Annotated in this window: 47 protein-coding genes and 1 other RNA gene (2 of these 48 only partly in view); 35 read left to right on the top strand and 13 right to left on the bottom strand. The window is 50.2% G+C overall.

Annotation, left to right across the window (positions count from 1 at the left end):
- Nucleotides 1-1,437: the 3' portion of an endopeptidase La gene (lon, locus tag FPG75_RS23060; protein ID WP_143310399.1), read on the top strand. Its footprint begins 969 nt before the window's first position; the window shows 1,437 of its 2,406 coding nt (coding positions 970-2,406); its start codon lies off the left edge, out of view; it ends in the stop codon at nt 1,435-1,437.
- A 515-nt stretch (nt 1,438-1,952) separates the two neighbouring features.
- Here the strand turns inward: lon and FPG75_RS23055 are convergent.
- Nucleotides 1,953-2,684: a pyridoxine 5'-phosphate synthase gene (locus FPG75_RS23055; RefSeq protein ID WP_143310398.1), complete on the bottom strand. Its 732-nt coding sequence runs from the start codon at nt 2,682-2,684 to the stop codon at nt 1,953-1,955.
- 69 nt (nt 2,685-2,753) lie between these two features.
- Nucleotides 2,754-4,082, bottom strand: a complete 1,329-nt coding sequence (ahcY, locus tag FPG75_RS23050; RefSeq protein WP_143310396.1) for an adenosylhomocysteinase — start codon at nt 4,080-4,082, stop codon at nt 2,754-2,756.
- A 438-nt stretch (nt 4,083-4,520) separates the two neighbouring features.
- On the opposite strand from ahcY, the gene FPG75_RS23045 reads away from it, so the two are divergent.
- The 8 genes from FPG75_RS23045 (at nt 4,521) to FPG75_RS23010 (ending at nt 22,874) form a co-directional block, all read left to right on the top strand.
- Complete coding sequence (locus FPG75_RS23045; protein WP_143310394.1) at nt 4,521-12,815, top strand: Calx-beta domain-containing protein; 8,295 nt, start codon at nt 4,521-4,523, stop codon at nt 12,813-12,815.
- 14 nt (nt 12,816-12,829) lie between these two features.
- Nucleotides 12,830-13,741 carry a PorP/SprF family type IX secretion system membrane protein gene (locus FPG75_RS23040; protein ID WP_143310393.1) on the top strand — a complete coding sequence of 304 codons (912 nt, stop codon included), beginning with the start codon at nt 12,830-12,832 and terminating at the stop codon, nt 13,739-13,741.
- A 30-nt stretch (nt 13,742-13,771) separates the two neighbouring features.
- A complete protein-coding gene (locus FPG75_RS23035) occupies nt 13,772-15,883 on the top strand; it encodes an OmpA family protein (protein WP_161596896.1) in 2,112 nt (703 codons plus the stop codon).
- Nucleotides 15,884-15,915: 32 nt separating this feature from the next.
- On the top strand, nt 15,916-18,399 hold the full coding sequence (locus FPG75_RS23030) for a Calx-beta domain-containing protein (protein WP_143310391.1): 2,484 nt from the start codon (nt 15,916-15,918) through the stop codon (nt 18,397-18,399).
- Between the two features lie 312 nt (nt 18,400-18,711).
- Nucleotides 18,712-19,959 carry a porin family protein gene (locus FPG75_RS23025; RefSeq protein WP_143310390.1) on the top strand — a complete coding sequence of 416 codons (1,248 nt, stop codon included), beginning with the start codon at nt 18,712-18,714 and terminating at the stop codon, nt 19,957-19,959.
- A 10-nt stretch (nt 19,960-19,969) separates the two neighbouring features.
- Entirely contained in the window at nt 19,970-20,404 is a 435-nt protein-coding gene (locus FPG75_RS23020) for a Rieske 2Fe-2S domain-containing protein (protein WP_143310388.1), read from the top strand.
- 9 nt (nt 20,405-20,413) lie between these two features.
- Entirely contained in the window at nt 20,414-21,487 is a 1,074-nt protein-coding gene (locus FPG75_RS23015; RefSeq protein WP_143310387.1) for an imelysin family protein, read from the top strand.
- Between the two features lie 7 nt (nt 21,488-21,494).
- Nucleotides 21,495-22,874, top strand: coding sequence for a di-heme oxidoreductase family protein (locus FPG75_RS23010; RefSeq protein WP_143310386.1), 1,380 nt, complete (start codon nt 21,495-21,497; stop codon nt 22,872-22,874).
- A gap of 269 nt (nt 22,875-23,143) precedes the next feature.
- Here the strand turns inward: FPG75_RS23010 and FPG75_RS23005 are convergent, their stop codons facing one another.
- The 7 genes from FPG75_RS23005 to rplU all read right to left on the bottom strand — a co-directional run bounded on the left by FPG75_RS23005 (nt 23,144) and on the right by rplU (nt 28,086).
- Nucleotides 23,144-23,638 (bottom strand): GNAT family N-acetyltransferase, encoded by a 495-nt coding sequence (locus FPG75_RS23005; protein WP_201748001.1) that lies wholly within the window; start codon nt 23,636-23,638, stop codon nt 23,144-23,146.
- Between the two features lie 12 nt (nt 23,639-23,650).
- Entirely contained in the window at nt 23,651-24,286 is a 636-nt protein-coding gene (locus FPG75_RS23000) for a DsbA family protein (RefSeq protein WP_143310382.1), read from the bottom strand.
- Nucleotides 24,283-25,002, bottom strand: coding sequence for a PrsW family intramembrane metalloprotease (locus tag FPG75_RS22995; RefSeq protein ID WP_143310381.1), 720 nt, complete (start codon nt 25,000-25,002; stop codon nt 24,283-24,285). Before FPG75_RS22995 ends, FPG75_RS23000 begins: the two co-directional genes overlap by 4 nt.
- Complete coding sequence (locus tag FPG75_RS22990; RefSeq protein WP_143310379.1) at nt 24,999-26,687, bottom strand: DNA polymerase/3'-5' exonuclease PolX; 1,689 nt, start codon at nt 26,685-26,687, stop codon at nt 24,999-25,001. Before FPG75_RS22990 ends, FPG75_RS22995 begins: the two co-directional genes overlap by 4 nt.
- 261 nt (nt 26,688-26,948) lie before the next feature.
- On the bottom strand, nt 26,949-27,329 hold the full coding sequence (locus FPG75_RS22985; protein ID WP_143310378.1) for a histone: 381 nt from the start codon (nt 27,327-27,329) through the stop codon (nt 26,949-26,951).
- Nucleotides 27,330-27,394: 65 nt separating this feature from the next.
- Nucleotides 27,395-27,673 carry a 50S ribosomal protein L27 gene (gene rpmA / locus FPG75_RS22980; RefSeq protein ID WP_143310376.1) on the bottom strand — a complete coding sequence of 93 codons (279 nt, stop codon included), beginning with the start codon at nt 27,671-27,673 and terminating at the stop codon, nt 27,395-27,397.
- Between the two features lie 56 nt (nt 27,674-27,729).
- A complete protein-coding gene (gene rplU / locus FPG75_RS22975) occupies nt 27,730-28,086 on the bottom strand; it encodes a 50S ribosomal protein L21 (protein ID WP_236652880.1) in 357 nt (118 codons plus the stop codon).
- A gap of 300 nt (nt 28,087-28,386) precedes the next feature.
- Between rplU and FPG75_RS22970 the strand changes: the two genes are divergently transcribed.
- The 4 genes from FPG75_RS22970 (at nt 28,387) to ssrA (ending at nt 33,034) form a co-directional block, all read left to right on the top strand.
- Entirely contained in the window at nt 28,387-29,883 is a 1,497-nt protein-coding gene (locus FPG75_RS22970) for a GH3 auxin-responsive promoter family protein (RefSeq protein WP_143310375.1), read from the top strand.
- 85 nt (nt 29,884-29,968) lie between these two features.
- Nucleotides 29,969-31,135, top strand: coding sequence for a 1-deoxy-D-xylulose-5-phosphate reductoisomerase (locus tag FPG75_RS22965; RefSeq protein WP_143310373.1), 1,167 nt, complete (start codon nt 29,969-29,971; stop codon nt 31,133-31,135).
- Nucleotides 31,136-31,224: 89 nt separating this feature from the next.
- The gene (gene rseP / locus FPG75_RS22960; protein WP_143310372.1) at nt 31,225-32,553 is read left to right on the top strand and encodes an RIP metalloprotease RseP; all 1,329 of its coding nucleotides are present in this window, start codon (nt 31,225-31,227) and stop codon (nt 32,551-32,553) included.
- A gap of 106 nt (nt 32,554-32,659) precedes the next feature.
- Nucleotides 32,660-33,034, top strand: a transfer-messenger RNA (tmRNA) gene (gene ssrA, locus FPG75_RS22955).
- Nucleotides 33,035-33,069: 35 nt separating this feature from the next.
- On the opposite strand, the gene FPG75_RS22950 is transcribed toward ssrA, so the two are convergent.
- Nucleotides 33,070-33,498, bottom strand: a complete 429-nt coding sequence (locus FPG75_RS22950) for a TipAS antibiotic-recognition domain-containing protein (protein ID WP_143310371.1) — start codon at nt 33,496-33,498, stop codon at nt 33,070-33,072.
- Between the two features lie 176 nt (nt 33,499-33,674).
- Entirely contained in the window at nt 33,675-34,211 is a 537-nt protein-coding gene (locus tag FPG75_RS22945) for an NAD(P)H-dependent oxidoreductase (RefSeq protein WP_143310370.1), read from the bottom strand.
- A 94-nt stretch (nt 34,212-34,305) separates the two neighbouring features.
- Between FPG75_RS22945 and FPG75_RS22940 the strand changes: the two genes are divergently transcribed.
- The 3 genes from FPG75_RS22940 (at nt 34,306) to FPG75_RS22930 (ending at nt 36,004) form a co-directional block, all read left to right on the top strand.
- Entirely contained in the window at nt 34,306-34,668 is a 363-nt protein-coding gene (locus FPG75_RS22940) for a winged helix-turn-helix transcriptional regulator (protein WP_143310368.1), read from the top strand.
- A gap of 125 nt (nt 34,669-34,793) precedes the next feature.
- Nucleotides 34,794-35,483, top strand: a complete 690-nt coding sequence (locus FPG75_RS22935) for a membrane or secreted protein (protein ID WP_143310366.1) — start codon at nt 34,794-34,796, stop codon at nt 35,481-35,483.
- A 68-nt stretch (nt 35,484-35,551) separates the two neighbouring features.
- A complete protein-coding gene (locus FPG75_RS22930) occupies nt 35,552-36,004 on the top strand; it encodes a DUF4240 domain-containing protein (protein ID WP_143310364.1) in 453 nt (150 codons plus the stop codon).
- 27 nt (nt 36,005-36,031) lie between these two features.
- Here the strand turns inward: FPG75_RS22930 and FPG75_RS22925 are convergent, their stop codons facing one another.
- Nucleotides 36,032-36,442, bottom strand: coding sequence for a Dabb family protein (locus FPG75_RS22925; RefSeq protein ID WP_143310363.1), 411 nt, complete (start codon nt 36,440-36,442; stop codon nt 36,032-36,034).
- Between the two features lie 125 nt (nt 36,443-36,567).
- Here FPG75_RS22925 and FPG75_RS22920 point away from each other — a divergent pair, with 125 nt between their 5' ends.
- The 19 genes from FPG75_RS22920 (at nt 36,568) to FPG75_RS22830 (ending at nt 57,606) form a co-directional block, all read left to right on the top strand.
- Nucleotides 36,568-37,170, top strand: a complete 603-nt coding sequence (locus FPG75_RS22920) for an RNA polymerase sigma factor (RefSeq protein WP_143310361.1) — start codon at nt 36,568-36,570, stop codon at nt 37,168-37,170.
- A gap of 86 nt (nt 37,171-37,256) precedes the next feature.
- Nucleotides 37,257-38,438 (top strand): FecR family protein, encoded by a 1,182-nt coding sequence (locus tag FPG75_RS22915; protein ID WP_161596895.1) that lies wholly within the window; start codon nt 37,257-37,259, stop codon nt 38,436-38,438.
- 276 nt (nt 38,439-38,714) lie between these two features.
- Entirely contained in the window at nt 38,715-42,005 is a 3,291-nt protein-coding gene (locus FPG75_RS22910) for a SusC/RagA family TonB-linked outer membrane protein (protein WP_161596894.1), read from the top strand.
- Between the two features lie 26 nt (nt 42,006-42,031).
- Nucleotides 42,032-43,660 carry a RagB/SusD family nutrient uptake outer membrane protein gene (locus FPG75_RS22905; protein WP_236652879.1) on the top strand — a complete coding sequence of 543 codons (1,629 nt, stop codon included), beginning with the start codon at nt 42,032-42,034 and terminating at the stop codon, nt 43,658-43,660.
- A gap of 242 nt (nt 43,661-43,902) precedes the next feature.
- Complete coding sequence (locus FPG75_RS22900) at nt 43,903-44,592, top strand: helix-turn-helix transcriptional regulator (RefSeq protein WP_201748000.1); 690 nt, start codon at nt 43,903-43,905, stop codon at nt 44,590-44,592.
- A 74-nt stretch (nt 44,593-44,666) separates the two neighbouring features.
- On the top strand, nt 44,667-45,047 hold the full coding sequence (locus FPG75_RS22895) for a hypothetical protein (protein WP_143310356.1): 381 nt from the start codon (nt 44,667-44,669) through the stop codon (nt 45,045-45,047).
- A gap of 40 nt (nt 45,048-45,087) precedes the next feature.
- A complete protein-coding gene (locus tag FPG75_RS22890; protein ID WP_143310354.1) occupies nt 45,088-45,570 on the top strand; it encodes a hypothetical protein in 483 nt (160 codons plus the stop codon).
- Nucleotides 45,571-45,598: 28 nt separating this feature from the next.
- On the top strand, nt 45,599-46,489 hold the full coding sequence (locus FPG75_RS22885) for a S8 family peptidase (protein WP_143310353.1): 891 nt from the start codon (nt 45,599-45,601) through the stop codon (nt 46,487-46,489).
- 12 nt (nt 46,490-46,501) lie between these two features.
- Nucleotides 46,502-47,458, top strand: a complete 957-nt coding sequence (locus FPG75_RS22880; RefSeq protein WP_143310351.1) for a cyanobactin maturation protease PatG family protein — start codon at nt 46,502-46,504, stop codon at nt 47,456-47,458.
- 18 nt (nt 47,459-47,476) lie between these two features.
- The gene (locus FPG75_RS22875) at nt 47,477-49,123 is read left to right on the top strand and encodes a LamG-like jellyroll fold domain-containing protein (RefSeq protein ID WP_143310349.1); all 1,647 of its coding nucleotides are present in this window, start codon (nt 47,477-47,479) and stop codon (nt 49,121-49,123) included.
- Nucleotide 49,124: 1 nt separating this feature from the next.
- Entirely contained in the window at nt 49,125-49,373 is a 249-nt protein-coding gene (locus FPG75_RS22870; protein ID WP_143310347.1) for a hypothetical protein, read from the top strand.
- A gap of 18 nt (nt 49,374-49,391) precedes the next feature.
- Nucleotides 49,392-50,363 (top strand): cyanobactin maturation protease PatG family protein, encoded by a 972-nt coding sequence (locus tag FPG75_RS22865; protein WP_143310345.1) that lies wholly within the window; start codon nt 49,392-49,394, stop codon nt 50,361-50,363.
- Between the two features lie 18 nt (nt 50,364-50,381).
- Nucleotides 50,382-50,657 (top strand): hypothetical protein, encoded by a 276-nt coding sequence (locus FPG75_RS22860; RefSeq protein ID WP_143310344.1) that lies wholly within the window; start codon nt 50,382-50,384, stop codon nt 50,655-50,657.
- A gap of 84 nt (nt 50,658-50,741) precedes the next feature.
- Nucleotides 50,742-52,475: a Hint domain-containing protein gene (locus FPG75_RS22855; protein WP_143310342.1), complete on the top strand. Its 1,734-nt coding sequence runs from the start codon at nt 50,742-50,744 to the stop codon at nt 52,473-52,475.
- Between the two features lie 150 nt (nt 52,476-52,625).
- The gene (locus FPG75_RS22850; RefSeq protein WP_201747999.1) at nt 52,626-54,131 is read left to right on the top strand and encodes a sensor histidine kinase; all 1,506 of its coding nucleotides are present in this window, start codon (nt 52,626-52,628) and stop codon (nt 54,129-54,131) included.
- Nucleotides 54,132-54,136: 5 nt separating this feature from the next.
- The gene (locus FPG75_RS22845) at nt 54,137-55,324 is read left to right on the top strand and encodes a DUF4407 domain-containing protein (RefSeq protein ID WP_161596893.1); all 1,188 of its coding nucleotides are present in this window, start codon (nt 54,137-54,139) and stop codon (nt 55,322-55,324) included.
- 37 nt (nt 55,325-55,361) lie between these two features.
- Nucleotides 55,362-56,063 carry a LytR/AlgR family response regulator transcription factor gene (locus tag FPG75_RS22840; protein WP_143310339.1) on the top strand — a complete coding sequence of 234 codons (702 nt, stop codon included), beginning with the start codon at nt 55,362-55,364 and terminating at the stop codon, nt 56,061-56,063.
- Between the two features lie 43 nt (nt 56,064-56,106).
- Nucleotides 56,107-56,697 carry a TetR/AcrR family transcriptional regulator gene (locus tag FPG75_RS22835; protein ID WP_143310338.1) on the top strand — a complete coding sequence of 197 codons (591 nt, stop codon included), beginning with the start codon at nt 56,107-56,109 and terminating at the stop codon, nt 56,695-56,697.
- Nucleotides 56,698-56,736: 39 nt separating this feature from the next.
- Nucleotides 56,737-57,606 carry an alpha/beta hydrolase gene (locus FPG75_RS22830; RefSeq protein WP_143310336.1) on the top strand — a complete coding sequence of 290 codons (870 nt, stop codon included), beginning with the start codon at nt 56,737-56,739 and terminating at the stop codon, nt 57,604-57,606.
- Between the two features lie 63 nt (nt 57,607-57,669).
- Here FPG75_RS22830 and FPG75_RS22825 read toward each other — a convergent pair whose 3' ends face one another.
- Nucleotides 57,670-57,671, bottom strand: partial view of a dienelactone hydrolase family protein gene (locus FPG75_RS22825; protein ID WP_143310334.1) — a 2-nt sliver only. Its footprint extends 841 nt past the window's final position; a 2-nt sliver of its 843-nt coding sequence is all that appears in the window; its start codon lies beyond the right edge, outside the window — the gene reads right to left on this strand; its stop codon straddles the right edge of the window (only 2 of its three bases are visible, at nt 57,670-57,671).

The following is a 57,671-nucleotide window of genomic DNA, read 5'->3' as shown; positions in this document are numbered from 1 at the left end:
CTCTTGCTGGACCTGCCCTGGGGCGATTATACCACCGATAGCTACGACCTGAAGAAGGCGAAAAAAATATTGGACCATGACCATTACGGCATGGAAAAGATCAAAGAAAGGATATTGGAATACCTGGCTGTACTGAAACTGAAAGGAGACATGAAATCTCCGATCCTCTGTTTCGTAGGCCCTCCGGGTATCGGCAAAACCTCGCTGGGACGCTCGATCGCCAATGCAGTGGGCCGCAAGTACGTGCGCCTGAGCCTTGGCGGCCTGCATGATGAAAGCGAGATACGCGGTCATCGGAAAACCTATATCGGCGCGATGCCGGGCAGGGTCATTCAATCTATCCGGAAGATCAAATCATCTAACCCGGTAATGATCCTCGATGAGATCGACAAGATCGGCAATGACCTGCGCGGCGATCCCAGTTCCGCCATGCTGGAAGTGCTGGACCCGGAGCAGAACAGCTCTTTCTATGATAATTACCTCGAACTGGAATACGACCTGAGCAAAGTATTGTTCATCGCGACAGCCAACAACATCAATGCGATCCACCCGGCGCTGCGCGACCGATTGGAGATCATTGACCTGAGCGGCTATTCTATTGAAGAGAAAGTGGAGATCGCCAAACGCCACCTCTTGCCGAAGCAGAAGGAAGCGCACGGGTTAAAGGATACAAAATTTCGTATAAGCAACAGCGTTATAGAGCATGTGATCGCGGACTATACCCGCGAGAGCGGCGTGCGGGAGCTGGACCGGCTCTTTGCCTCCATCATGCGTAACCTGGCGAAGGAGGTAGCGCTGGAACGTCCGCTGCCGGAGAATATCACCGATGCAAATATTGAAAAAATATTAGGCAAGCCGCGTTACTCCAACGAAATATATAAAGTGGGTAATCCTCCGGGAGTGGCTGTAGGCCTCGCCTGGACCTATGTTGGCGGCGATATCCTCTTTATCGAAAGCAGCCTGAGTGAAGGCAAGGGCGAACTGAAGCTGACCGGTAACCTCGGCCAGGTGATGAAAGAGTCTGCAATAACGGCCCTCACTTACCTGCAGGCCAATGCTGCCCAGTATAAGATCGATCCGAAACTGTTTGCGCAGAAGAGCGTGCATGTGCACATCCCGGAAGGCGCCGTTCCGAAAGACGGTCCCAGCGCGGGTATCACGATGCTCACGGCGCTGACCTCTATTTTCACCGGCCGTAAAGTAAAATCGTATCTCGCGATGACCGGCGAAATTACGCTGAGAGGGCAGGTGTTGCCGGTAGGAGGCATCAAAGAAAAAATACTGGCTGCCAAACGTGCCGGTATCCGCGAGATCATCCTCTGCTGGCAGAATGAGAAAGATATCAAAGAAATTAATCCCGACTATATCAAAGGACTGAAGTTTCATTATGTAAAACAAATGAACCAAGTGCTCGAAATAGCGTTATTAAAGAAGTAACACACGTAACATTGCTGTCACTCATGACGGTAAACTATAGAAGAGTTCATGCTGGTTTGTTGTGACCCCGGTATGAACTTCATGTTGATTGTTTTAAGGGTTAAAACAAAGCCATTCCTGGAAGGGAATGGCTTTGTTATTAATGTCGGTTGTTGCATGAATTTGCCGTACCCCGGGACCGGCCGCGGCCACGGGTTTGTGGGTTTGTGGACCCCGGGTTCCACCCGGGTCTACCGAGCTATCGCTCCTACGGAGCTTAGTGCAGCGGAACATACGGTTTATCTACCGGGCTTTCGCTCCTACGGAGCTTGATCAATGCGATTGCTACCGCCCCTACGGGGCGGCATATTGGTAGACACAATATCCGCTACCAATATATCGCCCCGTAGGGGCGAAAGCCCGGTAGATAAACCGTATGTTCCGCTGCACTAAGCTCCGTAGGAGCGATAGCTCGGTAGCCCCCGGGGCGACAAATTTACGCAACGATGCCATCATGCTTATTGCGTACTCCGTAATTAATCGATGAGCTGGCGCTTATAAAGCTGTATCGTGTTTTCCAGGCCGTAGTAGAGTGCATCAGCAACGAGGGCGTGGCCGATAGACACTTCTTTCAGCTGGGGGATATGCAGTTTAAAGAAGCGGAGGTTGTCGAGGTTAAGATCGTGGCCGGCATTGATTTCCAGGCCGGCGGCAGTGGCCTCGCGGGCGGTGTTCTTATAGTCGTTGAACAGCTGGAGGTTCTGCGGTTGTGTGCGTGCATTCGTATATTCTTCCGCGTAAGGGCCGGTGTAGAGTTCGATGCGATCGGCGCCGGCGGTTTTGGCGCCAGCTACTTTGTCTGCTTCCGGGTTGAGGAAGATAGATACACGGATACCTGCCTTTTTGAGTGTGGAGATCACATCTTTCAACTGCGACTGATAGCGGACGGTGTCCCAGCCGGTGTTGGAAGTGATGGCGTCTGGCGGATCGGGCACCAGTGTGCATTGGTGTGGTTTCACTTCCAGTACGAGGTCCATAAATTCTTTTGATGGATAGCCTTCGATATTGAATTCGGTGGTAACGAGGGGTTTCAGGTCGCGCACATCTTTGTAGCGGATGTGACGTTCATCGGGGCGTGGGTGTACGGTGATGCCATCGGCGCCGAAGCGTTCGCAGTCCTGGGCCACTTTCAATATATCGGGGAGATTGCCGCCGCGCGCATTGCGCAGCGTAGCAAATTTGTTGATGTTTACACTGAGCTTTGTCATGGTGCAAAATTAAAACAAAAAGCGTTCTGTTTTTGACAGAACGCTTTTTGATATATTATACCCTTACGATTAGTAACGGTAGTAGTCTGGTTTGAACGGACCTTCTTTAGGCAGGCCGAGGTAGGCTGCCTGTGCGTCGCTGAGCACGTCCAGTTCCACGCCGATTTTTTTCAGGTGGAGATGGGCTACTTTTTCATCGAGGTGTTTAGGCAGTACGTATACTTTGTTTTCGTATTTGTCTGCGTTCAGCCACAGTTCCAGCTGCGCGAGCGTCTGGTTGGTGAAGGAGTTGCTCATTACGAAAGAAGGGTGGCCGGTAGCGCAACCGAGGTTTACCAGGCGGCCTTCTGCCAGCAGGATGATATCTTTACCGTCGATGGTGTATTTATCTACCTGTGGTTTGATTTCCACTTTGGTGTTACCGTAGTTTTTGTTGAGCCATGCTACATCGATTTCGATATCGAAGTGACCGATATTGGAAACGATACATTTATCTTTCATCAGTTTGAAGTGTTCGCCGGTGATGATATCGCGGCAGCCGGTAGTAGTTACTACGATATCGGCTTCTTTGATGGCATCGCTCATTTTTTTCACTTCATAACCTTCCATGGCGGCTTGCAGTGCGCAGATCGGATCGATCTCTGTAACGATCACGCGGGCGCCGGCGCCTCTGAGGGATTCAGCGGAACCTTTACCAACATCGCCGAAACCGGCTACTACCGCCACTTTACCAGCGATCATTACATCGGTAGCACGGCGGATCGCATCTACGCAGGATTCGCGGCAACCGTATTTGTTATCGAATTTGGATTTGGTAACGGAGTCGTTGATGTTGATAGCGGGCATCGGCAGGGTACCGTTCTTCATGCGCTCGTAGAGGCGGTGAACGCCGGTAGTGGTTTCTTCGCTGAGGCCTTTGATGTGCTGGATCAGTTCTGTGTATTTGTCGAGCACCATGTTGGTGAGGTCGCCGCCATCATCCAGGATCATATTGAGCGGACGATCGGGAGAACCGAAGAACAGGGTTTGTTCAATGCACCAGTCGAACTCTTGTTCGTTGAGGCCTTTCCAGGCGAAAACAGGAATACCGGCAGCGGCGATAGCGGCAGCGGCGTGGTCCTGTGTAGAGAAGATGTTGCAGGAGCTCCAGCGTACTTCGGCGCCCAGGTGTACCAGGGTTTCGATCAGTACGGCAGTCTGGATAGTCATATGCAGACAGCCGGCGATGCGTGCGCCTTTCAGTGGCTGGCTATTGCCATATTCTTCTCTGAGCGACATGAGGCCGGGCATTTCGGCTTCTGCCAGCTCGATCTCTTTGCGGCCCCAGGCAGCAAGAGACATATCTTTTACCTTATATTTCAGGTCAAAGTCAATGTTAGATTTAGCAATTGTAGACATTCTGTTCTTTTTTTGGCAAATCTATGGTTATTTTATCTTTTTACATAATCATTCGTAGTAAATTTCTCCCTTTCTCCCCTAAAGTTTTGTTAAGCAGCCTTCTGCCTTCTATCTCATCTTGCTAAACAAATTAATTTGATTAAATATAATTTATGATATAAATTTGCTTATTATAATATATGATTTTATAACAAACTGTTTTTTTATAGTTGACAATCTATAGAATATATGGAAAGTTATAAAGTCATGTCGATCTTCGCTACACGCTGAGTATATAACAAAATAACCACCGGCAAAGGTTTTTCAGAATTTACAAGGAATAACAGCTTGGTGCCGGGAGAGCCAATTTACATACAGGCATATAGGGTTTTACAAAGGACTGTATTCATTTTTCTGACTTAAAATCTATATGTATAAATAGAAATTTTACACGTTTTTATGTTACTCCTTTCCCATCCTATGAAATCAACGAAGAAAGCTATGCCCTGTCGTATCGCAGCACGTTGCGGTATGGTGCTGGTCTGGATAATTGGCTTCGTGATTAACGCACACGCACAAACGAAAAAAATCATTAACCCCGGAGGAGGCCTTGCTACTACCAATGACCTGAGGATCGAGATCGATCCCAGTGGCAGCTACAGCGTTTACCGTTTGGGCAATGCAGAAACATATCAGAAAATACCAACGGGTATCGTGAGCACCATGATATTCCAGGATCTTGATAACCTGTACGTGAGCAGTGAGCTGACGCCGAGCATCTGTGAGATATCTGACGTGATGGGGAAAGGAACCACGGCAGAACCTTACCGGGTGAATATGATCGGTACCGTTAGCGGCGCGGGGTTCAACTTCTTCAATAACATGACGATGATGATCACCATCAGTTATGTAAGCGGGACCAATTATTTCTACCTCGACTATACTTTTTTTGTAGCAGCAGCAGATATGCCGGGCGGCCTCAATGCAGTGCCGCACCTTTATTTGTCTGAATACAATGTATTACAGGAAGCTCTGGCGCCCACCGCGCCCGGCTATCCTGGCGCAGCGGCCCTGTACACCAAAGGATTCATTGAGATACCGCCGCCAGTACCGACAGGCACCACGCCCAAGCTGGTAGGGCTTTTCAGAGGTATTGGCACACCGGCTTCCGGACCATTCACACATGTATTGGCTGCACGCGACCAGTTCTCTACTTATTATTCCGGTGTGGTAAATTCCCGCAACCAGAAGAAAACGGATGGTTTCAGTCTTTATAACACCTGTAACTTCGGACAGCTGCCCAGCACCAACCGCGGTATTGCCGTGGAGATCTCCGATCAAAACAAACCCCTGCAAGGAAATGTTGCGCAGGGAACATCGGTATTGGTAGGCTATGGTACAGATACCACATTTAATTCAGATTATATTCCCCTGCAAGCCGCTATGGCCAGCAGGCCTGTGAGCACCGGTTCCACGCCGGTGATCGTGCAATTTGCACAGGATACGCTCGCCGGGCTGGAAGGTAATACAGGTGATAATCATGATCCTCATAACTTCAATATCATTGTATCGGGCGGCAAGATCACTGCGCCCTTGTACGTGAAGATGCAGGTGGTACCTGCCACGCCGGGCGATACGCATGTGGCAATAGACGGCGTGGACTATACCAATTTCCAGAATGGTTTTATGATACCGCCCGGAGATTACAGCACGCCTACCCCTGTTACGGTGAATGGTTTTACCGTGATCGGTAATAACAAACTGGAATACGACCGTCATTTTAAAGTGCAATTGGTGCCCGTTGGCTGTAACGGCCTCCTTACGCTGGGCCCCAAGGTGGTGGCCACTTACGTGATACAGGATGACGAGAACCATAACATCTTCTTCACGCCGCCATCACCGGCATCGATCGATGAGGGTAACACCGCCACTGCGCAGGTGAGCCTGCAATCCGGTGTTACCACTACGGAGGCATTCTGGGTAAAACTCAGCGGCATCGCGCCAACGACCGGAGTAACGGCCACGCCTAAACTGGATTATATCCTGCCGGACAGCGTGTTGATCGATATTAATAAAGGATCGGCCAATATCACGATCAGCGCGGTGAAAGACAGTGTGCTGGAGCGCCCTGAGTTGTTCCGTGTGAAGGCAGATGCAGTAGTGCTGGGTCATCCGGCTACTGTTACCGGCGCCGATATCACCATCAATGATATGACCCGCCTCGATCCTACCTTAACAGCCATCCAGCTGATAAAGGACCCGGCGGTAACGGAAATCAAAGAAGGCAACCTCTATCACTTTACCGCATCATTACCGTTCAACGTCACTACTGATATCCCGATCACCGTTACCCTGGCGCCTGCCGGCACGGCCACTAACGGTGTAGACTATACGCTGTCGCCATCGCCATTGGTGATCGCCAACCATTCCACTACGCTGAATATTGATGTGCCGAAAGACAGTGTGATAGATGGCGATAAGACATTGCAGCTCAGCGGCACCGGTAACGATGGTATCACCAACACCTATCATGTAAACGATACCACGCTGACCATTATAGATGCGAACTACCCGTTGACCAGTCCGGTTACTTTGCATACCACTGCCACTGCCATTGACGAAGGCAATGCAACAGGTGCGGACATCACACTGGTACTGCCCAACGGCCTGAAAGCAGGTAAGGACATGGTCTTCAACATCAGCAGGGGAGTGACCGGTACCGCCGCCAACACAGCCTACAGTGGCCTGCCGGCAACGATTACGATACCGGCCGGACAAAATGCCTCTGCCCCGGTGAAGATCACAGCGCCGGCTAACCTCGTGCTGGATGACAGTTCCATGCTGGTGATCAATTTCTCGCATCCGGATGTGAACATCAAAACAGGCGACAGCCTCAAACTGGTGATCGCGGATAAAACAAGAAGTACCTCACCTGGCAGCGACAAGATCACGCTGACGGCACAAACCGCACTGCTGAACGAAGGAGACAGTACGAAATTCCAGATCGCCTTGCCAACAGGCATTACTTCAGCGAAAGATATTCAGATCAGTTTAGCGGCCAACCCGGCCTCTGTGGCTACCGCGGCGGATTTCACGCTGAACCAGCCGAACATCGTTCTGCGCAAGGGCCTGAACAGCGCGCTCACTGATTACACCGTTGTTACTGCAACATCAGACCTGGTGCTGGAAACAGACGAACAGCTGATCATCGACGGTACTGCACCAAATTACACGATCACATCTGCCGCTTTCAAGATAAAAGATATGACCCGCCTCAATGCGGCTAATACGGTCATCTCCTTTAAGAAGGATCCCGCAGTTACACAAATCAAGGAAGGCAACCTGTATCATTTCAGCGCTTCCCTGCCTGATAATGTGACAACAGAAGTGCCGATCACCGTCAACCTTACTTACAGCGGCACCGCCACTTACGGTACCGACTATACGCTGACGCCGCAATCGCTGACCATCACCAATCACGCTGCCAACTTTGACCTGAATGTGCCGACCGATAACCGGATCGATGGCGATCAGACCCTGATCCTGAGCGCTACCGTAACAGATGGCACCAGCACGGCTTTCACCGTGAAGGATACTACCCTGATCATCAAAGATGCAAACTATCCGCTGACCACACCGGTGACCTTGCAGCTTACTACCAACAGCATTGATGAAGGCAATACCACCGGTACCAATCTCACCGTGGCTTTCCCGGGAGGATTGATCGCCGGTAAAGATTTCACTTTTAATATAGGCAAGGGCCTTACAACCACTGCCGCTAATGGCGCGTACACTGCGTTGCCGGCAACCATCACCATCCCTGCCGGTAAAAATGCATCGCTGCCGGTGGCGATCACCGCGCCTGCCAATACGGTACTTGATGATGACTCCTATGTAATCATAACGCTGGCCAGTGCGGACCCGAATATTGCGACGGGCGACAGCCTGAAATTGAGCATTGCAGATAAAACGAGGATCACTTCGCCGGGCAGTAACAAGATCACGATGACGGCGCAAACGGACCCGCTGAATGAAGGCGACAGTACCCGATTTGTATTGTCGTTGCCCGCTGGCATTACCTCTGCCAAAGATGTGAGCATTGCGCTTTCACGCAACACTGGTTCTGCGGCATCCGCAACTGACTTCAGTTTCAGGTCACCTAACATTGTATTACCAAAATTCACCAACAATACCACTACGCCGTTTACGGTGATCAATGCTTTACAGGATAAGATCATTGAAAATGATGAACAGCTGATCATCGATGGTACGGCAGCCAATTACACCGTAGCATCTGCTTCTTTCATCATTAAAGATATGACGCGCCAGGTAGCTGCCAACAGGGCGCTCACCATTGCCCCTGCTACACAGCAGCTGGCAGAAGGCGCCAGCAATGATTATATCATCAGTTTGCCGGCAGGCGTAACCACCGAAATCCCGCTGACGATCAACTTCAGCACCTCCGGTACCGCCACAGCCGGCGCAGACTATACACTACCGGCAACGGCTACACTCTCTTCCGGCGATACGGTACATGTGCCGCTGGTGATCAAGACCGATAATATCGTAGAAGGGCCGGAAACCATCCATGTTGCGCCTTCCGTGACCGATGGCAGCGCTTATGTGTATACCATTGGCGCCGCAGATGTGACGATCATTGATGCGCAATACCCGGTAACATTGCAACTCACCGCTACGCCGGCCTCTATCAAGGAAGGCGACCAGACCGCGCTTAACGTTACCTTGCCTAATAACTGGATCGCCGGTTTTGATATAAGCGTTAACGTTATAAAAGATGCCGCTTCCACTTTGGCCAATACTGACCACTCCGCCGTGCCGGGCACTTTCGTGATCAAGAAAGGTCAGACCGCAGCAACACCGGCCACCATCACCGCCTTTGCCAACAATATGCTGGGCGACGGCGGTACCATCATTGTTACCGGCTCCACTTCAGATAATAATATAAAAGTGCGGCCCGATACCATCACGGTGGCAGATAATACCATCAACCAGCCAGGCGCCAACCAGATGACGATGAGCTCCAATATCAGCATAGTGCCGGAAGGCAGCAGTGCGGATATCACGATATCATTGGCAGGTTCTTATGTTTCCAAAACGCCGATCACCGTTACCCTCAGCAGGGATGCGGCTTCTGTGGCCGGCAATAGCGATGCTACGCTTACCACTACCCAGCTGGTATTGCCAGCCGCCACCCATTCACAAACATTCGCCGGCGTGCTGAAAGCCAATACCGACCTGGTATTGGAACGAGATAAATCTTATATACTCGATGGCGCTGCCGCCCCGTTTGTGGTCAATAATGTGCCGCTGACTATCAAGGATATGACGCGCGCATCGGCCGCCAATACTACTTTGAGCGTAGCCGCACAAACGCCTGCACCTTATAAGGAAGGCGATAAAGTAAACCTGAATGTTACCCTGCCTACCGGCGTAACAACAGAAGTGCCCATCAACATTACCCTGCAACCGCGTAATGGCACCGCACAATCAGGCGCAGATTATAATCTTCCTAACGCCATCATCTATAACAAAGACACGGTAATCGTATTGGACCTGTTGAACGATAATCTCGTAGAAGGGCCGGAAACACTGAATATCCCGGCTACTGCAACAGATGGCATCTCTACATTCACGATTAACCCGCTCGACTATACGATTACTGATAAACAATATCCCTTGCCATCGCCGATATTGATCAAGGCTACGCCAGACAGTATTGATGAAGGTGGCGCCGGCACGAAGCTCTCTGTGCAATTGCCGAATGGCTGGCAAGCGGGCAGGCTGATCACGGTGAACCTCAACAAAGGCGCGGCATCTACGGCCACCACCAACGATCACAGCGCATTGCCTGCATCTATTACGATGAACCCGGGAGATAATGAAACGGCTTCGTCTACGCTCGTGAGCGCCTACAGCGACCTGGTACTGGAAGATAACGAAAGCCTGATCGTTCAGGGAAATACCGGAGATATAAATATGCCGGTACGTGATACCACGGTGATCATCAGAGATAAGACACATGAGAACCCGCTGTACAATGTGCTGAAGCTGACCGGCATCACCACCGGCACACATGTGCTTGAAGGCAACAGCTACACCCTGCAGGTGAGCCTGGCGCCTGGCGTGACCTGTAACCGGGATATCGCCGTAGGCATATCGATAGACCCTGCATCTGCCGCCAAAGCAACAGATGTCAGCGGCCTGCCTTCAACAGTGGTGATACCTGCGGGTCAATCAGCAGTACAGTTCTCCTTTACTGCGGTGGCAGACAAGGTAATTGAGCCGGATGAGTTGCTGCGCCTTGTAGCTGTATCTCAAAACTATCCGGGCCTTACAAGCGATCATATAGACCTGACGATAGATGATGCTACCCGCCGCGATCCCGCCAATCTGCAACTCGCGGTGAAGATCGATTCTACTTCCCTGATGGAAGGCCATAGCAGCCAGGTAACTGTTGGCTTCACTGCCGATCAGATTGTATCCTCAGAAGATATCATCATCAATATTGCCCGTGATCCTTCATCTACCGCTGATGATGCAGATTACAGCGGCATGCCGGCGCAGGTGAAACTGCCGGCGGGCACGCATAGCCTTACTTATACTTTGAACGCCATCAACGATCATGCACTCGAAGGCGATGAGCAGCTGGTGTTCAAAGCCGCACTGCAACCCGGCAGCTTTGCCTATACGCTGCAACAGCCTGCCGCGGTGCTGATCCCTGAAACCGGCGATATGCGCGTAATACTTACCAAAGGCAGCGATGCCGCGGAACCCGCCACCAATGGCAGTTTCGTGTTCAGCCTGCCCGGTACCGACACCGCCGCCGCCGATGTGAAAGTAGTGTTCTACGTTAGCAGCATCGCAGGTACCACCAATATTGCACCTATACCCACATCGGTAACGATACCTGCCGGTAAAACCAGTGTATCCGTTCCCGTTAATGTGATCGATAACTATGTGATAGAAGGCGATGAGCAGGTGAAAGCCGCCCTGATGCTGGCACAGATGAAACGTTTCAACAAGTTCATCGGCTTCAACGTCAACGAAGCAGATACCGTAATAGTGACGGTACATGATGATGAGAGCGACGCTACCGGCCCTAAAGCCCTTGCCCGCCAGATGCTCGTGGAAAAAGTAAAAGATGCCGCCGAACCGGCCACACAAGGCGCTTTCCGCATCCGCTTCACAGATACGCAGCTCTCTGCCGTGAAAGATGTAACTGTGAATTATACCGTTGGCGGCAGCGCTACGCCCGATGTACGTTATCAAAAACTGGGTGGCAGCGTTACCATCCCGGCGGGCCAGCATGAAGCGATTGTAACAGTGAATCCGATAGATGATAATATCGTAGAGGGAGATGAAAATGTGCAACTGCAACTGAAGACGGTGAGCAGCACGCTCGCAGGCGTGACCTGGCCTATCTCTTCACAATCCACCGCCGATGTGATCATCCACGATAACGACACGCTGGTGCTCAATATCGCCAGCGCCGTTGCCACAGCGGTAGAAGGCGACGCGATACAGTTTACGTTCAACTCGCCTACCCGCGCCAAGTCCGATGTGCCGGTACGCCTGCAGATCGATCAGGATTCGGCCCGCAGCTTCGCCACCAGCGCCGGTACGCTCTCCGGTAACGTTCTTACGGTGAACCTGCCCGCTATGCAAACGCAGTACACCTTTACCATCACCGTTACTGATAATGACGTAAATGATGATAACGGATTCCTGAAGGCGACGATCCTGCCTTATAATGGCAGCAACAGTACGCCGCTGTATACAGCCGGCGCCAATAATGTTGCACAGGTAGCGATTACAGATAATGATCCGCTGAGCATCTCTTTCGCTGCGCTTAAATTCTCTGCGAAAGAAGGTAACCTCGGTGAACGCCTGCCGCTCGACTTCAAACTGAAGATGAGCCGGAAGAGCTCGCGCCCGATCACGGTGAACTATGTGTTTGAAGAAGATACCAATGGTACCGAGATGCCTTTCATGAGCTACAAAGCCATACCTGGTAAGGATTTCGAAGATAACATCACACAAACTATCATCCCGCCGATGGCGTCGGAAGGTACGCTCACTGTGCGCATGATTGGTGATACCGTGTTTGAAATGGATCAGTCGTTCATTGTACATATGATGACGGTATCTGTGCCTTCCGGCCAGAATACGCCCACACTCACTGATCCTGTAAAGGCCACCGGTGTGATCCTCAATGATGATCCGATGTGCGGCCCTTGTGATACCGATGGCGATGGTTTGACCAATGACCAGGAAGATATCAACCACAATGGTAACCCCTGGGATGATGACAGCGATGGAGATGGTATCCCCAACTTCCTCGACCTGGATTCTGCCAACGATGGCGTACCGGATTCCGTGAGCAGGTTCTATCTCGACAAAAACCGCCAGCTCAATTATGTAGATGGGGTAGATGGCAAGATCCGCGTGTATCCTGGTATTTCGCCGAATCATGATGGCATGGGTAATGAGGTGATGTACATTGAGAACATCAATAAATATCCGGATAACAAGGTGGTGATCTTCAACCGTTGGGGCGGCACTGTCTTCAAAACAAACAACTACGATAACAAGTCCAACAACTTTGACGGCCATGCCAATACCGGCGGCAGCTCGGGACAAGAGGTGCCGGATGGTTCTTACTTCTATGTGATCGAGGTACGTACCAATGGTAAAACGGAAAGGTATACGGGCTACATTGTCATCAAACGTTAAACAAGTTGATACCTATGAAAAAGTACATCATAAAAGCGCTAGGTATAGTGGTCATCTGCTGTTGCGGCGCGAAAGTGCAGGCGCAGCAGGAGCCTATCTACTCGCAATATATGTTCAACAACATGGTGATCAACCCTGCGTATCCTTCTATGGACGAGTCGTCCAGCCTCACGGCTGTGGGCCGCAACCAGTGGGTGGGCGTGGATGGTGCACCTAAAACGGCTACGGCCTCATTTTATACGCCTGTGAAGGCCACCAATACCAGCCTGGGTTTTTCGCTGATGAATGAAAAGATCACGGTGAACTCACAAACGCAGGTCAACTTCAATGTATCGCAGCGTGTGAAACTGAATGAGAAGCTGTACCTGGCGATGGGTATCAAAGGAGGCGTATCGCAGTACAAGGAAGATAACTGGGCGCTCAACACTTCCGATCCTGTATTTGCAAAAAACCAGAGTTACTGGAAAACGGATGTGGGCTTCGGTTTCATGCTGTTCACCGATCATTTCTTTGTGGGCGTCTCTTCTCCCACCTTCAAAAGTTTTGACCTGGGCAACAGTGTAAATAAAGTAGCGGTGCAATCGCATTACTATCTGCAAACTGCTTATCTCTTCACGATCAATGATGCGGTAAAGATCAAGCCGAACATTTTGATCCGTGCGGTAAAAGGCAGTGGGGTACAATACGACCTCAATGCCAATATACTGCTGAAAAACCTGGTATGGCTGGGCGCTTCCTGGCGTTCTGAAAAAACCGTGACAGGCCTGGTGCAGGTGCAGGCCACCAAAAACCTGCAGATCGGCTATTCGTATGATACGCCCACGCAATCGAACCTGAAGGGCGCGCAAACCGTATCGCACGAGCTGATGGTAAACTATCGCTTCGCCTGGTCGAAATGGAAAGTGGTAGCGCCAAGATATTTCTAACAAAATAACTATTCATCAATCATGGATCGTATGCTAACTTTTAGAAACTTCATACTTTTCCTGAGTACGGTAATCCTGTTTGTTTCCTGTGCATTCGTGAAAGATCATACAGGCGGAAATGGCATGGCCAAAGTAAGGCGTGCGGACCGCCTGTTCAAAAGACAGGAATATGAGCATGCAGTGAGCCTGTGCAATGACGTGATCAACAACGGCGGAAGAGAAGAAGTATTACGCGCGGCCAAGCTGCAGCTGGCGCGCATCTATTTTGAAACACGGCAGTTCGAAAAAACGCTCAGCCTCTATGATGAGCTGCTGTACAAACCCGGCAATGATGTGCTGGTAAGCGATGTGACCAATTACATGGACCTGCTGAAGCGCACCGGCCGCGTGCTCAAAGCCAAAGAAGTGGCCGAAACCTATGCGAAGAACTACAAGAATAACGCACGTTTCACCAACCTGCAGGAATCACTGACGAACTACTACACTTTCTTTAACCGCGATTCCATGCGGAATGTGCGGGTAGACAGTTTACGGCTGAACCTTCCGGGGTATCAGTACGGACTGGCATTGTATAACGACAACATCGTATTTCTGTCGAATGATTTTAAAAAGAACGATGCACAGTCGTTCTACACCAATTCAAAATTATACATGGTGTCGGAAGATGGCGTAGAACCCTTCAGCAACAGCCTGAAAGGCGTACTGCAAGTAGGGCCGGCCTCTTTCTTCGATCATGGTAAAAAAGTGATCTATACTTCCAATCGTTTCGATGCGGTGAAGAACGAGAAAAATTCCTATATCAATTATAACAACAATACCCAGTTGCTCCAGGCCACTTATCAGCCGGAGCACGACAACTGGAGCAAACCCGTGCCGGTGAAGATCGGGAAAAATGCAGATAACTATTCTTTCCTGCATCCATCTGTTGCTCCGAATGGGAAACGTTTGTACTTTGCATCCGATATGCCCGGCGGTTATGGCGGAACAGACATCTACTATACCGACTGGGACAAGGAAGAGAAGCGGTGGAAAGCGCCGGTAAATATGGGTCCTGCGGTGAATACCAATGGTAATGAACTTTATCCGTTCGTATCCGGAGACCAGTTATTTTTCTCTTCCAATGGTCTGCAAGGTTTTGGCGGACAAGATATATTTGTGATCAATGTGAAGAAACCGGAAGAAGGGGTGGCGCATCTGCCTTACCCGGTGAATACACAGTTCGATGACCTGAATCCCGTGCTGGATGTGAATAAGCGGCTGTTGTACTTTACCTCTGACCGCTCCGGTGTGCACGACAATGATCATATTTATGTGCTCAACCTGAAGAAAAATCCTTTGAAACAGCTGGACCTGCCCGATCCCGGCAAGCCGCTGAAAGATGACGATAAAGTGCCCTATACGATGAACCAGACGGATGATCGCCGTCAGCAGACTTTAGTAGGAGACAAGCGCTACGACAACATCTCAAATGATTCCGTTCAGCAGCCTTTACCTGTGCCTGTGAAACGTGTAGCCGAGCCCGTTATTGCCAACAACGAGCGCCCGGTTGCGGACTATGCCGATGAACCCGTGAACAGCTCACCAGAGATCATTCCCTGGCAAAATACCGTGAACACTGTAACAGCGCCAACAGCAGCGGCCGCGCAAGCCGCGCCCGCCGCCTTCAGCGACAGCCGCAGCGCCAATGCCGCTCCCGACAGGATCGGATGGCGCCAGCCTGAAAACCCGAATCCCGCTACCCAGAAAGGCGACAGCCTCGCCAAAGTAGCCGGGGTATTGTGGCATATCCCCGGGGTGATCTATTTCGATCTCAACTCGTATGTGCCGCAAGACCGGGAATGGCGCAAGCTGGATTCCATCTTCCAGGTATGGAAAGCGCATCCGCAACGCCTCATCCTGATCAATGGCCACACCGATGTGATCGGCGCAGAGAAATATAACCTGGCATTGTCGAGGAACCGCGCCGTATACATACAGGAATGCCTGCGCAGCAGGGGAGTGGATCCGGACCGTATCCGGGTTAACTATTACGGCTCTACGAAACCGGTGATGATCGCCAAACAATATTCCCTGGCAGCCGACAGGGAGCTGTTCATAAAGGTACAGGGCGTGAACCGCCGCTGTGAAGTGAGGATCTTGTAAATAACTTTTTTGCGTATATCAAAATTACAGAGATGAACAAAATTGCTTCATTAATGCTCTTCCTGGCAATAGGCGCACAGGCCATTGCACAGGAAATGCCGGTAGTCTTCAACAAAAGCTTCGGTACGCCGAAGAACCAGTACAAGAAACTGGCAATTGCAGAGAACAATGCAATTGTAGCTATCGGTGGCGGTACAGACAATGGTTGCATTACCAAATTGTCGGCCAGTGGAAATCTTATTTATAACACCAAACTGAACAAAGGCGGGCTGGTAGCTTACCAGGACCTGCTGCTGCTGCCAAAGAACGAGCTGGTAGTGGTAGGCGGCGGTACCATCGCATACGGCAATGCCCGTATCACGAAGCTGTCGGCCACCGGTGAAGTAGTGTTTGACAAAAGCATCGGCAATGGCCAGGGCGGCTATTTTGACAAGATCATCGCCGACCGCCGTGGTGGCCTGATCGCCGTAGGCGTAGATGGCAGCAAGCCTGCACAGGCCCGCATCACCAAGTTTGCACCCGATGGTAAAGTAGAATTTGATAAAGGCTTCGGCGCACATAACGTATTCACCAATGTACTGATCGATGAAGATGAAAACATCGTTGCCGTAGGCGGCGACGTAGGAGATGGACAGGGCAAGGCTTTCATCGTGAAGGTAGATGGTAAGGGAGAAAAACAATATGAACTCAGCTTCGGCAAACCCGGCGCCGTATTTGAAAAGATGCTGCTCCTCGAAGATGGCGCTATCCTCGCTATGGGCGGCGGAGCCTATGGTACCGGCAATGCCAGCCGCATCGCCAAGATCAACGCGGAAGGACAAGTAGTATTCGACAAAGAATACAGCACGGTAGACGGTAAGTTCAACGCGATGAAAGTAAATGACCTCGGCCAGATATTCGCCTGCGCAGAAGAGAAAGATAAAGGTCGCATCGTGAAGCTCCGCCCCGATGGCACCGAGCTTTTCAACAAAGAAGTAGATGCCGCCCTCTATGCCCTCGAAGTAGGCAAGAACGGTAAAGTAGTGGCCGCCGGTGGTAACCTCGGCAACGGTACCGGCAAAATCGTGAAACTCCTGCCCGACGGTAGCATGGTCGTTAATAAAAACATCGGCTCCGTATTCCAGCACCTGCTGCTCACGGAAGATGATGAAATGTGCGTAGTCACCAAAGAAGGTTACCGCCTGCTGAAACTCAGTCCTGACGGGGAACTGATGTTCGACAAACAACTCGGTAAATACGATGCCAAAACATCGCTGGCATCACTGGTGATGAGCCCTGCCGGCGAAATCCTCGCCGCTGGCGGCGGTGATGAAGATGGTAACCGCATCATCAAGATCAGCCACGGTGTATCTATCAATGATATCGTAGTATCAGAGCCGCTCAATGGCTTGTCAAATGCCACGCTCACCATCACCCTCTCCGGCTTCCTGAGAAACAATGGTGTGCGCACGCCTGTGAATGTACATTATAAAACTATCCCGCATAAGAATGGCGCGGGCCCCGGCGATTTTGACGTAACGGAAGGTACGATCTCTTTTGTTCCATCTGAATTTGCTGCCGGCGCTATCATCTCCAAAACCATCCAGATACCGATCAAGAGCGATAACCTCCTCGAAGGAAAAGAAGCCTTCCACGTAGAAGTGCTCGATGCCTCTGATCTCTATCTTACCAAAGCCAAAGGAGAAGTGACTATCCTCGACCAGCCTGCCATCGTGAAATTTGTAGGAGGCAGCAATGGCGCAGAACCTAACACCGATGTGGTGTTCTCCGCCGGTATCTTCAAACGCGACAACTCGCCATTGATCAACGCTACCGCTAAACCGGTACGTCTCACCTACAAGTTCGGTAACGGTACCGCCTTGCCTGGCGCGGATTTCGTGAACAGCATCAAAGCGCCTTTCGTCATTGATAGCGGCGCTTCCACCGCCAGTCTGAATGTGAAAGTGAAAGACGACAACCGTTTTGAGCTCGCAGAAACAGTAGTGCTGGTATTGAGCGAGATCAAAGCAGACAACGAAGCGGTAGTTGGATATAATGGTGATGTAACGTCCATCTCTGCATCACAATACATCCAGGATCAGCCGGCCTACGTAACGCTTGTCAAACTTACTGACGCCAACGAATCAGCCACTGCTCCGGTAAGCATGTTCAAATGTATACTGGTGAAAGCCGCCGACCAGTCCGTACAAACCAATTGCACCGGCAGCGATATCAATATCTATTTCGGTGTTGATTCATCCAGCACGGCGCGTTACGGCAAAAAATACATCATCATGAACGGCGATATGGTGAAGATCACCGGCGACTGTGCCTTCAGCGAAACTGATATCCAGGTGGCCCTCGTGAACGACCGTATCAAAGAACCCGATGCGCTCGTAGTCGTAAAACTCCGTGATGCCACCGCCGCCGCTACTGCCGGCCAGTTGCACGTTTCACCGGATATTAAACTCAACAAAGCCGTTGCCGTCATCCACGATGACGATACCGACGACGGCACCATGCTCTCCGCCAAATAATGGCTTGATACTATTACCGATATACGCGTTTCAAGCACCAACACATTCCCGCATGGCTTTCGCCTTGCGGGAATTTCTTTGCGAAGGTTGTCTTTGCTCAGATTATACTGATTAAAGTTATAAGGTTTTTTTTCACGATTAAATAAATTCACGAAGATTATTTCGATTTGATCTTCGTGAATCCTATTATCTGATGAAAAACTAATCCTATAATCAGTATAACTGAGCAAACAACTCTTCACTATTCCGCTTTGATCACTCATTTTCCGCATTCGCGGGAAACGGTCTCTGGAGATATGCAAAATTTGCAACATGAAAACGATTATCTCCGCCGTTGTATGTGGTGTGATGGCTGTATCTGTTGCTTCGGCACAGCAGCTGACGCCCGCACAAAAACTGGTATTATCAACCAACGAAGACTCCCTGAATGCTGGCGTTGCCAAAAACAAAACTGTGATCTCGGGCTACGGGTCGGCCTATTATCAAAGGAACTTTAATGAGCAGATGTCTTTTGCCACACTGGAACGTGCCGTGTTGTTTGTAGGGCATCAGTTCAATCAGAAGATATCTTTTTTTAGTGAGATGGAACTGGAAAATGCCAAAGCTGGCGTAGGCCAGGAAAATAATGGCTTTGCCGGCGAAATAGCCATGGAACAGGCTTACCTGCGTTTCAACCTCAATCCCCGTCAGTATGTGGTGGCAGGTTTGTTCATCCCGCGTATTGGCTTGCTGAATGAAAACCACCTGCCGGTTAACTTCAATGGCGTGGAAAGGCCGCTGGTAGAGCAAGTGGTGATACCCGCCACCTGGCGGGAGCTGGGCGTCGGCTTCTATGGCCGCTTGCGCCGTCTGCCCCTGAGCTACAGCATTGCGGTGGTGAATGGCCTTAACTCCGCCGCTTTCTCGCATGGCACCGGCTTTAAAGAAGGACGTGCCGAAGGCCAGGGGGCCTTCGCCAATAATCTCGCCATTACCGCTTCCCTGCAATACTTCTGGAACGATTTCAAATTCCAGGTGTCCGGCTATGCGGGCGGTACGAACGGGTTGAATAAGCGGAAGTCCGACAGCCTGGAACTGAGCTATGGTATGGCGGCGCTGCCCATGTATCTTGGCGAGGCCGATGTGCAATATGCCCGCGATGGTTTTGCTTTCAAGTTGCTCGGCGCCGCCGTTACCTTCCCCGATGCCGCGCAGGTGAACCGCGCCTATGCTAATAACGTCAGCAAATCCATGTATGGCGCTTATGCAGAAGCTGCCTACAATGTGCTGGAACATTGCCGCCTGAAAGCGCAACAGCTCAATGTTTTCGCCCGCTATGAAATGTTTGATCTCAACAGCTCCATTCCTTATAACGGGATTTATGATGGCACGCAAAAGCAACAACACCTGATCATAGGCCTCGGATACCTGCCGGTACCCAATGTAGTGATCAAGGCAGATGTAAGATTGATGCATACAGGAGATGAAAATCCTGATCTCGTGATCAATCCCTCGCCATCGCGCATACCGTATAAAACAAACAACTCATTCCTCAATATCGGCATCGGTTATTCTTTCTAAATCACTTCTTATGCATGCTTCATCCAGACGCAGTTTTTTGAAAGATGCCTGTAAAGCCTGTGTGGCAGGCGCTGTGGGCGTAGGTCTTGCAGATTTTCTTTCTTCATGTAGCACGCCTGCTAAAACCTTCAAGACCGCGATGAACAATAACCAGGTGGAAATACCGCTCGATCTTTTCAATACGGCTCCTCTACAGATCATCAGCCCGAAAAATTATGCCTACGAAATTGCGGTGCGTAAAAATAACGATAACAGTTACGAGGCATTGTTGCTCCGTTGTACACACCAGCATAACCCGCTGGTGCCCACTGGCAGCGGATATTATTGCAGCGTACATGGCAGCCAGTTCGACAAGGACGGTAACGTGAAAAAAGGCCCTGCGGAAATGCATCTGCTGCAATTGAAAACAGATATCCAACAACAACATCTCATCATACACGTATAATTTTTATTTATGAAGATCAGATACATTGTCTTCGGACTGATGATAGCCACCGCTGTTTCCTGCTCCAAAAGCGATGCGCCGGCAACAGGTGGCACAGACTTCAATACCCTGAAAAATACTTTTATCACCGACTTCGTTAACAGAACGGCTATCAACGGATATGCTGATCTGTCGCAGCGTTCCGGCACTTTCAATGATAAGGTAACGATCCTCAAAGCCACGCCTACAGAAGAAAATCTCGCCGCCGCCAAACAGGCCTGGCGCGATATGCGCAGCACCTGGGAACAATGTGAAGGTTATCTTTTCGGCCCGGTAGAAGATGATAATTACGATCCCAGCATGGATACCTGGCCGGTAGACCGCGTGCAGCTGGATTCTATCATCAACAGCAGCAATCCGCTGGAAGTAGCTGACATTGAAAAGCTCGCGTTATCGCTCAGAGGTTATCACCCGATAGAATATATTTTATGGGGAGCAGATGGAAAACGCAAAGCAACCGATATCAATGCGCGGGAGATGAAATATATCATCAGCCTTACCACCGATCTGAAAAACACTTGCCAGCAGCTGCATAACAGCTGGTTGCCTTCCGGCGGCAACTATGCCGCCAAAGTGCTCAATGCCGGCGGCAGCAGCACGCTCTATCTCAAAAAGCAGGAGGTGTTCATTGCAGTAGTGAATGCGATGACCAGCATTTGTGGAGAGGTGGGAGATGGTAAGATGAAAGAACCCTTTGATGCCCAGGACCCGAAGACAGTAGAATCGCCATTCAGCGGCAACTCACTTACTGATTTCAAGAATAATATCATCGGTGCATACAACGTATATACGGGCAATTTCCTCGGCAACAAAGGCGTAGGCCTCGATCAGCTGGTATCTGCCCGCAATGCCGCACTGAACAAGGATTTGCAGGAAAAGTTCCAGGCGGCGATCAACTCCTTCAATGCGATCACGGTGCCTTATGAACAGGCGATCATTTCCCAGCGTACGCAATGCCAGCAGGTCATGAATGCGATCAGCGATCTCAATGCTACGCTCAGCGGGCCTTTGAAAGATTTTGTTACCAAGAATATTACCGACTAGGTTCCTGATGCAGATAAGAAAAATTTATATCGCGGCCTTGTTGCTGTCGATGCCCGCCTGGCTCATGATGTGCCGCAAGGCGGAACCCTTCGCTGAAAGCGGCTATGATCCGCAGCTCAGCGGCGGCGAGTCTACCGTTTTTGATATCACCAGTAAAGCTTTCGGGCATGCCATACCCGGACTGAATGCACGCGATCAACACGTACATGACCTCGGTGATAAACAGTCCGAGCAAACCTTTGTGACCGCTCCCGCACCGGTAAACAGCGGCCTGGGGCCGATCTACAACAATGTGAGCTGCAAGAGCTGTCATCATAATGATGGCAAGGGCAACCCCACTACAGGCCTCAACACTTCTTCGATGCTGGTACGTTTAAGCGTGCCCGGTAGTGATGCGCATGGCGCACCCTTGCCTGTACCTGGCTATGGGCTTCAGTTACAGGACCTCGCCATCTTCGGCAAACAGCCCGAGGCCAAAGTGCTGATCAACTATACCGAACAGGTGGTAACGTATCCGGATGGTCATCAAACTACTTTGTACAAGCCCGCTTATACCATTGCGTCGCCCTATGCGCCGATGCCCGGCAATGTGCTCACATCGGCGCGTATGGCGCCGCCTTTCTTTGGCCTCGGCCTGCTGGACCTGATACCCGAAGCTACCATCCTTGGCTTCGCGCAGCAACAGGCTGCAGAGAACCGGGGTATCAGTGGTAAGCCCAACTACGTGTATGATGCGGTTACAGGTGCTACCATCCTTGGCCGCTATGGCATGAAAGCCAATACCGGCACCTTGCTCACGCAGGTGGCCGCGGCATATCAACAGGATATGGGCGTTACCAGCCGTGTGTTTCCACAGGAGAGCTGCTATGGCCAGCCGCAATACGATGGCCTCGCCGATGATCCCGAACTGCCGGATTCTATCCTCGATGCCACCGTGTTCTATATCAAAACGCTGGCGGTGCCAGCGCGCCGCAATACCACGCATCCGCTGGTGAAACAAGGGGAGATGCTGTTTGCACAGATCGGGTGCGCCAGCTGCCATATCCCGTCTGTACAAACGGGAACGGATGTACGATTTAAAGCGCTGAGTAATCAACGTATCCATCCTTACACGGATCTGTTATTGCACGATATGGGCGCCGGACTCGCAGATGGCCGCCCTGATTTCAAAGCCGATGGCAACGAATGGAAAACGCCCGCGCTGTGGGGAATAGGCCTCTTCGAAAAAACAAATGGCACGCCTTATTATCTCCACGATGGCCGCGCACGCAGCCTGGAAGAAGCCATCCTCTGGCACGATGGCGAAGCCGCTGCCGCCAAAACGCAGTTCACCCGCCTCACGGCAACTGAAAGGGAACATCTCATCCTCTTTCTGAAGTCTTTATAAGAATTAATAAACTAAAAACCTGCATCTTTTATATTAAAATATAAAAGATGCAGGTTTTTTATGTAAAGCTAAATCCGGCTGCATTAATTAGCCGTATGTAAAAGTGAAGGTGAGTAATTAAGCATGAGGCACCTTGGATCGGCCCCGTATTAATTCATCATCTTTCTTAATCTGCTATTAACCGAATCAACATATTTAAGAATATAAGAGTTGTGTCTTTTAATGGTTAACTTGGGAAAAGCCTGGTATGTCCTTACCGGGCTCTTTTTTTATAATGGTTTTTGCATTACATAATCATCCATGATATAACCATTCCCGATATCTGTTACCTTCTCTTTGATCACGGTAAATCCCTGCTTTTCGTAAAAATTCCTTGCCTTATTGAAGCGGTTCACATCCAGTTCCAATATATGGGCGCCCAGCGCTTTCACGCGATCGGCCACGCCATTGAGCAGGAACTTGCCCACGCCTTTTCCCTGATAGTCGAGCGAGAGATATATCTTATGCAGTTTATACACTTCCGGGCGATCTGTATGACTGTAAGCGGCAAACCCGATGGGTGTTTCATCATCATGGAGGATCACGAAATGATGGCTCAGTTCATTGATCTGGCGGTTCAGCGAAGCGGTGCTGTACATCATATCGATCATATAGTTGATCTGTTCCGGTGTAAGCAGCTCCCGGTAGGTCGGGCGCCATATCTTTTCTGTAAGATCCTGTATAACCGGGATTTCAGCGGTGGTAGCGGCTTTTATCTGATACATCTGAAAGATTTTTTAAGAGGCGTTGCTTTCTTTGATAATGTTGTCGATGGTTTGTTGCAGGCGCTCAAGCGGCGTATATCCTCTTGCGCAGAGGTAGAGTTGCTTGCCTGTATCCAGTATGGCAGCAGGAAAGCCGGTGATGCCCCAGTTCTGTACCAGCTGGAACTCCTGCTGTGTTTCGTAACGGTAATGTTCATCATGCAGGCGGCTGATGAACTCATCTTCCGGCAGATGATATTTACTGATCAACGTGCGGTAGGTATCGTCGTGATTGAGGCTGATGCCATCATAATTCATGGCCACCTGCATATCATGTGTAAAGTTGATGGCATTATCAGGTTGATAACCTTTGAACACCGTCAGCGCAATACCCGGCTTTTCCGAATCCATCAATTCCTGCGAGGGGAGCAGTTTATGGAGGAAAGCCGCTCCGAATTTCACGCCGGTCATCTCTTCCACACTGGTATGCGCTTTTTGAATATAAGCTTCCATGGTAGAGAAGGGATGACGGTTACTGCCGGTGATCATGCCGCCAGTGAGTATTTCAAATGTCATATTGTTGCCCTGCGCGGCCTGTAATTGCTGTATCACGGGCGTAAAACCGTAGCACCAGCCGCAGAGAGGATCATAGACGTATATCAGTTTCATGTATGCTCATTGTTTTGTTGCTCCTCAAAGTAATGATTTTCATGCAGCTGCCGGGAGAGCTCCCTGTCTTTTCGTATAGCCTTTATCGATAGTCTCACCGCAAACAGCAAAGTGATCACCGATGCGCCGAGCAGCAATATACTATTACCGGTGAAGAGGAAGAAATCATAGGTGCCGTGGAAGAATACCGCGATGGTGAAAGCGCGCAGCAGCAGGGCTTCCCTTTGTGCCGGTATAAATTTGGCAAGACCGGCGTAATAGCCCATCAGCACGGCAAATGTAGCATGGGCGGGCACCGAGAGGAACATGCGCGCTACGCCGGTGCCTACGCCGAAACGCGCCACATATGCGATGTTCTCCAATGTAGCGAATCCCATTCCTATCATTACGGCATATACGATACCATCCATCGGTTCATTGAAATCCTTTTTAGGATACGCGTAGAAGCGTAATACGAGGAACTTTGCCAGTTCTTCAGATACGCCTACAATGCCGTATGCAAAGGCCGCAGTGCCGACGATGGTGCCGTCGTTTTCGTGCAATCCGAGTACGGAGGTGGCATAGCCTTGTATGAACAGGGGCAGTATTACGCATACCATTCCCAGCAGAAAGCAACGCAGGAGCAGGCCTACCGGTTCGCGGTCGTATTTGTCCAGCTTGTAGAAGAGCAGGGAGATGGCAAACCCTGGTGCAACGGCTAGTGCCAATAGTTTCATGGGAGCAGGTTTTTACTTTTTTTTCTGTTGATCAGGTAGTTCCCGAGCATATCGGCGGAGAAGCTGCTAAGATTGTTAGCTTTTGTGATACCGCCTTTACGTGCTGCGAGGGCGCCATAATGCACGTCATGAAATCCTTTGATGCTATGCGCATCCGGATCGATGGAGATGAGCACATTTTTTTCGCGTGCATAGGAAAGCCAGGTCCAGTCGATATCGAGGCGGCGTGGATGGGCGTTGAGTTCGATGGCTACGTTGTGGGCAGCGCAGGCGTCGATGATGGCTTTATGATCTACGGGGTATCCGTTCCTGCTGAGGAGCAGCCGGCCGGTCATGTGGCCGAGTATGGTGGTGTACGGGTTTTCTATCGCTTTGAGCAAACGCGCCATGGCTTTATCTTCCGTCATTTTCAGGTTGGAGTGCACCGAGGCGATGACCAGGTCGAAGGTGGCTAATATCTCATCCGGATAGTCGAGTGCGCCATCGTTGAGGATATCTGCTTCAATGCTTTTGAAGATGCGGAAGGGCGCGAGTTGCTGATTCAGTTCATCGATCTGAGATTGTTGTGCGAGCACTCTTTCTGCATCGAGGCCATTGGCATAGAAAGCGGAGCGGGAGTGGTCGCTAATCGCGAGATATTCGAAGCCCTGGTTCCTGGCGGCAAGCGCCATTTCTTCGAGTGTGTCGAGGCCATCGCTCCACTGGCTGTGGGAGTGGATGATCCCTTTGATATCAGCGGTGGTGATGAGCGCTGGCAGCTGATGCTGGCGTGCCTGTGCGATTTCTGCGCCGCCTTCACGGAGGCATGGCTCGATATAGTCCATGCCGGCGGCCGTGAAGATATCTTCTTCCGAATTGGCTTGCAGCAGTGCGGTATGGCCGCCGGCGGCATTGAATTGATCGATGAATGCCGGGGCGCCGGTAGTAAGAAAGAGTTGTTGATAGAAATCGGCGGCTTCGCAGGCGTGTGTCACCACTTTGATCCTTTCTTCCAGCGTCCATACGCTATCTCCGTTGGTGGCGGATTGCAGTTGAAGGCCTGGCAATGCGGCGAGCTTTTGTTGTATTGTATCCGCAGGTGCGGCGATAAGTATTTCTATTTCATCAATGATGGGAAGGTTGCGGCGGAAAGCGCCGGTGAGCGCCACTTTCGCGGGAGCGAACAGTTCCTGTAACTGTTTTTCCAGGTTGTTACCGATGGCTTCTACTTCAGCGAAGAGGAAGCGGTGCCGGTTAGAGAGATAGAATTCGATATTCTGGCGGACGTTGTCCTGCGTTTTTTCGCCGAAGCCTTTGAGTAGCAGCAGGCGGTTTTCGTTGCAGGCATAGAGTAGTTCGCCCATGGTTTCCACTTCCAGTTCTTTCCAGATGGTGGCTATTTTCTTGGGGCCGAGGCCTTTTATTTTCATGATCTCAAGGATGCCCGGCGGTGTGACCTGCAGGTAGTGATCGAGCAGGCCAAACTGTTGTGTATCGAGCATTTCGAGGATGCTTTTCCCGGTAGATTCTCCAATGCCTTTGATGCGGAAGATATCTTCGCGGGGGGTATCTTTCAGTTGGGTGGGTAGCTTTTCTATGGTAAAAGCGGCGCTGGCAAATGATTTTGCTTTGAAGCTATTTTCTCCGTGTATGTCCATGAGTTTAGACAGGAGGGAGAAGTTATCGGCTATTGAGTAATTGTCCATGTAGTGAAATTACGGAGATTTTCGCGAAGGTTGTCTGGCTCAGGATTTAATGATTGAAAGGATTACCAGGATTTTTTTACAGGATTAAAGAAGGGATCGCGAAGATCTACTCGAAAATCTTTTTTTAATCTTTATTAATCCTGTAAAAAAATCCTGGTAATCCTTTCAATCATTAAATCCTGAGCCAGACAACCTTCGCGCGCAAAAAAAAAGGTCCTGGTATTACCAGGACCCTTATAACTACATTTTGTAAATCCGATCTTACATAGCCGGAGATGCTGGTGCTGCAGGAGCGGCAGGTGCTTTTTTAGCAGGAGCTTTCTTCTTAGCAGCAGGTTTTTTAGCAGCGGCTTTCTTTTTAGGAGCAGCTTTCTTAGCAGCAGCTTTCTTTTTAGGAGCGGCTTTCTTAGCAGCAGCTTTCTTTTTAGGAGCAGCTTTCTTAGCAGTTGCTTTTTTAGCAGCGGCTTTTTTAGGAGCAGCTTTCTTAGCAGTTGCTTTTTTAGCGGCAGCTTTCTTTTTAGGAGCAGCTTTTTTAGCAGTTGCTTTTTTAGCAGCAGCTTTCTTTTTAGGAGCGGCTTTCTTAGCAGCAGCTTTCTTTTTAGGCGCAGCTTTTTTAGCAGCCGCTTTTTTAATTGTTGCCATTGTTTTTTGAATTTGGGTTAGTAAAAAATAATTGGGTATAAAAAAACTTTATGGCAAACACTGACTTAGGCTTCCGCCTGAGCAGTGGTGTCAAATGCTTTAACAGAAACGTAAGTTTTGTTTTCGCGACCTTTTCTGAATTCTACTACACCGTCAGCTACTGCGAAAATGGTAAAATCTTTACCAATACCTACGTTTTGACCAGCGTGATAAACTGTGCCTCTCTGACGTACAATAATGTTGCCAGCGATAGCAGGTTGACCACCAAAAATTTTAACGCCCAGCCTTTTGCTTTGGGAGTCGCGGCCGTTCTTTACACTACCTTCACCCTTTTTATGTGCCATTGTATAATAACTTTAAAAAACGTTGTCTAATAAAATAAGTTCACTTAACGTACAAATTAAGCGATATCGTTGATTTTGATCTTAGTGAAATGGGTACGGTGACCAACTTTCTTTCTGAAGCCTTTTCTTCTCTTCATTTTGAAAGCGATTACTTTATCGCCCTGAACATGTCCCAAGATTTCTGCTTTTACTACTGATTTTACATCAGTACCTACAGCCAGCTTACCAGCATTGTCTGTCAACAGTACTTCGGAAAACTCCACTTTATCACCGATATTTCCTTGTAACTGCTGTACAAAAATTTCCTGGTCTTTTTGTACTTTAAATTGCTGACCTGCGATTTTTACAACTGCAAACATAATTATCCAAAATATAATTTCCGCAAAAGTACCATTTGTTTTTTGAATTGACAAAGTTTTAAGGCATTTTTTAATTCACATGCGTAAAATCATGTATTCAACACCCTAAAGCTTAATCATTTCAAAGATACGTACTTTCCTGAATTTTAGATTTTTTTAACAAAATCTTATATATGGCCCTCGTCCGCGAAAAACAGTTATTTTGCCATACAAAGCAACGCAATTTTATATACATTTGTCGTTTACACAAGGATTAAACAAGATGTACAGGTCCGCGTACCCGGGCGCCAACACCAGCTGCGTGCTGCCTCCGGATACACGGCCCCTCAATCTCTCAATCATAAAATAAAGGGCATGAAGTTTAAATCACTGCTGGCCAAACCATTTGCTTCCATCGTCTACAACAAGATCAGGAAGGAGATGACAAGGGCGGTGGAAGACCAGGCAAACATCCTGGAGGAGCTGATCAAGACAGGCAAGAAAACAGAGTTCGGGACAGAACACAAACTGGAGGCCGTACACACCTATGATGATTTTAAACAGGCCATCCCGGTGCGCGATTACGAGCAGTTCAAACCTTATATAGAAAGGATCAAAGAAGGAAAACAGAACGTACTCTGGAAAGGACAGCCCATCTATCTGGCCAAAACATCCGGCACCACCAGCGGGGTTAAATATATTCCCATCTCCAAAGACTCTATCTCCAATCATATAGACACTGCCCGCAACGCGCTGCTGAACTATATGGGAGAAACGGGGAACTCCAGCTTCGCCGATGGCAAGATGATATTCCTCTCCGGCTCCCCCGAGCTGGAAAGGGTAGGAGGCATACCCACCGGGCGTCTCAGCGGTATCGTGAACCATCACATCCCGCGCTACCTCCGTACCAACCAGCTGCCTTCCTACGAAACCAATTGCATTGACGACTGGGAGACCAAACTGGACAAAATAGTAGAAGAAACCTTCAACCAGGATATGACGCTGATCAGCGGCATACCGCCATGGGTGCAGATGTATTTCGACCGCCTCATGGAACGCAGCAATGGCAAACGGATCAAAGAGATATTCAAGAATTTTGATGTGATGGTATATGGCGGCGTGAACTTTGAACCTTACCGCGCCAAGCTCATGGCCTCTATCGGCGCGCCGATCCACACCATCGAAACATTCCCGGCCTCGGAAGGCTTCTTTGCTTTCCAGGATTCGCAGGAACAGGAAGGGCTCCTGCTCAACACCAATTCCGGCATCTATTACGAGTTTATCCCCGCACAGGAAATTTTTGATGAAAATCCTACGCGACTGTCGCTCAAAGATGTACAAACCGGCGTAAATTACGCTCTGATCATCAACAATAACGCCGGGCTCTGGGGATATAACATCGGCGATACCGTGAAGTTCGTCTCCACCAACCCTTACCGCTTGCTGGTAACAGGCCGTATCAAACATTTCATCTCCGCTTTCGGCGAGCACGTAATCGGGGAAGAAGTAGAGCACAGCCTGATGAAAGCCGCCGCAGAAGAGAATGTGCACATCACGGAATTTACCGTGGCGCCCATGGTACAAACCAATGGCGAACTGCCATTCCACGAATGGTTCGTTGAATTTGAGAACCTGCCGTTGAACATGGAAGCGTTTGCGAAGAAAGTGGATATTAACCTGCGACAGAAGAACATTTATTATAACGACCTTTTAACAGGAAACATATTACAACCCCTGAAGATCAGGCCAGTGCGCAAACACGGCTTTATCGACTATATGAAAGCTATTGGAAAACTGGGCGGTCAGAACAAAGTGCCACGTTTGAGTAACGACCGCAAACTGGCAGATGAACTGAAGCAGTATTTGCAATGATGGCTGAATGGACCGTAATACGCGGCGGCCGGAGGCTTTCCGGGCTGCGCGTCGTTTTTGTTATCTGAAAAAGTAAATCACCGTAATGAATAAACGAAAAATTGCCATCTTCGGGTCTACCGGCTCAATTGGCATACAGGCACTGGATGTGATAGCGGCGCATCCCGACAGGTTTAGTGTGGAAGTGCTGACCGCACAGCAGAACGCAGACCTGCTGATTGAACAGGCATTGAAATTCAAGCCCAATGCCGTTGTGATAGGAAATGAAGAGAAATACAAACTGGTAAAGGATGTATTGTTTGATAAAGGCATCAAAGTATTCGCAGGCGCGAAAGCCATGGTGGAAGTGGCTTCCTGGTCCACGATAGATATGATGCTGGCAGCTATTATGGGCTTTGCCGGATTGGCTCCTACGCTGGCAGCCATTGAGCAGGGAACGCCCATCGCGCTGGCCAACAAAGAAACATTGGTGGTAGCCGGTGATATTGTAATGGCCACTGCCCGTCGCAAGAACGTGCCCATTATCCCGGTGGACTCAGAACATTCGGCCATCTTCCAATGCTTGCTGGGAGAGCCTTTCAGCAAAGTGGAGAAAGTGATACTCACCGCTTCCGGCGGTCCTTTTCTCGGCAAGAAACCGAATTTCCTTATCAATGTTAAGAAAGACCATGCCCTGCAACATCCCAACTGGAGCATGGGCGCCAAGATCACGATCGACTCCGCCACCCTTATGAACAAAGGGCTGGAAATGATCGAGGCACGCTGGCTTTTCGGTCTTTCTCCGGAGAATATAGAAGTGGTGGTGCATCCGCAGTCGATCATACATTCCATGGTGCAATTTATAGACGGCTCCCTGAAAGCCCAGATGGGCCTGCCCGACATGAAGTTGCCCATCCAGTACGCACTCGGTTATCCCGACCGCCTGGCCAACGAATTTCCACGTTTCTCCTTCAGGAATTATCCTTCCCTCACATTTGAGCAGCCGGATACAAAAACATTCCGTAACCTTGCCATCGCAATGGAAGCGATGCAGAAGGGCGGTAATGCCGCCTGCGTCATGAATGCGGCCAACGAAGAGGTGGTGAACGCCTTCCTGAAAAACAGGATCGGCTTCCTGCAAATGACAGAGGTGATAGAAGAAACAATGGTTAAAATACCGTTCGTGGAAACGCCCACCCTGAGCGATTATTATGAGGCAGATAACGCCGCCCGGGAACATGCGGCCTCCCTCATCAATTCTATCGTGATCTGATAATCATTAAAAAATTAACAATGCTTCTGCTTTCTGTATATGCAAAATCTGATATATTAACAGGCAGAATTAAAGCTGAAAACAAGTAAATGACAACAGAGGTAATATTGGTGAAAGCCGGGCAGCTGTTGCTGTCGCTCTCTATTTTGGTTGTACTGCATGAGTTGGGCCACTTTATCCCCGCCAAATTATTCAAAACCAGGGTAGAAAAATTCTATTTGTTCTTTGATCCCTGGTTCTCTCTCTTCAAAGTAAAGAAAGGTGAAACGGAATACGGGATCGGCTGGCTGCCGCTGGGTGGCTATGTGAAGATCTCCGGGATGATAGATGAAAGTATGGACAAGGAGCAGATGATGAAACCCCCGCAGCCATGGGAGTTCCGGGCCAAGCCGGCCTGGCAGCGCCTCATCATCATGATTGGCGGCGTAACGGTCAACATCCTGCTTGCCTTCTTCATCTATGCCATGCTGCTTTGGCATTACGGCGATACCTACCTGCCTACCGCCAACGCCAAATATGGTGTGGAGGTGGATTCGCTGGGTAAGAGCATCGGCCTGCGCGATGGCGACAAGATCCTCTCCCTGGATAATCACCAGGTAGAAGAATTTGAGAAGATCACCGGCTACCTGATCCTGCATGAAGTGAAAAGCATTCAGGTAGAACGCAATGGCCAGCAGATGAACATCGCTGTGCCGGATGGTTTCATCAACGCATTGCTGAAGCAGAAAGCGCCATTCGCCGTACCGGCAGCGCCTTATGTAGTGGATAGCGTGGCGCCGGGCACTGCCGCGGCGGCTGTCTCCCTGCAAAAAAATGATCGCCTTGTTGCTGTCAATGGCCAGTCATTCCCTTACATGATCGGCTTTAAAAGAGAGATACTCAAACACAAAGGACAAGAGATCGCGCTCGGCGTGATCCGCGGCAATGATACGCTCACACTGCATCCAAAGCTGTCCGACAAAGGCGTGCTGGGCATCACCGGCCAGGATCCGTTTGAGTATAAAGTGAAGAAATATACTTTGCTGGAGTCATTCCCGGCGGGCTTCCATCGTGGTATCGACAAGCTCGTATCTTATGTGCAGCAGCTGCGCCTGATGTTCGTTTCCAAGGAAGTGAAGATGAGTGAATCGCTGGGCGGCTTTGGCAGCATCGCCAAGCTGTTCCCTGAAATGTGGGACTGGGGCATGTTCTGGGAGCTGACTGCTTTTCTGTCTATCATACTGGCGTTCATGAATATCCTGCCGATCCCTGCGCTGGATGGCGGTCACGTGCTGTTCCTGCTCTATGAGATCATCACCGGCCGCAAGCCCAGTGAGAAGTTCCTGGAGTATGCACAGATCGTAGGTATGGTGATCCTGCTGGGATTGCTGCTGTATGCAAACGGACTGGATATCTGGAGAAGCATCTTCCATAAATAATTACGGATTACGAATTAAGAATTACGGCCTACTGCGTGTTCTACGCAGTAGGCCGTAATTCTTAATTCGTAATCCGTAATTATTGTTGTATATTTGCAGACTTACCGGGGTTGCCTGGTTTTGACAGCATAGTTCTTTGAGAGTGTAAGCATGCCGTGCGTTGGATAATTAGCACGATAATCTGAATATTCAAACTTCAAATGGCGAATCTAACTACGCCATGGCTGCCTAATCAGAGATTAGACACCCATTATAGCCGCCCGGAGTTGTTGCCTTATGCGACTCCCGCCGCTGAATCATCAAACCCATAGGGATAGGTGCTCATGGTTTCTGTGAGTGAGCACTGAAACACTAACGGATAAGAACGAGGTTGGTTCGTTATGCCCCTGCTGAGTTCCGACATCCCAATGCATAAATAAGCATGTAGAAAGCTTTCGGCGAATATGTTTGGACGCGGGTTCGATTCCCGCCAACTCCACAGGATAAAAGGCAATTCAGGATTGAATTGCCTTTTTTTTATTTCCTCAGCTGCCTCACATAATACGCCGTCGCTTCTTTTATAAACAGCGCCAGTTCCATGCTGGGCATGCCATTTACGGGCGTGTAGCGGTTATCTTCTACATACAGCTCTCCCAGTTTTCTGAAATATTCCAGCTTGTCCATCGTTATTTTTCCACCGGTGATCCTGAGGATGATCTGATAGCGTTGCGCGATGCATTGTTGTACTTCATCGCTGGCAGGGTCGCTGGTCATGAGTGTGGTGAGCCGGGCGGTGATATCGTTCAGGTCTTGTTTCAGCGTTTCCATTTCCTGTTTGCTGAAACTGCGCAGGGTATCTTCCACACTGTGAACGGTGTCTTTACCCCATTTGGCCATGGCTTCGGACCGGTAGGCATCCATCTTGTCTCTGGAGATGCCTTCGTATAAATCTTCTACCTGTAACATCGTGTTGTTTTTTTAGTGTTACCAATGTTTTTTCTATGGTGCCAACCAATGTGTTTATCCTTTCCTTCCGGGCGAGCAGCGCTTGCTTGTGTGCTTCCAATGCCTGCACCAGATCGAAGTCTGGATCATCGAGGGTATGACCTAGGGGGAAAGTCAAGAGGAATTTCAAATTTTTTTTAATTCAGCGCCTGCACAAAGGCGAGATAATCACGTGCGCTCTGGTCTACCTTTTCGGGTGTGGAACGTTTTCCGCCGCCATAGAAAGCAAACAGGGGGCGGTAGTTGGCGCGAACATATTGAAAGGTGATCTCGAAGGGTGCGGTGAGTTGTTCGAGCGTGTATTTATATTTTCCGCCGGCGGTGTACGCTGTTTCGGCGATGCCGGCGGAGATGGCCAGCGCCACTTTCTTCCCGCCCATTTTATAGCCGCTGTTGCGGCCATATGCCCAGCCATCGGTGAGTACATCGTCGAGCCATTTTTTTAAGAGGGGCGGACAATTAAACCAATAGAAGGGGAACTGGAAGATGATGGTGTTGTGTTGTTCCAGCAATGCCTGTTCGCTTGCTATGTCTATTTCTCCTGATGGATAGGCTGCGTGCAGGTCGTGGATGAAATAGTGATCCGGATATTTCTTTAATTCAGTTATCCATCTTTTATTCACTACCGATGTTTGCATGTCGGGATGAATAACAATTACCAGTGTCTTACTCATGTGCTTGTGGTTTTAAAATCCGGGTAAAAATATTTAAGTTGCTGGTGAAATAAGCGATGGTAACCCAGTGTGAGCAACTAACATTCGTGTAAGTATGAGTAAAGTGAAACCTGCATCAACACATGAAGAGAACAAGCGTTTGCTGATGGCAGAATGCATGGAGGTATATGCTTCCAGGCTGATCAACGGGCAATGGACCCTGGCGATCTGTTGCTACCTGGCGCATGGGAAGATGCGTTTTGGAGAATTGAAAAAGTTATTGGGAACGATCACTGACCGTATGCTCACCCTGGAGTTGAGGAAGATGGAAGACAATGGTTTGGTGTTGAGGAACGTGTACGCGGAAGTGCCTGTCCGCGTTGAGTATGAGCTTACTGATATCGGTAAGGATCTCATACCCGTGATCAGAATGCTGGATAAATGGGGGCAAAAGCACAAGGCCTTGTTTGATAAATAATCAGGACTCCTGATAATATTGTGCATCGCATCGGGATAGAAGCGCTGGCATTCAAATAATTTAACACGGTCCTGTTCGTGTTGCCGGGAAATTTTATTAATTTTTAGGCACCTTAAACCCGTTTTATGAAGAAGCTCTTCTTTTTTATCTTTTTGCTGTTTGTAGCATCCCGCGGTATGGCGCAGAATAATTTCCTGGGCGCATGGCAGTACCAGCAGGGAGAAGTGAGGAATGTGATGATCATCACGCCCACTTATTTCACGATTGCAACTTATGCCGGCAACAAATTCTATGGCACTTATGGCGGTACCTGGAAACCGCAGGGGGAGAAGGAAGTGGTGGTATCTATTGAATTTAACAGTGATGATAAATCACAGGTAGGGCAATCTGCAAGCGTGCCGGTAGATTTTATCAACGACAAGCTGGTGGTCACACAGCAGGGCAGCGCGCAGGAGTGGAGCCGTGTAGATGAAGGGAAAGGCCCGCTGGCCGGCGCCTGGCGCATCACGGCAAGAGAGCAGGATGGTAAGATGAACCCGATACCTGAGGGCGCCCGCAAAACGCTGAAAGTACTGAGTGGCGGCCGTTTTCAATGGATGGCTATCAACACCGATACCGGCGAGTTCATGGGCTCCGGCGGTGGCGCCTATACTTTTGATAACGGAAAATATACGGAGCATATCGAATTTTTCTCCCGCGACGACAGCAAGGCTGGCCTGTCGCTTACCTTCAACGATAAAGTCACTGACACTATCTGGGAACACAATGGCGTTAGCACACAGGGCAAACCTGTGCATGAAGTGTGGAGCCGTTAGCAGAAATTTTAGTGCGCATATCCAATGCGTTTGCTGCCGCTACATTTGTTGAAACAAAGCAATGAGCGATGAACGAGCAACGCTTCTGGCAAATCATTGACGCGGCCTGGCAGGATATTCCTGAAGCCAATGAACTGAGGAAGATTGGTTTGAAAACCAATGAACCGGAGTTGGTATTTGAGCTGAGCGAAATACTCGGCAGCGATATTGCGGCGATGCTGGAACAGCGGCTTTTGCAGCTGGACAAGGAATCGCTGGTGCAGTTCATTCACATCATGGAAGCGCAATTACGCCTGCTGGACCGCGATGAGCTGCGCGCCTTTACATCCGCTTCCGAAGAAGGTTTCCCGTATGCGCGCGCTTTCATTGTAGGCATGGGCGCCGCCTATTCTCAGCTGATATCGGCAGATCCTTCCAAAGCCACGCCGCATGCGGAAGCGGAGATCATCGGGTTTATCGGCTATGCAGCCTACCGCCAGCGCTTTGGCCAGGAGCTCGTTCGCTATAGCGGGCAACACTGAGCGGACCATTGTACCTATACCTGTATACTATACCTCCATGGCATCGTACACCACTACTTTCTCCCAGAGGTGTCCGTACTGCTTAATGAAGGCCAGATGAACGGGGTGTGTCTGATAGGTGGCCTGTCCGGCCAGATCGCTGAAGAAGATCAGCTCTGATACATGCCAGCTGGCGTCTACGACCTCCCGTTTCTCTGTGTTAGCTACTATGCCTACGTGCAGGGAACGCACCGTTTCTATTTTGGCAAGTGTTTTCACACCTTCGATCAATTTTTTGCGGTCCTCTTCGGAGTCCGGGTTTTTTAACCAGAAGAATACATGATGCGCCAGCGGATATGTTGATTTCGCCGGCATGAGCGGCATGGCAGATGCCGTAGCAGCGCCCGCGCAGAGGGCAGCGGCAGTGCCCAGGAATTTCCGTCTGTTGGATGTTTGCATGGGAATAATCACTTAAAGCCCTGAAAATAATAAACGCAGTGCATTATTCAAATGTGAGTATTTCCTATATTCACGGTTAATTGTCATTAATCTTAGTTCCGATCTAATAATTCCACAGGGAGCTTATGAAGTACAAACCGCGTCTGGTGGATGAAAAGGACTTGTTGCAGCGAATATCGGAGGGCGACAGAGCATCTTATGCCATCCTGTATAGTCATTATTACCCTTTGCTGTACAGGTTTATTTATTTTATCAGCCAATCTCAGGAAGATACAGAGGAGATCATCCAGGAGGTATTGTTGAAGATATGGGAGAAACGTGCCGTACTCGTAGGTATCGCTTCCTTTGAAGATTATGTGTTCCGCATGGCCAGGAACAAGCTTACTGACCTGGCCCGCCGCAACAGCACGCGCACCAAGGCCGTACAACAGGTAGCACAGCGGCTTCCCGAGGCCGACAACAAAACCGAAAAGGACCTGATCTATCGCCTCTACTATCAGACTGCCGTAGCCGCCATCGAGCAGCTGCCCGAACGCAGAAGAGCGATCTTCCTGATGAGCGCACAGGACGAAATGACCCTCGACGAGATCGCCGAAGCCATGCAGCTTTCGCGCTCGGCCGTGAAAAAGCAGCTCTATGCCGCCATCCGGTTCATCAAAGAATACCTTCGTCATCACGCGGAATGGACCACTGTACTGGTGTTGTGCTGTGTGCTCGCCCACCGCTGAATCCCTCTCTCTGAAAAAAATTAAAAAAATTTCATCATCCGGGTGTCCGGTTTTTATACTTGTCCGTCTTTATATTAATGAAGCTCATGAACCAGGGAGAAATTATATCTATTATCGGGAAGTATGCACAGGGGATCACCTTATCTCCTGAGGAGGCGCAGCTGCTGGCCTCCTGGCTGCACGAAGTAGCGCCTGCAGACTTTCACGCTACACTGGATCAGTGTGAAAATGTGCCCGAAGAATTTCGTGCATACCCCGCTATGCCCGAAGCCGCGAAAGCCGCGCTGGAGGCTAGGCTCGACCAGCTCGACCTGGCAGAGGAACCAGCGCCCCGTCCTGGCTTCTTTGTACTGTATGGCAAAAAAATAGCCGTTGCCGCCACACTCGCACTAATGGTGATAGCAGGTTCGGTTGTATATAAACAATATCGCAAAGCCAGGCCGGAGATCAGCGCGACACAGCGCCTCGACCCCGCGCCCGGTGGAAACCGTGCCGTGCTTACTCTGGCAGATGGTTCCACCATCGTGCTCGACAGCGCCCACGACGGTGTGTTATCACAACAAGGCGGTACCAAGGTGATCAAACTGGCCAGCGGCAAGCTGGCATATAATACCGACGGTACTTCCGGCCCGGTGCAATACAATACCATCACCACTCCTAATGGCGGCCAGTATCATATCGAGCTGCCGGATGGCAGCCATGTATGGCTGAATGCCGCGTCATCTCTGCGTTTCCCGGCCAGCATGAATGGTACCTCCCGCATGGTGGAACTCACCGGCGAAGCTTACTTTGATGTAGCTGCATCGGCAGGCAAACCTTTTTCCGTAAAAATGAGAGGAGGCACCGTAGACGTGTTGGGCACGCAATTCAATGTGAATGCCTATGCGGAAGAAGCAGCCGTGAAAACTACCCTGCTGAAAGGAGCAGTGAGGATCAACGGTATGAATGGCGCATTGCAACTGTCGCCGGGCCAGCAAGGACAACTGATACCTGGCGCTAACCCGCTGCTGGCGCAACACGCCGATATCGAACAAGCCGTGGCCTGGAAAAATGGCTACTTCCAGTTCGACGGTAACAGCTTGCCGGAACTGATGCGGCAGATCGCACGCTGGTACGACCTGAGCGTAGTATACGTGGGTCAGGTACCCGACCATGAATTCACTGGTAAAATATCAAGAGCAGTATATCTGTCAGAAGTGCTGAAAGCACTGGAACTAAGCGATGTGCACTGTAAATTGAATGGAAAACAATTGATCGTAATGCAATAATTCCACCTGTAAATCAAACCAAAATAAATATGTCGTGATAACCACCCGCCACGTGTGGGAAAAACAATGATACAACAATAAATATCCCGGTTGAACCTGCGGTAAAAATAAGCCAGGAGCGTTGGAAGCACTCCCGGCCTGATATGCCCAGGTTCAAAAAAATGCCCTTTACTGCTATTTTTTATTAAACCTAAACTAAACAAAGGTATGCATCTGCTCGTACTATGCAAAACCGTGTCCGCCCGCGGTTCTTTGCTGTCAAAACTGTTGTGGATAATGAAACTAACTACCGTGCTGCTTCTGGTCGGCTTTCTCCACGTAAGTGCCGCCGGATACTCGCAGAAGATCACGATCTCCAGGAAGAATGTACCCCTGGGAAAGGTACTGACCGCCATTCAGGAACAGAGCGGTCTCTCTATGCTCTATGACAATAAATTGATCCGTCATAGCGGCAATATTGATATCGATGTGAAAGACGCATCGGTAGAATCCGTGCTGGAAGAGTGTTTGAAAGGGCAACCCCTTTCTTACGTCATCACAAAAAATATTATCATCATCCGAAAGAAGACCGACGAACTGCTGCCCGTGCCTCCGCCACAAGTGATCAACGGCCAGGTAGTAGACGAAGCCGGGCAGGCCGTACCCGGCGCCACGGTCTATATCCGCGAACTTAAAAAGGGTACTCTCACCAATCCCTCCGGCAAATTCAATATTCGGGGGATTATGCCGGGTACTTATACGCTTAGTGTTACCTTTATTGGTTTTGAACCGCAGGAGAAAATCGTAAAAGTGGAAGATGGCGACGTGATGGTAACGATCACCCTGAAAGTAGCGGTGAACAAGCTACAGGAAACAGTAGTAACCGCACTGGGTTTAACGAAAACTTCCAAATCCGTTACCTATAATGTGCAAACTATCGCCGGCAGCGATGTGAACACCGTAAAGGATCCCAGCTTCGTAAACGCGCTTACCGGTAAAGTTGCCGGCGTAACAATCAACAGCAGCAGCGCCGGTATTGGCGGTTCTACCCGTGTGGTAATGCGCGGCGTGAAATCACTGTTCTTTAATAACAACGTGCTGTATGTGGTAGATGGTATTCCTTTGCCTAATCTCTTTTCTTCCAGCCAGGCTACCAACGTTTTTGGCGGTACAGATGGCGGTGATGGTATCGCCAACTTCAACCCGGAAGATATTGAAAGCATGTCTGTACTCACCGGCGCATCTGCGGCGGCATTGTATGGCAGCCAGGCGGCCAACGGCGTGATCCTCATCACCACCCGCAAAGGCAGCGCTGGCAATACCCGCGTGAACTTCACCTCCGGCGCTACCGCTTACAAACCTTTTGTACTGCCGGACGAACAAACCACTTACGGCTCTCAGCCAGGCTCCTATCTCAGCTGGGGCGCCAAGCTGCAACAGCCTTTCAACTATAAGATATCCGACTTCTTCCAGACAGGTACTAACTTCACCAATGCCGTGGATGTAGCTACCGGCTCGGAGAAAAGCCAGACCTACGTTTCAGCCGCTGCGGTCAATTCAAAAGGTATCATCCCCGGCAACAGGTTCACCCGCTATAATTTCTCTGCAAGAAATACTTCTACCTTCTTCAATGATAAACTGAATCTCGATGTAAGCGCGATGTACCTCACGCAAACGCAGGAAAACCCTATGCGTCCGGGACAGTATTACAACCCGCTGCTGCCGCTGTATCTTTTCCCGAGAGGAGATACCATCAGCCACTATCAACAGTATGAGCGTTTCGATCCTAACAGGAACTTCTATACGCAGTACTGGCCTTACGGCGACCTCGGTTTCCAGGCACAGAACCCCTGGTGGATCATTCACCGCAACCTGTTCAACAATAAACGCGACAGGTTCATGGGTACCCTTGCGCTGAAATACAACATCAACGACTGGCTGTATGTACAGGGCCGTGTGAAACTGGATAATACCAATGATACTTACGATTCGCAGATGTATGCTTCTACTATCAAGCTGCTGGCTGGCGGCGGCGATAATGGCGCTTACAATCACTCTACGATGAACACCAAACAGGTATATGCAGATGTAATGATGACGATGAACAAAAAGTTCAAAGACTTCAGCCTGCTGGCTACCATCGGTAGTAGCATCGTAGATAATAAAACGAATGGATTTGGCGCTGGTGGCCGTTTGCTCACCATCCCGAATTTCTTCTCCTTAACCAATATTGATGCGGTGAATTCCCGTCCCACACAGGATATCACCCGCGATCAGGCACAGGCCGTATTCTTCAGCGGTCAGCTGGGATACAAGAACCGTCTCTTCCTGGAAGCCACTGCCAGGAATGAATGGTCTTCCGCATTGGCCTTTACAGATCAATCTTCTTTCTTCTATCCTTCAGTAGGTTTGTCTGGTATTGTGAGCGATATGGTGAAGCTGCCTGCTTTCATCTCTTATCTGAAAGTAAGAACATCATTGAGCGATGTGGGTAATGCGCCCGCAGCTTACCTCAGCAACCCTACTTACGCCATGGTGAACGGTACGCCCGCACCGATCACCACCCGGCCTTTCTCCACTTTGCACCCGGAAAAGACAACATCCTTTGAGGCAGGAGCCGACCTGAGATTATTTAAAGATCGTGTGAATTTCCATTTCACTTATTACGATGCGAACACACGTAACCAGATCTTCAAGGTCACTCCTTCAGCGGCGGTGGGCGTAAGCGCTTATTATGTAAACGCTGGTAAAGTACAGAACAAAGGTATCGAAGCATCACTTGGTTATAACGGCAGGTTCGGTAATGTAGAATGGAATCCTAACCTTACCTTCACGCTGAACCGCAACAAGATCATAGAGATGTTGCCTCCGTTCCAGGACCCGTATACCGGCAAGCTCACTTCGCAGGACAGCCTCGTGGCGGCATCTTCCGGCTCTTATGAAATGGTGCTCGCCAAAGGCGGCAGTACCGGCGATATTTATGCGCAGGGCCTGCAACGCAATGCCGATGGCAGCCTCGTTACCGACGATAAAGGCTTCCCGGTGATCAGTAAAACATTCACTAAAGTAGGTAGCGTAAATCCTGATTTCAACCTCGGTTTCAACAACAGCCTTAACTACAAAAATTTCACCCTCAGTTTCCTCATCGATGCAAGGGTAGGCGGTAAGGTGATCTCCGCCACACAATCTATCATGGACTTCTACGGCGTATCTGTAGCCAGCGCCGATGCCCGCGATAAAGGCGGCGTAACTGTAAACGGCAAGCTGGTGGATGCACAAACATATTACTCCAAAGTGGCAGGCGCCAACGGCGGCTCCACCGGCGCAATGGGCGAATATGTGTACAGCGCTACCAACGTACGTTTGCGCGAGCTTTCCTTCGGCTACAACCTGCCGGGAAAATGGTTCAACGACAAAGTGCGCAATATCCGCATCTCCCTGATCGCCCGCAACCTCTGGATGATCTACAATAAAGCGCCTTATGATCCGGAATCTGTAGCTGCCACCGGCACTTACTTCCAGGGTTTTGATTACTTCAATCCCCCGAGCCTGAAAAATTATGGCGCGAGCATTAAAGTATCCTTCTAAGTTGTTGACAGATTAAAACGTATTGTATGAAAATTACTAACTACAGATATAAAGGCATTTGGAAGATGATTCCCGTGGCTGCGATCGCAGGCATGGCACTCCTGCAATCTTCCTGTACCAAAGATTTCAAAGAGTTCAATACCAAGCCTACAGAGGTAACCGATTCCATGCTGAAGCTGGATTACGCCGGGCTGGGTATCTTTATCACACAGGAGGTGACCAATGTGCTGGGCAATGCCACACCCGGCGATGCCTCCGCTTATCAGGTGCAGCAGAACCTCAACGCCGATCTTTATTCCGGCTATATGGGCACGCCTACACCGTTCAATGGCGGGCAAAACAATTCCAACTATTTCATGATAGGCGGCTGGAACAATGCCGCTTTCAATATCGGCTTTACCAGCGTGATGCCTGCCTGGCTGGAAGTGCGCCGCAGGGCTGCCGCCACTAACCCGGATATGTATGCCGTGGCCAGCATTATCAAAGTAGAAGCCATGCACCGCGTAACGGATATCTATGGCCCGCTGCCTTATTCTCTCTTCGGTGGGGGCGGTGTAACCGTTCCTTACGACCGACAGGATTCTATCTATCACTCTTTCTTCCGTGAGCTGGATACGGCCGTAACAGCGCTTACTGCCTATGTGCAGGCGCATCCGGGTCAGAAGCCATTGCAGAAATGGGACTATGTTTACGGTGGCGACTATACGAAATGGCTGAAGTTTGCCAACTCGCTCCGCCTGCGTCTCGCAATGAGGATCTCTTATGCCGATCAGGCGCTGGCCAAACAACAGGCCGAAGCTGCTGTAAACAACCCTGGTGGCCTCCTCACAGACAATAGCGATAATGCCGCGGTGAAAAGCAGCAATGGTATCATGATCACCAACCCCCTGTATGTGATCAGTGATTCCTACGGCGATATCCGCATGGGCGCTAATATGGAGTCCTTCCTTACCGGTTATAACGATCCGCGTTTGCAGGCATATTTCAATCCTTCCGTGCAATTCCCTGGTCAGTACAAGGGTATCCGCAATGGTATACAGATCGTGTCAAAACCAGACCGCCAGGGCTTTTCCACGCTCAACTTCCAGCAGTCTTCACCGGTACACTGGATGAGCGCTGCGGAAGTATATTTCCTCCGTGCAGAAGGCGCGCTCCGTGGCTGGGCGATGAATGGTACGCCACAGTCGCTCTATGAAAAAGGTATCGCGGTATCTTTTGACGAACATGCTGCGGGCAATGCCACCAACTATATCAATGACGCTACCAGCAAGGCGGCGCCTTATACAGATCCGGTGAACAGCGCCAACAACGTGGCAGCAGGCGCACCAGAGCTGAGCACCATCACTATCAAATGGGATGATGCCGCCAGCTTCGAAACAAAACTGGAACGCATCATTACGCAGAAATGGATTAGTATGTACCCCGACGGACAAGAAGCCTGGAGCGAGTTTCGCCGTACCGGTTATCCGAAAATTTTCCCGGTAGTGGTGAACAACAGTGGTGGTACGGTAGATACAAAGATCCAGATCAGAAGACTGCCTTTCCCCTTATCCGAATATCAGAACAACACCAACGAAGTGAATAAGGCGGTGGCCCTGCTGGGCGGCGGAAAGGACAATCCTGGTACGCGCCTCTGGTGGGATCAGAAAAAATAATGTTAACCCCGCTCATCGCTAACGGTACGGTGATGAGGCACTAGCAACAGTTTAACGATTACATATTTGTTACTATCCTGATGAAAAAGGTCCTGCAACAGCATCGTTGCAGGACCTCCTTTTTTATAAAATACGCCATTATTTTCAGTTGTGGTATTTATGCCCGATTTTTTTGATTGCTGGTATTAGGCTACATTTATAGTTGTTGGCTTTTTTATTATCCACATTCCCTCAATATAATTATGCGGTCGCAGCTGAAAACGCTTTATCCGGCTGATGTTGCAGTTCATCTGCCATTTATCCCCCTGGTCCTCACCGCGGATACAGATTTTTACAGGACGCTCAAAACACGGGCAGGCCTGGATTCCATCTCGATGTTATTGCCGCTCCTGCAGGATTTCTCCAAATACAAAGGCTTGTTGGGAGAGCCCTTGCTCTTGTTCATCGATGTAGATGCTTATGATCCTTTGTCGCTCGTGCATTTCATGCAACAGTCGGAGAACATGACACCCACAGTGGTCATTGCCTTGTCTGCATGTGATGATTTACAGAAAGCATTGTGTTATCTCAAATCGGGGATGAGCGGATATTTTTTGAAAGAAGAGATGGATGGATCATTGATAGAGGAGATGGTAAGATCCTATCCTGGCAAGGTTTTCCCGTTGTCGCCGCAGATCACGCGGTTGATGGTAGAAGAGTTGGTATCGTTCCGGGAATGTCAATACAACAACCTGTTGAGCAAGCGGGAGCAAGAGATACTGCAATTGATCTCGGGCGGCCTTAGTTACAAGATGATCGCTTCGCGGCTGGGCATCTCCATAGAAACCGTCAGGCATCATATCAAGAAGATCTACCGGAAGATGGAGGTGAACTCCAAGGGAGAGATATTGGCCAAGCTCACCAGGCCCGCAGGCCATCCCCCATTTATGTGATGGCAACTACCGGAAGATGTGATACTGCCGTATTAAAATCTTGGTTAATTTCATAGTGTCGAAATGAAAACCGCATGAAATTACCTGTCACCCTTGGATTGGCGCCGCAGGCAGATATGCAGGTGTGTTTGAGAAAAGGTAGTCTCGAGGGCAACCCTGTACAACACTGCTATATCAGGCTTACCGATGCCGCCGGCAATACGGCAGACAGTATATCCTATGGGCCGGACGAGACCGGTGGCCCCGACAGAAAACCAGATGCGGCCCTGCAATGCAATACTATCCGGAAAAATATTACACCAGCTTCCTGGGAGAGGATCAGACGCTACTATCAACAAACATGCGCCGGCAAGGACTTTAAATTCAATGAGCACGATTGCTGCTCCTGTGCAGCAGATGCCCTGTATCAATTGGGAGAGATGGCGCCTTCCTTCGTTATGTATGCAAACAAATAATAGTTAGGTATCCTGTCTTTTATAGTTTAAATATACCATTATGAAATTGCCTTATCTCGGTAATGCGGACAACGTCGTTTTTATGTTGCGGAACAGCGGCTACCCCGCGCGCATAGCGGGTATTGCACCACAGTCCGCGGAAAAAGACGATACCGGAGATATCTATGCCTGTACCCGTCCTGTGCAGGGGCAAGGCACAGGCAGTTGCCCCTGTCATTGTTATCTTACTTTCGTCAGGAACGGGAAGATCGTAGATTCACGCGGGTACTTCGCGGATGCCGGGTCCGCAAAAGAAGGGGATACGTCCGGCTCCTGCACCATCGTGAAGAAGAAGGCTTCTGCATCCGACTGGCAAAAGGCAACAGCAGTCTACGATAAACGCAAGGCCAGCGAGTATGATCTTCTTACCAACAACTGTTGTACAGCAGCCGTAGAAGCGGCCAACAGCGTGCCGGGCGGCGGCGCGCCGCTACGCCTGAAAACGGCCAATGCAGGGGTAGGCACTGTTTGCGTATTGCAATAAGTTAATTATTCACTCATTATAACCATTCATGCAGGGCGTGCTTGATCAGGCGTATTCGCTCATCCAGCTGCAACCGCTGCTGGAGCGAAGCCAGGGACACAGGAGTATCGGAGTAGGCATTATAGACGGGCCGGTAGACACATCCCACAGCGATCTTCAGGGGGCTATCTTCAAACCCGCTGCCGATGCGGCAGTGGTGGTATGCAAGACTACCAGCAGCTATGCCTGTAAACACGGCACTTTTGTGGCCGGCATATTAGGCGCCGCCCGAAAGGCAGGAGCACCAGGCATTTGCCCGGCCTGCACTTTTGTGGCCCGGCCCATCTTCTGCGAAGCAGCAGATTTCAGTCAATGCCCGGAGGTTACAACAACACATCTTGCCAACGCAATCCGGGATGTGATGCATCAAGGCGCCAGGGTGATCAATCTCAGCCTGGGCCTAGCACCGGAAGGCATACGCCGGGCAGGCGCCTCCCCGCTGCACCAGGTATTTGACGATGCCTTCCACAGCGGTGTGATCATCGTTGGCGCCAGCGGCAACCACGGACGCATCGGGCACAATCCGCTCTTTGACCATCCCTGGGTGATACCAGTGGCAGCCTGCAACCAGAAAGGCGAGCCCTCGGCACAGTCCAACATCGGCATGTCCATCGGCCAGAGAGGCCTGCTGGCGCCAGGTTGGAACATGACTCACCTGCAATCCGGCGGCGGATATACGAAGCTCTCAGGTACCAGTGTAGCCACGCCCTTTGTAACAGGCAGTATCTCTTTACTATGGTCGCTATACCCGCATGCGAAAGCCGGCGAGATACATGCCGCTATCACGCAGCAGGGAAGCGGCCGCAGGGGCATCGTACCGCCGCTGCTCAACGTAACACAAAGCCAGGCACATCTCGAAAAAATCATTAATACCCGGTAAATCAACGCTCGTATGAACACAGAACAATCTTTACAGGAAGCGCCTGCAACCATTGCCGTAGAAAAGGCGCCAGACCCGGTGGTGGCGGCTGATACGCAGCTGGTCCCGCAAGCCGCGCCACTGGCGGTTTTGGAGCCACAATGCGGCTGCGGTTGCGGCGGCGGTGGCGCGCAAGACCTTGGCTACATTTACGCCATCGGCAATATCTATCCCACCTTCCCGAACAAAAGCCTTGAAGAAGAGTATATGTATGCCTACCAGGAATTCCGCGCAGAAGGCCCGCCCAATGCGCTGTTCTTCCAGGTGCTCAGCCAGGGACAGAACCTCTATATCGCTGAAAAGATGTGCTGGATACTCAACATACAAGGGGTGGACAGTTACATCCTCACGCCGCGTTCCAACGTAGAGCTCTATCATTTCATTGCCGCACTGGAGCCGGTATTTGTGGGCGAAAAGAAATTTGATGTAGTAGTGGGAACCCGCGGCCCGCTGGCATCTCCGGAGCGATGCAACGGCACGCAGCTGCCCACGGCCGTTGTGAATCTCTCTTACTATTTCACTTTCTCGCAGTTCGTCAATGCCATGATGGCCAATATCCCCGGCATCCCGCGGGACATCGTGGAAAGCATGCTGCAACAGATGTTGGATGTAACGGACAATGCCGGTGAAACGGATGCGCACCGCGCCCTTAACTATCTCACCATCCGCTCGAAAGATATCTACTTCATGGCCTGGCAAATGCAGCTCAGCAACCCGCTGCCGCCCTATCCGCCCGGCGTGTACTTCCTGCAAAGCGTGGACGTGCAACGCGCCAACGTACAAGGCAACCGCAGCATCATGGACGTAATATTCCAGTACCAGGCCCGCGATACCGTCGACATCATCTACTGGTACGTGAAAGTGGACGTTACCGGCATGTTCCCCTTCATGGCCAGCAGGCACCTGGCGCGTTATTACCCGGCACCATGATCATCAAACTGATTGCATATGAAGACCATCATCACCATTCCAAAATACGATCCCATCTACAATACCGTGGCTTCATTGTCGGGCGCCCTCACGGATTATATCATCGTGAACCCGGTAGAAGATTTTGTGAGCAAAGCTTTTACCGTGGAGTTCTGGATACAGGCCAGCCCGAAAAATACGGGCACCATTCTGTCGTACTCGCTCACCGGCGAAAACTCGCTGGTGATACAGAACCCGCAAAACATCAACCTGTATGTGAACAGCCATACCACCAATCCCACCGGTATCTCTTTTGTGAATACGAAAGACAATATCCCGGAGTGGCATTATTTCGCGCTTACCTGGGACAGTAACAGCGGTAGTCTGCTGCTGTATAAAGACGCGGTGCTGGCCTATACTACTACTGTTTCTCCCGGCGCGCCGCTGGTGCCTGGCGGCGCGCTTGTGCTGGCACAGCTGCAAGGCTCCGCAGGCGGTAACTTCAGCGATTCCTTCGAAGGCAGGATCACGCAACTGCGTATATGGGATCAGGTGAGAACACAACAGCTGATAGAACAGGACATGCGCCGCAATATCTACAACAATACCGGCCTGGCCACCTGGCAGCTGCCCGCTATATCAAGGCCTTTCATTGCCATATCTGCTGGCCCCAATATCGTTAATAGTTCTCCCACTGTTATGCTCTGCGGACTGGACGCAGACAATAATTTCCAGGTATCGCAAGATGGCGGTAATACCTGGAGTGTGATCACGCTCGCCACCAAACTCAATGGCATCGCCGTACAGGGAAACGGCGTGGTATGGGGTTATTGGAAAGCCGGTAGCGGCAATCCGCCCAATATCATGCTCTCTAACAACAGCGGCGCCAGCTGGACGCAAACTACAAGTGGTGGCGCTGCGCAACTGAGCGCCCCCGCGCCGAATGTGCTTTTCTGCATCGGTACGGCTAACAATCTTTTCATCAGTACCAACAACAGTCAATCGTGGACATTGGTAAACAGCGCCACCAACTTCGGCTACATCGATGCCATTTCTGCCACAGAACTATGGATGGTGGATACTTCCGGCGGATTGAACCACTCTACCAATGGCGGCTCCAGCTTCACTTCTGTGCCAACCTTGATAGACAAGATCACGCAGGTTTGCTACAGCAACGGTTTGCTGATGGTATTAAAGAAAGACGGGAACCTGGCCTATTCAAAAGATGCAGGCCTTACCTGGCAGGATGTGAAAGCCGTCGTAATGCCGCCCATCAGCGCCTTCACGTTGTACAACAATATCGTATATGCGGTCACGTTACTTGGCCAGGTGATCATTGCGCCTATAGACATGAATATGATCCTCAACTGGCAACTCAATGAAGGCTATGGCTGCTATGGCTTCGATTATTCCGGTAATAAGAACAATGGCAAGATCGGGTTGTGCAGCACGGAAGATTCACACGAAAAAGGTTGGGAAGTATCTACCCGTATCCAGTCGCCGGAATTTATCGTCGGTTTGATAGACGCCATACCCGCGCTGGCTGCGCAGGTGAGACGGGAACTGGAAGAACAGGAGAAACTCTCATTGCAGTTACCCATAACAGGCAAGGTAGAGAAAGAGGTAAAGCCGAAACATACCGCCAAAGAAAAAAAAGTACACAAACCTAAACCTAAAAAGAAGTAACATGAAACTTCAGGCGATGCTCTCTTCCGGCAAGGAGATAAGATCATCCCGCAGGTATGCGGGGGCGCCGGCAGCAGCGGTCAGTCAAATAGCCATGCAGGTAGGCGCCGGCTGTCTTGATAAATGTGTAGGCGCCACCACTTCTGCGGCATGCTCGTATTGTGGCGCTGATATCAACTGCTGGCGGCAATGCGGCGGCGCCGATGCGCTGCCCTGCATCAGGAATTGCTTCGCATCCGACTTTGTATAAACCATCAAATCTTCCCCGATGAAATTTGCTTCTTTCGCAGATAATAATTTAGCGCTCGCGAGACCGGGAAAGATCACCGGCGCCGATGAGCCAAAGTTTGATACGGCGCGCTTCCTGGAAAACCAGAACACTTCTTACATCGTGCCGCAATGCAGTTGCCAGCAAAACGGCAACAGCAGCGGCGGATGCACCTGTGGCAATGGCGGCACCGGCGCATATGTATATACTTTCGGAGATATCATCCCGGAGTTTCCCTCCCAGAGTGTGGAAAACGAATTTTATCAGGTAGCCGTTACCGACGATGCCGATAAAGACAAACCTTTCCGCATGATCGCATTCAAATATCTCCGCGATCCGCAGAACCTCTATATCGCCAGGGAATTGAACTGGATCTTCCAGATATACGGTTTCCTCGATCTTTACGCCATCAAAGTAACCACCAACCGCATGCTGGGCACCCTTGTGGAGTCGCTGGCGCCTACTCCCTTGCAGATCGGTTATGATATTCTCATCGGTGAAAAAACGAATGGGCACCTGGAAGTGAATGTGTCACAGGAATTGCCCTACGTGATCATGACGCAGCTATATAGCATCACCGCACAGGAATATGTGAAAGATATCATCAAAGCTACCAGCGGTCGGGCCACACCGGAGCAGGCAGCCACTATCTTCTCCAATACCACACAACTGGTGAAGAATGCCGGCGACCTGGACAAATACCGTGCGCTCAATTTCCTCGTGCTGCGGTATATGTTGCTGTATGTGAAAACATGGGAGCTGCAATACGCTAATGCAAATGACCCCTATGAGCTGATACGCGTGAATGCCAATCCGGTGGAGGTTTACGGCAATATGAAGATCATCACGGTGATATTTTCCTATCAGTCGCAAACGTCTGCAGCGATGCAGAATTACGCCTGCACTGTGGATGTTTCCAATGAGTTTCCTTTCCTCGTAGTAGGGCTGGCAAAATATTATCCCGGTATATAACCACTAAATCCGAACGATATGAAACTTCCAAATTTAAGCACATCCCTTACAGCAGCGCCTGCACGGCAGATATATGCAGGCGTGCCGGCTATGGCATCCGGACAGATACAGACTTCCGGCTTCCTCGATTTTTTAAAAGATGTTGGTAATGCCGTGGTAGGTAAAGTGCCCTGTTTGTTGTCGGCAGCTGGCCCTATCGGCATCAAATGCCTCACCACCTGCGGCCCTAACCCTGCATGCCTGGCCGCCTGCGCAGGCCCTGATCTGGTGGGTGCTATTATGGGTTGCCTGTAAAGAAAATATTGTACCCCGGTATATGATAGCCTGCCGGCACCTTCCGGCAGGTTGCATCTTCTTGTTCATTTTTATACATATCCCATGAAACAATTGATAACAGGCGTTTTGACTGCTATGGCCCTATGGGGCTGCGCGCCGTCGGAACAACATTCCCTCAATACCTATTCTGAGCAAGACCGGCAGGATGTCAAGCACCTGCTACAGATCGGGCAAACAGGTAAGCGTATGCAATTCAATTTCTCTGATGAAGCGCAATACCGCTTATATACGAAGATGCTCTACCGCTCAGGCATAAACGAAAATACCAACCCGCAATTTTTTAAAGTGCTGGAAGCTACACGCCAACACCATGTGAAGACGCTACAACCCACGGCTGTACTGCAAGACACGGCCTCGTCATTTGCCGAGATCGCCGGGCCAGTGAATATTATTACCTCTTTTGATACGAAAGACCAGGTACATTATACTACTTCAGGATTATCTTCCATCCCTATAGAAGTGCTCTCCTCCACCATTTCGCTGGGGCTGTTCAACCAGAATGGCGACACCATCGGGCCTACTGTAGGAAAGAGCGCGTACCTTAACAGCCGCGATTTGCAGGTGGCTACCTTCGGTACGGAGAATGAAAACGCCTTAACAGGCAAGGTGGGAGGCAAGGCTGCGCGCATAGATACGGTAAACTCGCTGTTCGCCTATTTTTACCAGGACAAGAGCGGCGATACGCATACCGGCTTCCAGGTGGCCTCCTCCGCCAATGTGGTGGATAGTGTGATCAATATCAAACCCATGCCCTGCCAGCTCGGACAGCCGGTAGGCGAATGCAACAATGCGCCTTGCGCTGATACGTCTATCATCACCGTATGCATGACCCGCAAAACGCCCGCCTGCACTTATTGCTTTGGCGGACTGGCGCCGAATTTCATGTTCCCTTTACAAGGCCGCATTGTGTATAACGGCAAGGTGAATGTAGATGGCAATGGCAAGCCCAACTCCGGCGCTTTCTATAACATCACCGTGGCCAGGTTGCCCGTTGGTGGCGGATGCGCAGGCATCCCGATCGGCGGTAACTTCTGGGATTATGTGACCGTGAAAGACAGCGTGCTTTCCTGGAATGTGCCCACTGCGCAGTTTCAGAATTCCTGTCTTGCCAGTGGCGACCAGGTACTGTTTCAGCTCACCATCTTCGTGAAGGTAGGCAACCAGCCCGCTTTTGCAACGATCACCAATGCGGCTTCCGCTACGCCGCCCACCCTGAAGATACCGCCCATGCAGATCGTTTCCGGTTGCCTTGCCAAAGGCACCAACATCACCATGGACGGTGGCAAAGTAATGAAAATTGAAGACGTGCCCATGCAAGGTAAAGTGATGGCATCGCCCGGAAAGCCCGCCTATTGCGTGGAATACAACACTACCGGTCATGAGCCGCACCCCATGATCCGCGTGATCGATGATAAGGGACACAACCTGCTCGTTACGCAAGACCATCCCATGGCCATTCCTGGCGGTATCGTGCAGGCCGCGCAATTGAAAGTGAAAGACAAGATACTGACCGATAAAGGCGAAGCCAGCATTGTTTCCCTGAACCAGGAAAAATACAGCGGCGAAGTATGGAACCTCGCCCTTACCCGGTGCGACAAAAACCAGGAGGCGCCCGGCAAGAACAATGCGCTCTTTTATGCCAATGGCATCCTCGTGGGAGATAGCCGCCTGCAACAGTATTATAAGTTTGAACAACCCTACGCCAAAGACAGTATACTGAAGAAACTGCCCAAAGAGTGGCATCAGGATTATCTCAATTCCCTCAAAAAACAATGACCAGCAAACCCCATCATAGTTGAGGCGGCGGGCTTTTGCCCGCCGTTTTGCTTTTTATTATCTTTTCGTCATAAAAAATGACTGTTTCATCCCATTTTCCTTTGATGGAGCAGGCCAATGGCTAATATTGCTGAAAATACGCTTCTCCCTATGGATAATTACAGGAAACTGGAATTCAACATCTTCTCGGGCATCTTCCTCCTGCTCATGTTCGGGCTGCTATATCCCAGCATTGTCTACAATGTTTTTGAGCTGCAACGCATCTACGGATGGAAGTTTGAGGAATACCACCAGGTATTCGATTATTATCTCAACTACCTGCTGCCGTCGATGGCGGTGATCATTATGGGATATGTGACTTTCCTGTTCGTCAATTTTGTGATCGTTCCGAAATTCCTGGAGGAGCGGCGTTGGTTGCCCGGCATCCTGCTGCTGATACCCACGGCAGTACTGCTTTTCCTGACCCTGATGGTAGCAGGTTCTTATTATAAAGGCTATCTGTTAGGCGTGTACAGCACGGTGAAGGGCGCGCATATGTTCTTTGCCAAGGCGGCTTTTATCACTACGATATTCCTGGGCATACTGTATGTGGCCTATTACATCCTGAGAACATTATACCTGAAACACCTGCATAAAATACTTGCCGCCAACGTGCACAGTGGAATGGGGAAGGAGATATTGTATGCCTCCGCTGCCTTTGTAGCCTTGATGTGCCTTACTTTCAGCGATTCGCGCGATCTTTTCCTGATCATCTTTTTCTTCGCGCCACAGGTGCTGGCAGTGTTCTTTATATCCCAATACCGTATTTTCCCGGAGTTCTTTCAACACCAGGTGAAGACCAGAATGTTCCGCGACCTTTTCTTCCTGGTGATACTGGCGGCGGCCATGATGGGACTGATCACCCGGGCCATGACGCACCACGGCGGCGATGAGCTGGTGAAGCTGATGTTTGCCGGCAGCTTTGTTTCTGTGGTATTTGTATTGCCGCTCAGCTACTGGCTGGCCCGCAGCCGGAGCAGCCAGGCCAGGACCGTAGTGACCCTGAAAAAAGCCCTGGGCCATTCCGCTGCCAACCTGGATTTTTTGAGGGCGCAGATCAATCCGCATTTCCTGTTCAATGCCCTCAATACCCTCTATGGTACTGCCTTACAGGAAGATGCCGCCCGTACCAGCGAAGGGATCCAGAAACTGGGGGATATGATGCGTTTTATGCTCCATGACAATCATTTGGAGAAAATTCCGTTAGATAAGGAAGTAGCTTACCTGCAAAATTATATCGCGTTGCAAAGGTTGCGGGTGATGTCGTCGCCGGATATCCTGATAGAAGTGAATATCGATGAAGGGCAGTGCCAGCACGAGATTGCACCTATGCTGCTGATCCCTTTTGTGGAGAATGCCTTCAAACACGGCATCAGCCTGCGCAGCCGCTCCCGCATCGTTATTTCGCTGAGCTGCACGCCTGACAAAATATTTTTCGACGTATACAACAGCGTACATGCCCGCCCGGAGAACGATCCTGAAAAAGACAGTATGGGCATCGGTCTCAACAACGTAAAAGAACGATTGGCATTGCTGTATCCCAACAAACATGAACTGAGTATAAGACAAACGACTACAGAGTTTTTTGTTCATTTAACGATCGATGTCAATAATTAATGAAGATGATAAAGAAAGATGAGGCGGCGGCTGTACCGGAGCCCGATGCCATTACAAAGTTCCTCTGGTGGCTGGCCGCAGCCGATGCCGATATACTGAAAGAATGCCGTACCGAAAAAGAACGTTACCGCATCATCGGGGTAGCCGTGCTGGTTACCTGGATGTTTGCCACCCTTGCCTGGGGATATTTTTTTTCTACCATCGTCAACGATGATATGATCGTGCTCGCGCTGGCCCTGTTCTTTGGTTTCGCGATATTATCGGTAGACAGAACCCTCATCGCCGCCATGACCCGCAGCAACGGCAATACCAAATGGTTGCCCGTCGCTTTTCGTTTAGTCCTGGCCGTTACCATCGGCCTGTTCATCTCTCAACCTGTTGTATTGATGTTATTCAAAAAAGATATCAATGCACAACTGGAACTGAACAAGCAGGCCAAGCTTGATACCTTCCGGACGCAGCTGGTACAGCTCAATGCCGGCCAGCGCAATACCCTGGAACAGGCCATGGAACGCAATCGCCAGCAGCTCGCCGAAAAAGAAGCGGCTGTAAAAGACTACCGCGATAACTATATCAAAGAAACCGACGGCACCGGCGGCTCCGGCCGCATCGGCGAAGAAGCCGTTGCCCGAGTGAAAAAATCCGCTTACATCAGATCGGAAGAAGAATTACAGGCGCTGCAAAAACAACTGGCGCCACAACAAAGGCAACTGGAAATTGAGATGGCCCGCATCAAAAGTGCAGACAGTCTCAAAGAGACCATTTACCTAAGCACGCTTACCGACGGCTTCCTCGCGCAAACAGAAGCGCTGAACGATCTCACAGAACATCATCCACCCCTGAAGCAACGTTACCGCCTCATTGTTTTTATCATCACCCTGATAGAGATCATGCCTCTGCTCAGCAAGCTGCTCATGCCCAAAGGCGAGTATGACGAAAAGCTGGCCAGCGCTACGGCGCAGGGCGTATTGTCCGCCCAATTGGAACAGGAAAAAGGAGAGGAGCTGCAACAACACTACCAGCGTGCGGCTATCGACGCCGACAAAGCCGTGGTGGATCACATCTTCGCCGAAACCGCCGATATGCGCACCGAACAGGCCGATCAACTGATCAGGGAATGGAAACGCCGGGAAGACAGCCGCTTTCGCGATCTCTGGGCACAGGCCCGGAAATTGTTGCTCGGCAAAATTTAGTAATGCCCTATCTTGCTGACAGGAGAAAACAACGCACATGAAGCTCACTGCAATCGCCATCGACGACGAACCTGTAGCATTGGCCGTGATCCAGAAACATGCCGCCATGGTACCTTTCCTTGAAATGAAAGGCTTTTTCACCAACGCATTTGAAGCCATGGACTACCTCGCCAAAGAAAAGGTAGACCTGCTTTTCCTCGATATAAAAATGCCGGATATCTCCGGGCTGGACTTTCTGACCAGCCTCACCACGCCGCCCATGACCGTTTTCACCACTGCTTACTCCGAACATGCCGTGAAAAGTTTTGAGCTGGATGCGATCGACTACCTGCTCAAACCCTTTTCCCTCATACGTTTCGTAAAGGCTTGCAATAAGGCGCATACACTGTGGCAGCTGAAGCAGAAAGGCGGCCCTGCAAAAGATAATGGCCCCGAATATCTTTTTATCAAAAGCGGCTACGAACAATTCAAGATCGTGCTGGAGGAGATACTGTACCTGGAAAGCGCCGGTAACTATGTCAATTTTATTTTACAAGATAGAAAACTGATGTCGAGGCTCTCGATGCAGGAGGCGGTAGACCTCTTGCCTGGCGGGCTTTTTACGCGGGTGCACCGCTCTTATATTGTAGCGAATAACAAGATCGATCGTGCAGATCGTAATACCCTTTACATCCGTAACATCCCCGTGCCGGTTGGCGCTGCTTATGCCGATGCCGTAGAAGAACTGTTCCGTAAATAATTTATTTTAAAATTCAGACCATTTAGTCTATTTTTAGGTAGATATGGGGAAAGCAGACAGAACGAAGCAGTTCATCATTGAAACGGCGGCGCCTATTCTCAACAGGAAAGGCATAGCGGGCACGGTGATCAACGATATACTGGAGGCCACCGGGGTAGCGAAAGGCTGCCTGTACGGGCATTTCAGCTCCAAGGAAGATATCGTGATGGCGGTATTCGACTATATCGCCGAATCGCAGAAGCTGCGGCTGCAGGCTGTTACCTCGCCGGAAACCACTGCCAAAGGAAAACTCTTTGCCCTGCTCGATTATTATGCGCACTATCCCCTGAATCAGCAGATCAGCGGCGGCTGCCCCGTGCTTAATTTTGGTGTGGAAGCCGATGATACCCATCCCGCCCTCAAGAAAAAAGTGCGGGACCTGATCCTCTACTTTGAATCCAGGATCGAGAAGATCGTTCAACTTGGAAAAGCCAACGGCGAATTTCATAAACACTGGAATGAAGAGAAGTTTGCGATCCGCATGTACACCATGCTGGAAGGCGCGATACTGGTGACCGGCCTCCTTAATACCAACCGCCAGATGTTGGTGGTAACGGATGCCCTCAAAGAAGAGATTCAACAACATTGCCACTAGTTTTCTTTTTGTCAGGAAATAAACCAAATGGTCTAAAATATGCAACACCAGGTTTTGCCTTTGTCGTTTCGCGTCACTGCGCTATTACTATCAGGTATGAGCCGCCCTTTCCCGGTTACCACTGCGAGGATGTTTTTTCGCCTGTACTGCACGCCGCCAGCGAAAAAGAAGCTGCGCGCCTCCCAGCTCGAATGGCGCAATGCCGCCACTGTAGCGCAGATACAGGTCAGCAGCTATCCTTTCGATGATACCCCGTTTTCCATCGCCACCTATCGCTGGGGATCATCTCCCAAAAAAATATTGCTCCATCATGGATGGGGAGGCAGTCCTTTGCATTTCCGCCAGCTCATCACCATGCTGGTGAACAATGGCTATGAAGTAATATCTTACGATGCCCCGGCGCATGGCAGCTCCGGCGGCCGGCGCACCAACCTGGTGCAGTGGATGCATGTGCTGGCGCAAATGATCGAAAGAGAAGGCCCCTTATACGCTGTGATAGGCCATTCCCTCGGCGGCCTCACCGCCGCGCTCACGCTCGCCCGCCGCGAACTACAGGTGCCCAAGCTCGTGATGCTTAGCTGTGCCCTCAGCGCCCCGGTGTTCTTCAACGAAACCTTCCGCCTCTTCCGCATCGATCCCGTGGTAATGCCGCATGTACAAAAGATCATACGTAAACGCCTACACGAAGATCTCGACAGCATGGACCTGCATCGTTATATCAACGGTATCCATGCCGATCGCATCTGGATGGCATATGATACTACTGATACGCTCGTATCAGCTACGGAAGTGGATGATTTCCTGCAACGGTATCCTGCTATAGAATCAATGAAATTTAGTGGCGACGGGCATTTCCGCATCATGCGCCATGAAGGTGTGTTAAATGGTATCCTGCAATTTTTAGCATAGCTGCTCAGATACGTTCTGGTGCTCAGACAATGCTACCAGGCGAAAACCCGGTAGCATCGCATTTT

The sequence above is a fragment of the Chitinophaga vietnamensis genome (assembly GCF_902167635.1).
Lineage (GTDB): Bacteria > Bacteroidota > Bacteroidia > Chitinophagales > Chitinophagaceae > Chitinophaga > Chitinophaga vietnamensis.
This window is presented reverse-complemented; position numbering and strand designations above follow the sequence as displayed.

What these genes read in the sequence shown, in the direction of transcription:
- FPG75_RS23055 (WP_143310398.1), bottom strand. Translation starts at nt 2,684, where the DNA reads ATGACAAAGCTCAGTGTAAACATCAACAAATTTGCTACGCTGCGCAAT.
- ahcY (WP_143310396.1), bottom strand. Translation starts at nt 4,082, where the DNA reads ATGTCTACAATTGCTAAATCTAACATTGACTTTGACCTGAAATATAAG.
- FPG75_RS23045 (WP_143310394.1), top strand. Translation starts at nt 4,521, where the DNA reads ATGTTACTCCTTTCCCATCCTATGAAATCAACGAAGAAAGCTATGCCC.
- FPG75_RS23040 (WP_143310393.1), top strand. Translation starts at nt 12,830, where the DNA reads ATGAAAAAGTACATCATAAAAGCGCTAGGTATAGTGGTCATCTGCTGT.
- FPG75_RS23035 (WP_161596896.1), top strand. Translation starts at nt 13,772, where the DNA reads ATGCTAACTTTTAGAAACTTCATACTTTTCCTGAGTACGGTAATCCTG.
- FPG75_RS23030 (WP_143310391.1), top strand. Translation starts at nt 15,916, where the DNA reads ATGAACAAAATTGCTTCATTAATGCTCTTCCTGGCAATAGGCGCACAG.
- FPG75_RS23025 (WP_143310390.1), top strand. Translation starts at nt 18,712, where the DNA reads ATGAAAACGATTATCTCCGCCGTTGTATGTGGTGTGATGGCTGTATCT.
- FPG75_RS23020 (WP_143310388.1), top strand. Translation starts at nt 19,970, where the DNA reads ATGCATGCTTCATCCAGACGCAGTTTTTTGAAAGATGCCTGTAAAGCC.
- FPG75_RS23015 (WP_143310387.1), top strand. Translation starts at nt 20,414, where the DNA reads ATGAAGATCAGATACATTGTCTTCGGACTGATGATAGCCACCGCTGTT.
- FPG75_RS23010 (WP_143310386.1), top strand. Translation starts at nt 21,495, where the DNA reads ATGCAGATAAGAAAAATTTATATCGCGGCCTTGTTGCTGTCGATGCCC.
- FPG75_RS23005 (WP_201748001.1), bottom strand. Translation starts at nt 23,638, where the DNA reads ATGTATCAGATAAAAGCCGCTACCACCGCTGAAATCCCGGTTATACAG.
- FPG75_RS23000 (WP_143310382.1), bottom strand. Translation starts at nt 24,286, where the DNA reads ATGAAACTGATATACGTCTATGATCCTCTCTGCGGCTGGTGCTACGGT.
- FPG75_RS22995 (WP_143310381.1), bottom strand. Translation starts at nt 25,002, where the DNA reads ATGAAACTATTGGCACTAGCCGTTGCACCAGGGTTTGCCATCTCCCTG.
- FPG75_RS22990 (WP_143310379.1), bottom strand. Translation starts at nt 26,687, where the DNA reads ATGGACAATTACTCAATAGCCGATAACTTCTCCCTCCTGTCTAAACTC.
- FPG75_RS22985 (WP_143310378.1), bottom strand. Translation starts at nt 27,329, where the DNA reads ATGGCAACAATTAAAAAAGCGGCTGCTAAAAAAGCTGCGCCTAAAAAG.
- rpmA (WP_143310376.1), bottom strand. Translation starts at nt 27,673, where the DNA reads ATGGCACATAAAAAGGGTGAAGGTAGTGTAAAGAACGGCCGCGACTCC.
- FPG75_RS22970 (WP_143310375.1), top strand. Translation starts at nt 28,387, where the DNA reads ATGAAGTTTAAATCACTGCTGGCCAAACCATTTGCTTCCATCGTCTAC.
- FPG75_RS22965 (WP_143310373.1), top strand. Translation starts at nt 29,969, where the DNA reads ATGAATAAACGAAAAATTGCCATCTTCGGGTCTACCGGCTCAATTGGC.
- rseP (WP_143310372.1), top strand. Translation starts at nt 31,225, where the DNA reads ATGACAACAGAGGTAATATTGGTGAAAGCCGGGCAGCTGTTGCTGTCG.
- FPG75_RS22950 (WP_143310371.1), bottom strand. Translation starts at nt 33,498, where the DNA reads ATGTTACAGGTAGAAGATTTATACGAAGGCATCTCCAGAGACAAGATG.
- FPG75_RS22945 (WP_143310370.1), bottom strand. Translation starts at nt 34,211, where the DNA reads ATGAGTAAGACACTGGTAATTGTTATTCATCCCGACATGCAAACATCG.
- FPG75_RS22940 (WP_143310368.1), top strand. Translation starts at nt 34,306, where the DNA reads ATGAGTAAAGTGAAACCTGCATCAACACATGAAGAGAACAAGCGTTTG.
- FPG75_RS22935 (WP_143310366.1), top strand. Translation starts at nt 34,794, where the DNA reads ATGAAGAAGCTCTTCTTTTTTATCTTTTTGCTGTTTGTAGCATCCCGC.
- FPG75_RS22930 (WP_143310364.1), top strand. Translation starts at nt 35,552, where the DNA reads ATGAACGAGCAACGCTTCTGGCAAATCATTGACGCGGCCTGGCAGGAT.
- FPG75_RS22925 (WP_143310363.1), bottom strand. Translation starts at nt 36,442, where the DNA reads ATGCAAACATCCAACAGACGGAAATTCCTGGGCACTGCCGCTGCCCTC.
- FPG75_RS22920 (WP_143310361.1), top strand. Translation starts at nt 36,568, where the DNA reads ATGAAGTACAAACCGCGTCTGGTGGATGAAAAGGACTTGTTGCAGCGA.
- FPG75_RS22915 (WP_161596895.1), top strand. Translation starts at nt 37,257, where the DNA reads ATGAACCAGGGAGAAATTATATCTATTATCGGGAAGTATGCACAGGGG.
- FPG75_RS22910 (WP_161596894.1), top strand. Translation starts at nt 38,715, where the DNA reads ATGAAACTAACTACCGTGCTGCTTCTGGTCGGCTTTCTCCACGTAAGT.
- FPG75_RS22905 (WP_236652879.1), top strand. Translation starts at nt 42,032, where the DNA reads ATGAAAATTACTAACTACAGATATAAAGGCATTTGGAAGATGATTCCC.
- FPG75_RS22900 (WP_201748000.1), top strand. Translation starts at nt 43,903, where the DNA reads ATGCGGTCGCAGCTGAAAACGCTTTATCCGGCTGATGTTGCAGTTCAT.
- FPG75_RS22895 (WP_143310356.1), top strand. Translation starts at nt 44,667, where the DNA reads ATGAAATTACCTGTCACCCTTGGATTGGCGCCGCAGGCAGATATGCAG.
- FPG75_RS22890 (WP_143310354.1), top strand. Translation starts at nt 45,088, where the DNA reads ATGAAATTGCCTTATCTCGGTAATGCGGACAACGTCGTTTTTATGTTG.
- FPG75_RS22885 (WP_143310353.1), top strand. Translation starts at nt 45,599, where the DNA reads ATGCAGGGCGTGCTTGATCAGGCGTATTCGCTCATCCAGCTGCAACCG.
- FPG75_RS22880 (WP_143310351.1), top strand. Translation starts at nt 46,502, where the DNA reads ATGAACACAGAACAATCTTTACAGGAAGCGCCTGCAACCATTGCCGTA.
- FPG75_RS22875 (WP_143310349.1), top strand. Translation starts at nt 47,477, where the DNA reads ATGAAGACCATCATCACCATTCCAAAATACGATCCCATCTACAATACC.
- FPG75_RS22870 (WP_143310347.1), top strand. Translation starts at nt 49,125, where the DNA reads ATGAAACTTCAGGCGATGCTCTCTTCCGGCAAGGAGATAAGATCATCC.
- FPG75_RS22865 (WP_143310345.1), top strand. Translation starts at nt 49,392, where the DNA reads ATGAAATTTGCTTCTTTCGCAGATAATAATTTAGCGCTCGCGAGACCG.
- FPG75_RS22860 (WP_143310344.1), top strand. Translation starts at nt 50,382, where the DNA reads ATGAAACTTCCAAATTTAAGCACATCCCTTACAGCAGCGCCTGCACGG.
- FPG75_RS22855 (WP_143310342.1), top strand. Translation starts at nt 50,742, where the DNA reads ATGAAACAATTGATAACAGGCGTTTTGACTGCTATGGCCCTATGGGGC.
- FPG75_RS22850 (WP_201747999.1), top strand. Translation starts at nt 52,626, where the DNA reads ATGGATAATTACAGGAAACTGGAATTCAACATCTTCTCGGGCATCTTC.
- FPG75_RS22845 (WP_161596893.1), top strand. Translation starts at nt 54,137, where the DNA reads ATGATAAAGAAAGATGAGGCGGCGGCTGTACCGGAGCCCGATGCCATT.
- FPG75_RS22840 (WP_143310339.1), top strand. Translation starts at nt 55,362, where the DNA reads ATGAAGCTCACTGCAATCGCCATCGACGACGAACCTGTAGCATTGGCC.
- FPG75_RS22835 (WP_143310338.1), top strand. Translation starts at nt 56,107, where the DNA reads ATGGGGAAAGCAGACAGAACGAAGCAGTTCATCATTGAAACGGCGGCG.
- FPG75_RS22830 (WP_143310336.1), top strand. Translation starts at nt 56,737, where the DNA reads ATGCAACACCAGGTTTTGCCTTTGTCGTTTCGCGTCACTGCGCTATTA.